Origin of the sequence: Pseudomonas sp. TWP3-1 (assembly GCF_049896625.1) — a bacterium.
Classification (GTDB): Bacteria; Pseudomonadota; Gammaproteobacteria; order Pseudomonadales; family Pseudomonadaceae; genus Aquipseudomonas.
Genome location: NZ_JAFCUQ010000006.1, coordinates 170,318 through 225,257, shown reverse-complemented (window position 1 = coordinate 225,257; position 54,940 = coordinate 170,318). Strand labels below are relative to the sequence as shown.

59 protein-coding genes (2 of these 59 cut by a window edge) are annotated in these 54,940 nt (G+C 56.0%); 38 read left to right on the top strand and 21 right to left on the bottom strand.

What is annotated here, in order from left to right:
• From ACP7BN_RS11305 to ACP7BN_RS11295, 3 genes are all read left to right on the top strand, one after another.
• On the top strand, nt 1–204 hold the 3' end of the coding sequence (locus ACP7BN_RS11305) for a lipoprotein-releasing ABC transporter permease subunit (RefSeq protein WP_426204091.1). Its footprint begins 1,047 nt before the window's first position; only the last 204 of its 1,251 coding nucleotides appear in the window; the start codon falls outside the window, past its left edge; it ends in the stop codon at nt 202–204.
• Nucleotides 197–895 (top strand): lipoprotein-releasing ABC transporter ATP-binding protein LolD, encoded by a 699-nt coding sequence (gene lolD, locus ACP7BN_RS11300; protein ID WP_426204088.1) that lies wholly within the window; start codon nt 197–199, stop codon nt 893–895. The genes ACP7BN_RS11305 and lolD overlap by 8 nt, the downstream gene beginning before the upstream one ends.
• 64 nt (nt 896–959) lie before the next feature.
• Complete coding sequence (locus tag ACP7BN_RS11295; protein ID WP_426204086.1) at nt 960–2,204, top strand: lipoprotein-releasing ABC transporter permease subunit; 1,245 nt, start codon at nt 960–962, stop codon at nt 2,202–2,204.
• 123 nt (nt 2,205–2,327) lie between these two features.
• Here the strand turns inward: ACP7BN_RS11295 and ACP7BN_RS11290 are convergent, their stop codons facing one another.
• Complete coding sequence (locus ACP7BN_RS11290; protein ID WP_426204084.1) at nt 2,328–3,677, bottom strand: heavy metal sensor histidine kinase; 1,350 nt, start codon at nt 3,675–3,677, stop codon at nt 2,328–2,330.
• The gene (locus tag ACP7BN_RS11285) at nt 3,677–4,357 is read right to left on the bottom strand and encodes a heavy metal response regulator transcription factor (RefSeq protein ID WP_426204082.1); all 681 of its coding nucleotides are present in this window, start codon (nt 4,355–4,357) and stop codon (nt 3,677–3,679) included. Before ACP7BN_RS11285 ends, ACP7BN_RS11290 begins: the two co-directional genes overlap by 1 nt.
• A 156-nt stretch (nt 4,358–4,513) precedes the next feature.
• On the opposite strand from ACP7BN_RS11285, the gene ACP7BN_RS11280 reads away from it, so the two are divergent.
• Entirely contained in the window at nt 4,514–5,047 is a 534-nt protein-coding gene (locus ACP7BN_RS11280; protein ID WP_426204080.1) for a cupredoxin domain-containing protein, read from the top strand.
• A 61-nt stretch (nt 5,048–5,108) separates the two neighbouring features.
• On the top strand, nt 5,109–5,939 hold the full coding sequence (gene queF / locus ACP7BN_RS11275; protein WP_426204078.1) for an NADPH-dependent 7-cyano-7-deazaguanine reductase QueF: 831 nt from the start codon (nt 5,109–5,111) through the stop codon (nt 5,937–5,939).
• A gap of 62 nt (nt 5,940–6,001) precedes the next feature.
• Here queF and ACP7BN_RS11270 read toward each other — a convergent pair whose 3' ends face one another.
• Both ACP7BN_RS11270 and ACP7BN_RS11265 read right to left on the bottom strand, forming a co-directional pair.
• Nucleotides 6,002–6,265, bottom strand: coding sequence for a DUF4404 family protein (locus tag ACP7BN_RS11270; protein WP_426204076.1), 264 nt, complete (start codon nt 6,263–6,265; stop codon nt 6,002–6,004).
• Between the two features lie 108 nt (nt 6,266–6,373).
• The gene (locus ACP7BN_RS11265; protein WP_426204074.1) at nt 6,374–6,994 is read right to left on the bottom strand and encodes an HAD family phosphatase; all 621 of its coding nucleotides are present in this window, start codon (nt 6,992–6,994) and stop codon (nt 6,374–6,376) included.
• 246 nt (nt 6,995–7,240) lie between these two features.
• Here ACP7BN_RS11265 and ACP7BN_RS11260 point away from each other — a divergent pair, with 246 nt between their 5' ends.
• The 3 genes from ACP7BN_RS11260 (at nt 7,241) to rssC (ending at nt 9,867) form a co-directional block, all read left to right on the top strand.
• Entirely contained in the window at nt 7,241–7,882 is a 642-nt protein-coding gene (locus ACP7BN_RS11260) for a VacJ family lipoprotein (RefSeq protein ID WP_420650695.1), read from the top strand.
• A gap of 321 nt (nt 7,883–8,203) precedes the next feature.
• Nucleotides 8,204–9,388 (top strand): two-component system response regulator RssB, encoded by a 1,185-nt coding sequence (rssB, locus tag ACP7BN_RS11255; RefSeq protein WP_420650668.1) that lies wholly within the window; start codon nt 8,204–8,206, stop codon nt 9,386–9,388.
• Nucleotides 9,385–9,867, top strand: a complete 483-nt coding sequence (rssC, locus tag ACP7BN_RS11250) for an anti-sigma factor antagonist RssC (protein WP_003226553.1) — start codon at nt 9,385–9,387, stop codon at nt 9,865–9,867. The genes rssB and rssC overlap by 4 nt, the downstream gene beginning before the upstream one ends.
• Before the next feature lie 70 nt (nt 9,868–9,937).
• Here rssC and tal read toward each other — a convergent pair whose 3' ends face one another.
• Complete coding sequence (gene tal / locus ACP7BN_RS11245) at nt 9,938–10,864, bottom strand: transaldolase (RefSeq protein ID WP_420650669.1); 927 nt, start codon at nt 10,862–10,864, stop codon at nt 9,938–9,940.
• 185 nt (nt 10,865–11,049) lie between these two features.
• A complete protein-coding gene (locus tag ACP7BN_RS11240) occupies nt 11,050–12,006 on the bottom strand; it encodes a glycosyl hydrolase family 5 (RefSeq protein WP_426204071.1) in 957 nt (318 codons plus the stop codon).
• A 288-nt stretch (nt 12,007–12,294) separates the two neighbouring features.
• Between ACP7BN_RS11240 and ACP7BN_RS11235 the strand changes: the two genes are divergently transcribed.
• The 8 genes from ACP7BN_RS11235 to ACP7BN_RS11200 are packed head-to-tail and all read left to right on the top strand — an operon-like array spanning nt 12,295 to nt 21,777.
• Nucleotides 12,295–12,735 carry a low molecular weight protein-tyrosine-phosphatase gene (locus ACP7BN_RS11235; protein WP_426204069.1) on the top strand — a complete coding sequence of 147 codons (441 nt, stop codon included), beginning with the start codon at nt 12,295–12,297 and terminating at the stop codon, nt 12,733–12,735.
• 39 nt (nt 12,736–12,774) lie between these two features.
• Nucleotides 12,775–15,003 carry a polysaccharide biosynthesis tyrosine autokinase gene (locus tag ACP7BN_RS11230; RefSeq protein ID WP_426204067.1) on the top strand — a complete coding sequence of 743 codons (2,229 nt, stop codon included), beginning with the start codon at nt 12,775–12,777 and terminating at the stop codon, nt 15,001–15,003.
• 42 nt (nt 15,004–15,045) lie between these two features.
• A complete protein-coding gene (locus ACP7BN_RS11225) occupies nt 15,046–16,128 on the top strand; it encodes a glycosyltransferase (protein ID WP_426204065.1) in 1,083 nt (360 codons plus the stop codon).
• Between the two features lie 14 nt (nt 16,129–16,142).
• On the top strand, nt 16,143–17,255 hold the full coding sequence (locus ACP7BN_RS11220; RefSeq protein ID WP_426204063.1) for a polysaccharide pyruvyl transferase family protein: 1,113 nt from the start codon (nt 16,143–16,145) through the stop codon (nt 17,253–17,255).
• On the top strand, nt 17,252–18,481 hold the full coding sequence (locus ACP7BN_RS11215) for a phosphoribosylaminoimidazole carboxylase (protein WP_426204061.1): 1,230 nt from the start codon (nt 17,252–17,254) through the stop codon (nt 18,479–18,481). Before ACP7BN_RS11220 ends, ACP7BN_RS11215 begins: the two co-directional genes overlap by 4 nt.
• Nucleotides 18,472–19,575 carry a hypothetical protein gene (locus ACP7BN_RS11210; RefSeq protein ID WP_426204059.1) on the top strand — a complete coding sequence of 368 codons (1,104 nt, stop codon included), beginning with the start codon at nt 18,472–18,474 and terminating at the stop codon, nt 19,573–19,575. The genes ACP7BN_RS11215 and ACP7BN_RS11210 overlap by 10 nt, the downstream gene beginning before the upstream one ends.
• Nucleotides 19,576–19,586: 11 nt before the next feature.
• Nucleotides 19,587–20,645, top strand: coding sequence for an acyltransferase family protein (locus tag ACP7BN_RS11205; protein WP_426204057.1), 1,059 nt, complete (start codon nt 19,587–19,589; stop codon nt 20,643–20,645).
• Nucleotides 20,632–21,777, top strand: a complete 1,146-nt coding sequence (locus ACP7BN_RS11200; protein ID WP_426204055.1) for an SGNH/GDSL hydrolase family protein — start codon at nt 20,632–20,634, stop codon at nt 21,775–21,777. Before ACP7BN_RS11205 ends, ACP7BN_RS11200 begins: the two co-directional genes overlap by 14 nt.
• Before the next feature lie 4 nt (nt 21,778–21,781).
• On the opposite strand, the gene ACP7BN_RS11195 is transcribed toward ACP7BN_RS11200, so the two are convergent.
• Nucleotides 21,782–22,192: a mannose-1-phosphate guanylyltransferase gene (locus ACP7BN_RS11195; protein ID WP_426204054.1), complete on the bottom strand. Its 411-nt coding sequence runs from the start codon at nt 22,190–22,192 to the stop codon at nt 21,782–21,784.
• A gap of 36 nt (nt 22,193–22,228) precedes the next feature.
• Nucleotides 22,229–23,062, bottom strand: a complete 834-nt coding sequence (gene galU / locus ACP7BN_RS11190; protein ID WP_426204052.1) for a UTP--glucose-1-phosphate uridylyltransferase GalU — start codon at nt 23,060–23,062, stop codon at nt 22,229–22,231.
• 386 nt (nt 23,063–23,448) lie between these two features.
• On the opposite strand from galU, the gene galE reads away from it, so the two are divergent.
• The 6 genes from galE to ACP7BN_RS11160 all read left to right on the top strand — a co-directional run bounded on the left by galE (nt 23,449) and on the right by ACP7BN_RS11160 (nt 29,669).
• Nucleotides 23,449–24,465, top strand: coding sequence for a UDP-glucose 4-epimerase GalE (gene galE / locus ACP7BN_RS11185; RefSeq protein WP_426204050.1), 1,017 nt, complete (start codon nt 23,449–23,451; stop codon nt 24,463–24,465).
• Nucleotides 24,466–24,714: 249 nt separating this feature from the next.
• Entirely contained in the window at nt 24,715–24,951 is a 237-nt protein-coding gene (locus ACP7BN_RS11180; protein WP_420650682.1) for a hypothetical protein, read from the top strand.
• Between the two features lie 145 nt (nt 24,952–25,096).
• Nucleotides 25,097–26,158 (top strand): polysaccharide biosynthesis/export family protein, encoded by a 1,062-nt coding sequence (locus ACP7BN_RS11175; protein ID WP_426204047.1) that lies wholly within the window; start codon nt 25,097–25,099, stop codon nt 26,156–26,158.
• 9 nt (nt 26,159–26,167) lie between these two features.
• Nucleotides 26,168–26,833 carry a YjbF family lipoprotein gene (locus ACP7BN_RS11170; RefSeq protein WP_426204045.1) on the top strand — a complete coding sequence of 222 codons (666 nt, stop codon included), beginning with the start codon at nt 26,168–26,170 and terminating at the stop codon, nt 26,831–26,833.
• Nucleotides 26,830–27,594, top strand: a complete 765-nt coding sequence (locus tag ACP7BN_RS11165) for a capsule biosynthesis GfcC family protein (protein WP_420650685.1) — start codon at nt 26,830–26,832, stop codon at nt 27,592–27,594. Before ACP7BN_RS11170 ends, ACP7BN_RS11165 begins: the two co-directional genes overlap by 4 nt.
• Nucleotides 27,591–29,669 (top strand): YjbH domain-containing protein, encoded by a 2,079-nt coding sequence (locus ACP7BN_RS11160; RefSeq protein WP_426204043.1) that lies wholly within the window; start codon nt 27,591–27,593, stop codon nt 29,667–29,669. The genes ACP7BN_RS11165 and ACP7BN_RS11160 overlap by 4 nt, the downstream gene beginning before the upstream one ends.
• Nucleotides 29,670–30,198: 529 nt before the next feature.
• On the opposite strand, the gene ACP7BN_RS11155 is transcribed toward ACP7BN_RS11160, so the two are convergent.
• The 3 genes from ACP7BN_RS11155 to ACP7BN_RS11145 form a co-directional block, all read right to left on the bottom strand.
• Complete coding sequence (locus tag ACP7BN_RS11155; RefSeq protein WP_426204041.1) at nt 30,199–31,593, bottom strand: undecaprenyl-phosphate glucose phosphotransferase; 1,395 nt, start codon at nt 31,591–31,593, stop codon at nt 30,199–30,201.
• Nucleotides 31,594–31,972: 379 nt separating this feature from the next.
• Nucleotides 31,973–32,632 (bottom strand): helix-turn-helix domain-containing protein, encoded by a 660-nt coding sequence (locus ACP7BN_RS11150; protein WP_426204039.1) that lies wholly within the window; start codon nt 32,630–32,632, stop codon nt 31,973–31,975.
• A gap of 271 nt (nt 32,633–32,903) precedes the next feature.
• The gene (locus tag ACP7BN_RS11145; protein ID WP_426204036.1) at nt 32,904–33,644 is read right to left on the bottom strand and encodes a winged helix-turn-helix domain-containing protein; all 741 of its coding nucleotides are present in this window, start codon (nt 33,642–33,644) and stop codon (nt 32,904–32,906) included.
• Nucleotides 33,645–34,161: 517 nt separating this feature from the next.
• Here ACP7BN_RS11145 and ACP7BN_RS11140 point away from each other — a divergent pair.
• A complete protein-coding gene (locus ACP7BN_RS11140; RefSeq protein WP_426204034.1) occupies nt 34,162–34,995 on the top strand; it encodes an undecaprenyl-diphosphate phosphatase in 834 nt (277 codons plus the stop codon).
• On the opposite strand, the gene ACP7BN_RS11135 is transcribed toward ACP7BN_RS11140, so the two are convergent.
• Both ACP7BN_RS11135 and dusA read right to left on the bottom strand, forming a co-directional pair.
• Nucleotides 34,996–35,367, bottom strand: coding sequence for a DUF2388 domain-containing protein (locus tag ACP7BN_RS11135; RefSeq protein ID WP_426204032.1), 372 nt, complete (start codon nt 35,365–35,367; stop codon nt 34,996–34,998).
• 85 nt (nt 35,368–35,452) lie between these two features.
• Nucleotides 35,453–36,418 carry a tRNA dihydrouridine(20/20a) synthase DusA gene (dusA, locus tag ACP7BN_RS11130; RefSeq protein ID WP_420650692.1) on the bottom strand — a complete coding sequence of 322 codons (966 nt, stop codon included), beginning with the start codon at nt 36,416–36,418 and terminating at the stop codon, nt 35,453–35,455.
• 157 nt (nt 36,419–36,575) lie between these two features.
• On the opposite strand from dusA, the gene ACP7BN_RS11125 reads away from it, so the two are divergent.
• Nucleotides 36,576–37,706 (top strand): tyrosine-type recombinase/integrase, encoded by a 1,131-nt coding sequence (locus tag ACP7BN_RS11125; RefSeq protein WP_426204030.1) that lies wholly within the window; start codon nt 36,576–36,578, stop codon nt 37,704–37,706.
• A gap of 2,587 nt (nt 37,707–40,293) precedes the next feature.
• Here ACP7BN_RS11125 and ACP7BN_RS11120 read toward each other — a convergent pair.
• The gene (locus tag ACP7BN_RS11120; RefSeq protein ID WP_426204028.1) at nt 40,294–40,764 is read right to left on the bottom strand and encodes a helix-turn-helix domain-containing protein; all 471 of its coding nucleotides are present in this window, start codon (nt 40,762–40,764) and stop codon (nt 40,294–40,296) included.
• A 235-nt stretch (nt 40,765–40,999) separates the two neighbouring features.
• Between ACP7BN_RS11120 and ACP7BN_RS11115 the strand changes: the two genes are divergently transcribed.
• From ACP7BN_RS11115 to ACP7BN_RS11100, 4 genes are all read left to right on the top strand, one after another.
• Nucleotides 41,000–41,380, top strand: a complete 381-nt coding sequence (locus tag ACP7BN_RS11115; protein ID WP_426204026.1) for a hypothetical protein — start codon at nt 41,000–41,002, stop codon at nt 41,378–41,380.
• A 22-nt stretch (nt 41,381–41,402) separates the two neighbouring features.
• Nucleotides 41,403–41,807: a DUF6957 family protein gene (locus ACP7BN_RS11110; protein WP_426204024.1), complete on the top strand. Its 405-nt coding sequence runs from the start codon at nt 41,403–41,405 to the stop codon at nt 41,805–41,807.
• Nucleotides 41,808–41,883: 76 nt separating this feature from the next.
• Complete coding sequence (locus ACP7BN_RS11105) at nt 41,884–42,447, top strand: hypothetical protein (RefSeq protein ID WP_426204022.1); 564 nt, start codon at nt 41,884–41,886, stop codon at nt 42,445–42,447.
• Between the two features lie 168 nt (nt 42,448–42,615).
• Nucleotides 42,616–43,149: an HAD domain-containing protein gene (locus tag ACP7BN_RS11100; protein ID WP_426204020.1), complete on the top strand. Its 534-nt coding sequence runs from the start codon at nt 42,616–42,618 to the stop codon at nt 43,147–43,149.
• Nucleotides 43,150–43,201: 52 nt separating this feature from the next.
• Here ACP7BN_RS11100 and ACP7BN_RS11095 read toward each other — a convergent pair whose 3' ends face one another.
• Nucleotides 43,202–43,501, bottom strand: a complete 300-nt coding sequence (locus ACP7BN_RS11095; RefSeq protein WP_426204018.1) for a hypothetical protein — start codon at nt 43,499–43,501, stop codon at nt 43,202–43,204.
• A gap of 151 nt (nt 43,502–43,652) precedes the next feature.
• Here ACP7BN_RS11095 and ACP7BN_RS11090 point away from each other — a divergent pair, with 151 nt between their 5' ends.
• Complete coding sequence (locus ACP7BN_RS11090) at nt 43,653–43,952, top strand: hypothetical protein (RefSeq protein WP_426204016.1); 300 nt, start codon at nt 43,653–43,655, stop codon at nt 43,950–43,952.
• Nucleotides 43,953–44,040: 88 nt separating this feature from the next.
• Here ACP7BN_RS11090 and ACP7BN_RS11085 read toward each other — a convergent pair whose 3' ends face one another.
• From ACP7BN_RS11085 to arsN2, 5 genes are all read right to left on the bottom strand, one after another.
• Complete coding sequence (locus ACP7BN_RS11085) at nt 44,041–44,340, bottom strand: hypothetical protein (RefSeq protein ID WP_426204014.1); 300 nt, start codon at nt 44,338–44,340, stop codon at nt 44,041–44,043.
• 269 nt (nt 44,341–44,609) lie between these two features.
• Complete coding sequence (locus ACP7BN_RS11080; protein WP_426204156.1) at nt 44,610–45,026, bottom strand: MFS transporter; 417 nt, start codon at nt 45,024–45,026, stop codon at nt 44,610–44,612.
• Nucleotides 45,027–45,111: 85 nt separating this feature from the next.
• Complete coding sequence (locus ACP7BN_RS11075; RefSeq protein WP_426204012.1) at nt 45,112–46,197, bottom strand: flavin-containing monooxygenase; 1,086 nt, start codon at nt 46,195–46,197, stop codon at nt 45,112–45,114.
• Nucleotides 46,198–46,234: 37 nt separating this feature from the next.
• On the bottom strand, nt 46,235–46,582 hold the full coding sequence (locus ACP7BN_RS11070) for an ArsR/SmtB family transcription factor (RefSeq protein WP_426204010.1): 348 nt from the start codon (nt 46,580–46,582) through the stop codon (nt 46,235–46,237).
• Between the two features lie 87 nt (nt 46,583–46,669).
• A complete protein-coding gene (gene arsN2 / locus ACP7BN_RS11065; protein WP_426204008.1) occupies nt 46,670–47,119 on the bottom strand; it encodes an arsenic resistance N-acetyltransferase ArsN2 in 450 nt (149 codons plus the stop codon).
• A 141-nt stretch (nt 47,120–47,260) separates the two neighbouring features.
• On the opposite strand from arsN2, the gene ACP7BN_RS11060 reads away from it, so the two are divergent.
• Genes ACP7BN_RS11060 through ACP7BN_RS11030 form a run of 7 tightly spaced genes read left to right on the top strand, consistent with a single transcriptional unit; the run spans nt 47,261 to nt 52,138 of the window.
• The gene (locus ACP7BN_RS11060) at nt 47,261–47,683 is read left to right on the top strand and encodes an arsenate reductase ArsC (RefSeq protein WP_426204006.1); all 423 of its coding nucleotides are present in this window, start codon (nt 47,261–47,263) and stop codon (nt 47,681–47,683) included.
• On the top strand, nt 47,680–48,036 hold the full coding sequence (locus tag ACP7BN_RS11055; RefSeq protein ID WP_426204004.1) for a metalloregulator ArsR/SmtB family transcription factor: 357 nt from the start codon (nt 47,680–47,682) through the stop codon (nt 48,034–48,036). Before ACP7BN_RS11060 ends, ACP7BN_RS11055 begins: the two co-directional genes overlap by 4 nt.
• 24 nt (nt 48,037–48,060) lie before the next feature.
• Nucleotides 48,061–49,344 (top strand): arsenic transporter, encoded by a 1,284-nt coding sequence (locus ACP7BN_RS11050; RefSeq protein ID WP_426204003.1) that lies wholly within the window; start codon nt 48,061–48,063, stop codon nt 49,342–49,344.
• Between the two features lie 16 nt (nt 49,345–49,360).
• Nucleotides 49,361–49,831 (top strand): arsenate reductase ArsC, encoded by a 471-nt coding sequence (locus ACP7BN_RS11045; protein WP_426204001.1) that lies wholly within the window; start codon nt 49,361–49,363, stop codon nt 49,829–49,831.
• Between the two features lie 47 nt (nt 49,832–49,878).
• Nucleotides 49,879–50,592 (top strand): arsenical resistance protein ArsH, encoded by a 714-nt coding sequence (gene arsH / locus ACP7BN_RS11040; protein ID WP_426203999.1) that lies wholly within the window; start codon nt 49,879–49,881, stop codon nt 50,590–50,592.
• 20 nt (nt 50,593–50,612) lie between these two features.
• Nucleotides 50,613–51,035: an arsenate reductase (glutaredoxin) gene (arsC, locus tag ACP7BN_RS11035; RefSeq protein WP_426203997.1), complete on the top strand. Its 423-nt coding sequence runs from the start codon at nt 50,613–50,615 to the stop codon at nt 51,033–51,035.
• Between the two features lie 29 nt (nt 51,036–51,064).
• Nucleotides 51,065–52,138, top strand: coding sequence for an ArsO family NAD(P)H-dependent flavin-containing monooxygenase (locus ACP7BN_RS11030; protein WP_426203995.1), 1,074 nt, complete (start codon nt 51,065–51,067; stop codon nt 52,136–52,138).
• Nucleotides 52,139–52,163: 25 nt separating this feature from the next.
• Here ACP7BN_RS11030 and ACP7BN_RS11025 read toward each other — a convergent pair whose 3' ends face one another.
• Nucleotides 52,164–52,715, bottom strand: coding sequence for an arsinothricin resistance N-acetyltransferase ArsN1 family B (locus tag ACP7BN_RS11025; protein WP_426203993.1), 552 nt, complete (start codon nt 52,713–52,715; stop codon nt 52,164–52,166).
• A gap of 469 nt (nt 52,716–53,184) precedes the next feature.
• On the opposite strand from ACP7BN_RS11025, the gene ACP7BN_RS11020 reads away from it, so the two are divergent.
• On the top strand, nt 53,185–54,672 hold the full coding sequence (locus tag ACP7BN_RS11020; protein WP_426203991.1) for a SulP family inorganic anion transporter: 1,488 nt from the start codon (nt 53,185–53,187) through the stop codon (nt 54,670–54,672).
• 11 nt (nt 54,673–54,683) lie between these two features.
• On the top strand, nt 54,684–54,940 hold the 5' end (the start) of the coding sequence (locus tag ACP7BN_RS11015) for a universal stress protein (RefSeq protein ID WP_426203989.1). 595 nt of this gene lie beyond the right edge of the window; the window shows 257 of its 852 coding nt (coding positions 1–257); it begins with the start codon at nt 54,684–54,686; its stop codon lies off the right edge, out of view.

Genomic DNA, 54,940 nt, shown 5'->3' with positions numbered 1-54,940 from the left:
GCGATCTCGGCCCTTGAAGGCTTGATCGGCCACAAGTTCCTGAACGCCGACGTGTACTTCATCGATTACCTGCCGTCGCAGGTGCAGAGCCAGGACGTGGTCATGGTCTGCTCCGCCGCGTTGGTCCTGAGTTTCCTCGCCACCCTGTATCCCGCCTGGCGTGCCGCGCGCACCCAGCCGGCGGAGGCGCTACGTTATGAGTGAGTCGGGCATGAGTGAACAAGCAATCTTGAGCTGCCGCAACCTGGGCAAATCCTACGAGGAAGGCCCGGAATCGGTAGAAGTGTTGGCCGGTCTGCAACTGGAGTTGCACCCGGGCGAGCGTGTGGCGATTGTCGGCACCTCGGGTTCGGGCAAAAGTACTTTGCTCAACCTGCTGGGCGGCCTCGACACGCCGACCAAGGGCAGTGTCTGGCTCGACGGTGAAGAACTGTCGGCCCTGAGCGAGAAGAAGCGCGGTCTGCTGCGTAATCGTTCGCTGGGCTTCGTCTACCAGTTCCACCATTTGCTGCCGGAATTCACCGCGCTGGAAAACGTCTGCATGCCGCTGCTGATCGGCAAGACGCCGATCCCGGAAGCGCGTCAGCGCGCCACGGCGTTGCTGGAGCGAGTAGGGCTGGGCCATCGCCTTGAGCACAAACCGTCCGAACTGTCCGGCGGCGAACGCCAGCGTGTGGCGATTGCCCGCGCTCTGGTGAACCAGCCGGGACTGGTGATGCTCGACGAGCCGACCGGCAACCTCGACTCGCACACTGCCCAAGGCATTCAGGACTTGATGCTGGAACTCAGCACCTCGATGCGCACAGCGTTTCTGGTGGTGACTCACGACATGAACCTGGCTCGGCAGATGGATCGCGTCCTGCATCTGCAGGAAGGTCGCTTGACTGCCATCTGACCGGCCGAAACCCGACGTCTGAAAAGACGCCGGGTCTTTTTGTTTTTATACGGTGCCCCAGCGAATGTTCAGACCGTTATCGATCTTTATCGGCGCGCGCTATACCCGCGCCAAGCGCCGCAATCGCTTTGTTTCGTTCATTTCGATGACCTCGATGATCGGCCTCGCCCTCGGCGTGTTGGCGATGATCGTAGTGTTATCGGTGATGAACGGCTTCCAGCGCGAAATGAGCTCGCGGATCCTCGGCATGGTGCCGCATGCGACCATCGTTGGCGTCAAGCCGATCAATGACTGGCAGCCAGTCGCCGCCGCCGCAATGAAAAATCCTGAAGTCACCGCCGCCGTGCCGTTCACCGAAATGGAAGGCATGCTTTCCTATAAGGGTTTGATGCAGCCGATCCAGATCAGCGGCGTCGATCCGGCTCAGGAAGGCAAGGTGTCGATTGTCGCCCAGCACATCGTGCAGGGTCGTCTCGATGCGCTCAAGCCAGGTGAGTTCGGCGTGGTGCTGGGTGAAATTACCGCACGACGCTTTCGTCTGAACGTCGGCGACAAAATCACTCTGATCGTGCCGGAAGTCAGCACTGCACCGGGCGGCATCACTCCGCGCATGCAGCGTTTGAATGTGGTTGGCGTGTTCAAGGTCGGCGCCGAGCTGGACGGCTCCATGGGCCTGATCCATGTGGCCGATGCCGCGACCATGCAGCATTGGGAACCGAATCAGGTGCAGAGCGTGCGCCTGGCGGTGAAAGATCTGTACGCCGCGCCGAAAGTCTCCTCGGACATCGCCGCTGGTTTGGGCGCCGAGTTCAAGGCTGACGACTGGACCCATACTCAGGGCAGTCTGTTCAGCGCGATGAAAATGGAAAAAACCATGATCGGCCTGCTGTTGCTGATGATCGTCGCGGTGGCGGCGTTCAACATCATCGCAACGCTGATCATGGTGGTGAACGACAAGGGCGCGGACATCGCGATCCTGCGCACCATCGGCGCCACGCCACGGCAGATCATGGCGATCTTCATGGTGCAGGGTACGGTGATCGGGATTGTCGGCACGCTGATTGGTGGCGTGCTGGGCGTGATCGCGGCACTGAATGTCAGCGAGCTTGTGGGCTGGGTCGAACGGGTTTCCGGGCAGCACATCTTCAGTTCCGATGTGTATTTCGTCAGCAATCTGCCGTCCGAATTGCAGGGCGGGGACGTGCTGCTGATCTGCTCGGCGGGATTTGTGCTGAGCTTCCTGGCGACGCTGTATCCGGCGTGGCGAGCGGCCAAGATCGAGCCGGCGCATGCTCTGAGATATTCGTAACCTTTGAAATAGCTATCGCGGGCAAGCCCGCTCCCACAGGGTTTTGAGTCGTACACATATATTTGAAACGACTCGAAACCTGTGGGAGCGGGCTTGCCCGCGATAGGGCCGGTACGTCTTGCCTCAATCTCCCTTGGGCAACTCAATCACAAACCGCGTCCAACCCTGCGCCGATTCGCAATGAATCTGCCCGCCATGCGCCCGCACGATCGATTGAGTGATCGCCAGTCCCAACCCCGCATGCTCATGACTCCCTTCCTGCCGCGCCGGATCAGCCCGATAAAAGCGGTCGAACAACTTCGGCAGCCTCTGCGCAGAAATCCCTTCGCCACTGTTCTCGACGATCACCCGCAAAGTCCTCGCCTGTTCGGCAATCTGCAAACGCACTTCACCGTCAGCCGGAGTAAACCGCAATGCGTTATCCAGCAAATTCGATAGCGCCCGGCGCAACATCGAGCGGTCGCCGTCAATGCGCGCGTGGCCCTCACGACTGAGTCTGACCCGCGCGTCCTCCGCCAGCGGCGCAAAAAACTCCAGCAGCGCATCCGCTTCATCCGCCAGTTCCAGCGCTTCACGTTTGGGCATCAACAACCCGTGATCAGCCTTGGCCAGATACAACATGTCGTTGACCAGTTGCGCCATCCATTGCAGTTCTTCGAGGTTGCTGTGCAGCGCCTCGCGGTAGTCCTCGATGGGGCGCTCGCGGGTCAGCGTGACCTGAGTCTGGGTCAGCAGGTTCGACAGGGGAGTGCGCAGCTCATGGGCGATGTCGGCCGAGAACGCCGAGAGCCGCTGAAAGGAATCATCCAGACGTCCGAGCATGGCGTTGAAGCTGTGGGCCAATTCCTCAAGCTCTGGTGGCATCTGCGCTTCCGGCAGTCGGGCATTCAGCGATTGCGCGGAAATCCCACGCGCCACTACGCTCATCTGACGCAACGGGAGTAAGCCGCTGCGCGCCGCCCATGCGCCGAGCACTGCGGTGGCCAGCGCCGACAGGCCGACGGTCAGCCAGATCAGGTGCTGCATGCGTTGCAGGAAGTGTTGGTGATGGGTGATGTCGAGCAGCAAGGTCAGTTGCGGCGAGTCGGTTTTCTGCGGATAGAGCGGGGCGTTCAGCACGCGGTAGTCGGTGCCGTTGTCGCTGATGGTTGCCAGTCCGCTTGTTTGCGGCAGATCCTTGGGAATGTGAATCGAGCTGTCATACCAGCGCTGGCCGTCGCTACCGCTGATGCGCAACGACAGGTCGGCCTGTCGGCTCAGTTCATCCGCCAGGCGCGCTGCACTTTCGCTGGCCTGCACATCCTGCAATGCGCGACGTAGCCCGATCAGCTTGCTGTCGAGCAATTGCTGGTCGAGCTCGACGAAATGCGCCTCGCTGGCCCGGTTGAACAAAATCCCGGCGGCCAGCGACACCACGGCCGTACACGCGGCAAACAACAGTGCCAGCCGCCCGCTCAGCGAGAGGCGGCGCATCACTCGGCACGCTCTTCGAGCACGTAACCCATGCCGCGCACGGTGTGGATCAGTTTGTTCGGGAAGTCGTCGTCGATCTTCAGGCGCAGGCGGCGGATTGCGACTTCGATGACGTTGGTGTCGCTATCGAAATTCATGTCCCACACCTGCGAGGCGATCAGCGATTTAGGCAGCACTTCACCCTGACGGCGCAGGAGCATCTCCAGCAGGGCGAATTCCTTGGCGGTCAGATCGATGCGTCGACCGCTGCGTTCGACGCGGCGGCGGATCAGGTCCAGGCGCAAGTCCGCCAGTTGCAGGCTGGTTTCCTGGGTCGTACTGCTGCCGCGCCGCAACAGGCTGCGCACCCGCGCCAGCAGTTCGGAAAAGGCGAACGGTTTAACCAGATAATCGTCGGCGCCCAGTTCGAGGCCGTGAACCCTGTCCTCCACCGCGTCTTTGGCTGTCAGAAACAGTACCGGTGTGTCGAGACCGGCACTGCGCACCGCTTGCAGGATCTGCCAGCCATCGCGGCCGGGTAACATCACGTCAAGGATCAACAATGCGTATTCACCGCTCAGGGCGCGTTGTTGACCGGTATTGCCATCGGCCACCCATTCGCTGTTGTAGCCGGCCTCGGTCAGGCCCTGACACAGGTACTGCCCGGTTTTCGCTTGGTCTTCGACGATCAGCAGTTTCATGCAATGGCTCGGGTGAAAGGAACAGTGGCTTTTATACCGTTTGCGCCGGCGCTACAGCCCAAGCTGACAAAGTTGTAATCTGCCTGTCAGGTTGATGGCAGCGCACACGGGCTAGAGTTTCCCACAAGCTGATCCTTGATTTGTTGGAGTACGACTATGTTTTTGCGTAACCGTCTGATTGTTGCAACGTGTTTGCTGGCGCTGAGCGCGCCGCTCTGGGCAGCACCGGCGCACACCTACGCGTTCGGGCAACCGGCGCCTGCCGCCAAGACTACTCGCAGCATCGAAGTGGTGATGGGCGACATGAGCTTCGATCCTCAGGTGATTCAGATCAAGGCCGGTGAGACCGTTCGCTTTGTGTTGGTGAACAAGGGACAGCTGCTGCACGAATTCAACCTTGGCGACGCGGCGATGCATGCCAGGCACCAGCAGGAAATGTTGCAGATGCAGCAAAGCGGCATGCTTACGCCTACCAGCATGAAGGAAATGTCCCACGATATGGCCGGTATGGATCACGGCGCGACGGGGCATGCAATGAAGCATGACGACCCGAATAGCGTGCTGGTCGAGCCGGGCAAGACCGCCGAACTGACCTGGACTTTCGGCAAAGCCACGAGCCTGGAGTTTGCCTGCAATATTCCCGGTCATTATCAGGCAGGGATGGTCGGCAAATTGACTGTCAGTCAGTAAGCACTCAAATGGGCGGGCAAAGGCTGATAGAATCCGCTGATTATTCAGTCAGGTTTCCGCCATGCATCCCGCAGCCGAACACTCGCCGCTGGGCAAATCCAGCGAATACATCGCCACGTACACGCCGTCCTTGCTGTTTCCGATCCCGCGCACCGCGAAATGGGCCGAGCTGGGCCTGACCGCCGAAACCCTGCCGTACAAAGGCGTGGATTTCTGGAATTGCTTCGAGCTGTCGTGGCTGCTGCCATCGGGCAAACCGGTGGTGGCGATCGGTGAATTCAGCATTCCGGCGGATTCGCCGAATATCATCGAGTCGAAGTCATTCAAGCTGTATCTGAACTCGCTGAATCAGACGCCGTTCGCTGATGTGGCGAGTCTGGAAGCGACGCTGGTCAAGGACTTGTCCGCCGCTGCCGGCAAGCCGGTGGGCGTACGGGTTCGCAGCCTGAAAGATGTCGAAGCCGAGGGCGTCGTGGCGTTGCCGGGCGTGTGCATCGATGATCTGGACATCAGCGTCAGCAACTATGAGCATCCGCGTCCGGAGCTGCTGCGTTGCGATGATTCGCGGATCGTGGAGGAGAGCGTGCATACGCACTTGCTCAAATCCAACTGCCCGGTCACCAGTCAGCCGGACTGGGGCAGCGTGGTGGTGCAATACCGCGGCGCGGCGCTGGATCACGCCAGCCTTCTGGAATACATCGTCAGTTTCCGCCAGCACTCGGATTTCCATGAGCAGTGCGTGGAGCGGATTTTCCTCGACCTGCAACGCTTGCTGAAACCGGAGAAATTGACCGTGTTTGCGCGCTATGTGCGTCGCGGTGGGCTGGATATCAATCCGTACCGCAGCACTGAAAGCGTGCAGTTGCCGAATCACCGGCTCGTGCGCCAGTAAGCAAATCGCGGACATGAAAAAAGCCCTGCCAGTGATGGCAGGGCTTTTTGTCTGTGTGGGAATCAGATCCCCATGCTGCCCAGCGTATTGATGATGTTGCGCAGCGTGCCGGCAATGGCCGGGTGTTCGACTTCAAAGCGCTCGACGGCGAGGTTTACGCCATCGGCAATACTGGAGTCCTTGGTTTTGGTTTCGAGATCCAGTTCCAGCTCGATCCGCGCCATCAACCTATGCAGATCGTCCCGTTCGGCTTCAGTCAGCGGCGGATTCTGCTCCAGTTGCTCGCGCAGGGTATCGAGCTGTTTCTGCAGTTCTTGAGCGGGCATCGTGTTTTCCTTTTATCGATAGGCACAGGCATAGACCGCAGCCGTGCGCCAAAGGTCTATGGCTCTCCCTAAGACTAATCCACTCGCGGTGAAACTGCATGATCCCGGTCAGGGCTTTTCGCCTTTGAGCCGGCGCAGACTGATGTCCGCCAGACAGGTGTCGAGTTCGCCCAGATGATCGATCACCGAATGTACGCCGAGGTTGAACAGTTGCATGGTCGCTTTGCCGCGCAGTTGTTCACGTTCCTTTTGACCTAATGCCTGCCATTCGCTCGGCGCCAAGCCACACAGCGAACCGCAGGAGGCCAGGCCAATCGTCCACAAACCTGCATTCAGGCCCGATTGCAGCAGGCGTGGCTCGCCGCTGACCAGCACGCAGCCGTCCAGGCGCTCAACGCCCAAAGCCATTAGCGCTTGCCAGCAGGCGTTGGGTGCGGGCCACGGATTGAGTGTTGCCGGATGTTGCGAGGATTTGATCCACTCGGGCAGCGCGGCTGAGAGAGGCTGGGCGAGGGCAGGGGGCAGCTCATCGAGCCAGGCGCAGGGAATTTGCTGACGCTGCAAACTGCGCAGGCTGTCGAGCGCACCCGGGGTCGCATCTGCGTGCTCTGCGGTGGCGCTCGGCTGATGACGAGCGCGCGCACCGAAGTCCACCAGGCAGCCGCTGAGTCCGAACAACACTGCAGTCAGACTTGGCGCAACAACAGGCAATGCTTCGGCGTGTGGCATGGAGACGTCCCTGAAATAACCAGCAGGTTAGGCGACGGCGGTGACAGTTGGATGACAGGCGTATGAATGCAAGCGTAGGAAAACCCTGACAGGGAGCTTCATTCAGGAACTGCCTAAAATCGTGTTTCCGTCTTATACTAGCGGCCTTACCGCCGTGGCCCCGGGGCCAGCGCCAGTACAAATCCAAGGAGTTTTTCTATGCGCTTGAGCAACCCTCTCGCTCAGCTATGTATATATGCCGGCGTGATGCTGGTTCCGTTCGCCGCTCAGGCCGCCACGGAAGAAGACCCTTGGGAAAGCGTTAACCGTCCGATCTTCCAGTTCAACGACTTCGTTGACACCTATGCGCTGAAGCCTCTGGCGCAGGGATACGAATTTGTAACGCCGCAATTCGTCGAAGACGGCATCCACAACATGTTCCGCAACGTCGGTGACGTCACCAACCTGGCGAACAACATCCTGCAGGCCAAGCCTGCGGCTGCCGGTACCGATACTGCACGTCTGATCTTCAATACCACCTTCGGGCTGCTCGGTTTCTTCGATGTCGGCACCAAGATGGGCTTGCAGCGCAGCGACGAAGATTTCGGTCAGACCCTCGGTTACTGGGGCGTCGGCAGTGGCCCGTACGTGATGCTGCCATTGATGGGCCCAAGCACTCTGCGTGACGCGCCATCGAAGTACGTCGATGGCTACACCGGCCCGTATCGCTACATCCACGACGTGCCAGTGCGCAACTCGATCTTCGGCCTGAACATCGTCGACACCCGCGCCAGCCTGCTCTCGAGCGAGAAGCTGATCAGCGGCGACAAGTACACGTTCATTCGTAATGCTTACCTGCAGAACCGCGAATTCAAGGTCAAGGATGGTCAGGTCGAAGACGATTTCTGATCTCGACCGACTTATAAAGAAGGCGACCGCAAGGTCGCCTTTTTTTGTCCGGTCGACCTTTCATCGGGTTACCTGCAAAGCCATTCTTATAACTCCCGGTGCTTTGACAAACAAAGTCGTCAGGCGACCATCGGCGCATGCTTGAAACGCTCGAAGGATGGGAGTACCGTCTGCGCCTTAGAAGGGCACCTCTGGTGCAACCGCGTACCGGGCCAGTGCTCGAAAGCGGTGCAGCAGGGAGGCTAGAAAGCGAATCCAGTAGTCTGCGCCGGGCCTTGCCCCGCCTGCTACGCCAACCTAATTCTGGCGCCGTTTGCCCACATGCCAAAAACCAGTGCCACGCTGCTGATAATCGATGATGACGAGGTAGTGCGCGCGAGTCTCGCGGCCTATTTGGAAGACAGTGGTTTCAGCGTCCTGCAGGCCAGCAACGGCCAGCAAGGTCTTCAGGTATTCGAGCAAGACACGCCCGACTTGGTCATCTGCGATCTGCGCATGCCGCAGATGGGCGGTCTCGAGCTTATTCGTCAGGTCACCGAGCGCTCACCACAGACGCCAGTGATCGTGGTCTCGGGTGCCGGCGTGATGAACGACGCGGTCGAGGCCCTGCGCCTCGGCGCGGCGGATTACCTGATCAAGCCTCTCGAAGATCTGGCTGTGCTCGAGCACTCTGTGCGCCGGGCTCTGGATCGTGCGCGCCTGCTGCTGGAAAACCAGCGCTACCGCGAGAAGCTGGAAAAGGCCAACCGCGAGCTTGAAGCCAGCCTTAATCTGCTCCAGGAAGACCAGAACGCCGGTCGCCAGGTGCAGATGAACATGCTGCCGGAAAGTCCGTGGAGCATCGACGAGTTCAAGTTCGCGCATCAGATCATTCCGTCGCTGTATCTGTCGGGTGATTTTGTCGACTATTTCCGCGTCGACGAGCGTCGGGTGGCGTTTTACCTGGCGGATGTCTCCGGCCATGGCGCCTCTTCGGCATTCGTCACGGTGCTGCTGAAGTTCATGACCACGCGCTTGCTGTTCGAGTCCAAGCGCAGCGGCACCTTGCCGGAATTCAAGCCTTCGGAAGTGCTCGGTCATATCAACCGGGGCCTGATCAGTTGTAAGCTGGGCAAACACGTCACAATGGTCGGTGGAGTCATCGACGAGGAGACCGGTTTGTTGACCTATAGCATTGGTGGCCATCTGCCTTTGCCTGTGTTGTACACGCCTGACAGTGTTCGCTACCTCGAAGGGCGCGGTTTGCCGGTGGGGCTTTTCAATGAAGCCACCTACGAAGACCACGTGCTCGAGCTGCCACCGACGTTCAGCCTGACGCTGATGTCGGATGGCATTCTGGATCTTTTGCCAGAGCCCACACTCAAAGAGAAAGAAGCCGCTTTACCGCAAAGGGTGAAGTTGGCGGGCGGCAGCCTGGATGGTCTGCGGCAGGTTTTTGGATTGGCCACGCTAGGGGAGATGCCGGATGATATCGCCCTGTTGGTGTTGAGCAGGAATCTTCAATGAGTACCGGTAGAATCCAGTTCGCCGAGCAGGACGGCACCTTCGTCCTGAAGTTCGTCGGTGAAGTTCGCCTGACCCTGTGTTCGGCGTTGGATGCGACTATTGAGAAAATCTTCACCGCGCTGAATTTCAACGCGATCGTGATCGATTTGACCGAAACCCGCAGCATCGACAGCACGACCCTTGGCCTGCTGGCAAAATTGTCGATCCTGTCGCGGCAGAAGGTCGGATTGCTGCCGACCGTGGTCACCACCCACGAAGACATCACCCGTCTGCTGCAATCGATGGGTTTCGAGCAGGTGTTCAACATCGTCAATCATCCCGTGCCATGCCCGGAATGCCTGGATGACCTGCCGGATCAGGATCAGTCGGAAGAAGTGGTGCGGATCAAGGTGCTCGAAGCGCACAAGATTCTCATGGGCCTTAACGATTCCAATCGTGAAGCGTTCCATGATCTGGTGAACGCCCTCGAAAGGCACTGACCAAAGCCGCAAGGCACAAAAAAGGGCGAACCTGTGAGGGTTCGCCCTTTTTGCGTTTCAGCGATTCAGATCACAGCTTGGCTTGCAGCAACGCCTCGAGTTTTTCCTGATCGCGAGCGAACTGACGTATGCCCTCGGCGAGTTTCTCGGTGGCCATCGCGTCTTCGTTGGACAACCAGCGGAACTGCGCCTCGTTGAGGCTCAGACGCGCTTCACCGGCGTGACCCGGTGCCAGTTTGCGCTCCAGCTTGCCAGTGTCGGCAGCCAGTTTATCGATCAGATCCGGGCTGATGGTCAGGCGATCGCAGCCGGCCAGTTGCTCGATCTGATTGAGGTTACGGAAGCTCGCACCCATCACCACGGTTTTGTAGTCATTGGCCTTGTAGTAGTTGTAGATGCGCGTGACCGACTGCACGCCTGGATCATCGGCGCCGGTGTAGTCGTTGCCGTTGGCTTTCTTGTACCAGTCGTAGATGCGGCCCACGAACGGCGAAATCAGGAACACACCCGCGTCGGCACAGGCAGCGGCCTGAGCGAAGGAGAACAGCAGGGTCAGGTTGGTCTGGATGCCTTCCTTCTCCAGCTCTTCGGCGGCGCGGATGCCTTCCCAGCTCGAGGCGATCTTGATCAGCACGCGGTCGCGGCCAATGCCAGCCTTGTCGTACAGCTCGATCAGACGGTGCGCACGCTTGAGCACCGCGTCTTTATCGAACGACAGGCGCGCATCCACTTCAGTGGAGATGCGGCCCGGAATCACTTTGAGAATTTCCTGACCGACCGCGACGCCAAAGCGGTCGCTGGCCAGGCCAACGTCGCCCTTGCAGTCCGCGACGCAAGCGTTCAGCAGCTCGGCGTAGGCCGGAATGGCCGCAGCTTTGAGCAGCAGGGAAGGGTTGGTAGTTGCGTCGACCGGTTTGACTCGGGCGATCGCTTCGAAGTCGCCGGTGTCGGCAACCACGGTGGTGAATTGTTTGAGTTGTTCCAGCTTGGAAGTCATGAGCGTGCTCTATCCTATGGGTCTGGTGACATTACCCGAGCGCTGACGGCCACTCAAGGGCATGTACGTGGATCGGTCGCCCCGGTGGCAACAACCTGAAGACGGCTGTTTGAAAGGCGGGCGCGGTATCGCTAGATACGATGCCAAATCAGACTACAGGTTCAAAGCATCTGACCGTTAACCGGCTAAGGGTTGAGTTGCGACCTCACCGCCATTTTTGCCGGTTTCGACTGGCCGTCGGAGGTCAACAGGCCGAAGTTCTTCTCGCGATCGTTATCGCCGGTCGCAGTGTTCTTCCATTCGTAGATCGAGGTCAGCGGAATCCCGAGTTTTTTTACATCGGTGATGAAGGTCCTGATTTTACTGGCCTGCCCGGCAGTCCCGCCGTTCGAGGCGAGTGCCGACACGCCCCATTCGCTGATGACCCCCGGCAGATGGAAGTTCTGCTGAATGAACGCCTGTGCGCTGCTGATCTGCGCGCCCGACATGCCATACGGGTGATAGGAAATCGCGCTGAGGCACTTGGGGTACTCGCGGACGATTCGGCTGAGTGCCACGGTGGACGCCGAGCCTGCGGTCGGCGCCCGGGCGAAACCGAAGCCCACCAGCGGCGTTGCTTGCGGTTGCGCCTGCAACGACTTGCACACCGCGCTCATGAACGGCACGAACGTCGTATCGAAATTACCGGTCGGCCAGTACTTTCCCAGATCCGGCTCGTTCCATATTTCGATCGCCACCAACTGGGTGCGGTAAGCCTGTTCCAGCTCCATCACCGACTTGGCGAAGTGTGCACCGGCTGTCGCCAGTTCACCGTTGTTCCCCGTCGGGAGCGCCTTGGTCGAGCGCACCGTCAGCAATACTGGCAGCCCGGCGGCTTTGGCCGTGGCGAAGGCGTCGCTGACCTGTTTCTGATAAGCCGCCCCGCCCAGACTGTTGGTCCACACGCCAAAACGTACGAAACCCAAGCCTTCCGCTTTGATGTGCTCGGCATCCGCCGGGGAGAAGCTCTGGATCTTGACCTGAATGCCGATGGTCTTGTCGTCGGGCAGTGTCGGGAACAGATCTGCAGCCAGCACCTGTCCACTTGCACCCGACATCAACAGCGCCACGACGCCGAGCTGTTTGCACTGTGCGATTTTCATGTCGCTCCCCGCTGAGAATGATACAGATCAAAAGTTCGCCACTTTCCCGGACTTGGATAGTAACGAGAGCGGGAAGTGCACGAATGTTATTTTTTGTCAGAAAACACTCGTGCGAAAATCACAGTTATTTTTAGTCCGTTAATTCCGGTTGGGTGACTTTTAGAGGCGTGGTACTTAATACACTGGCAATAACAAGGCGAATCTATTTCCGAATGCAGGAAGTTGTCGTGGGTTAATTCAAGTCCACGCGACATGTTGGCCGATTGACATCATACGGGAAAGTAAACCTTGTTCAAAAAGATCCTTGTCGTCTGCGTGGGCAATATTTGCCGAAGTCCGACAGCAGAGTTGTTGCTGCGTAACGCGCTGGCCACTTCGACCATCAGCGTGGCCTCCGCGGGCCTTGCCGCACGGGCCGGCGAATCGATGGAGGCCACGGCGCGGCAGGTGCTGGAAGAACGCGGGTGTAGTGCCGAAGGGTTTATCGCGCGGCAACTTACCCCGGACATCGTCAATGAATCAGACCTGATTCTGGTCATGGAAAAACAGCATGTAAACCAAGTACTGAAGATTGCCGCTCACGCCAGGGGCAAAGTCTTTCTTCTCGGCAAGTGGCAGAGCGAGCGAGAAATTCAGGATCCGTATCGTCAAGGCAACGCGGCTTTTATTCATGCCCACGCATTGATTGAAGATGCTGTTGGCGCATGGGCGCAGCGCCTCGGGCACTGATCAATATTCTTCAGAACAGTCAATGGTAAGAACAGACTTATGCAGTTACCGTCAGTAGTCGCCACCCGCGACAGCGAACCAGACAATATCGATCTAATGGGCATCTTTGGCAGCCTGATCGATCAGAAATGGCTGATCGCCGCGTGCACCGGTGCATTCATGATGACCGGTGTGGCCTATGCGGTGTTGTCGACGCCGGTGTATCTGGCGAACGCGCTGGTGCAGGTCGAGCCGAAAAAGAACGACATGCTCGGTTTCTCCGACCTCAACAGCATGCTCGGCGGCCAATCGCCGTCGGTGACCGAGATCGGCATCATCAAGTCCCGCGCCGTGATCGGTAAAACTGTCGACGATCTGCGCCTGGATATCGACGTCACACCGAATACTTTCCCGGTCGTCGGCGGGTTTCTCGCGCGGCGCTATCGCGGCACTGGCGAGAACAGCGTGGCACCGCCGCGTTTTGGCATGAACAGCTACGCCTGGGGCGGCGAGCGCCTGGACATCGCGCGGCTGAATCTGCCGAAAGAACTGTTGGGCAAGAAGCTCACGCTGGTCGCTGGCGAGCAAAATCACTTTCAGCTGTTTGATGACAACGACAATCTGCTGGCCGAGGGCGCTGCCGGAACTGCTTTTGCGCAGGACGGCGTAGAAGGCTTGATCGCCAATCTACAAGCGAATCCCGGCACGCGTTTCGAAGTGGTGCGCAACCCGCGCATCGTTACCGTGCAGGCCTATCAGGACGCGCTGGATATTTCCGAGCAAGGCAAAGAGTCGGGGATCATTCGTCTCGCGCTGGCCAGCAGCGACGCCGCCGAAGCCGTGAAGATCCTCAACAAGATCGCCTCGTTGTACGTGCAGCAAAACGTGCAACGCACATCCGCTGAAGCAGCGCAAAGTTTGGCCTTTCTGCAAAGCCAATTACCGCAGGTCAAACGCGATCTGGCCAAAGCCAGTGATGCGCTCAACGCGTATCAGACTCGTGGCAAAACGGTGAATATTTCCCTCGAAACCCAGTCGGTGCTGGGCCAGGCAGTCAGTCTGGATACACGCATTTCCGAACTGAAAATGCAGCAGGCCGAACTTGATCGCAAGTTCACCAAACAGCATCCCGCCTATCGCGCGTTGCTGACGCAGATCGGTGAATTGACCCAGCAGCAGAAGTCGCTGGAAAGCAAAGTCGGCGACCTGCCGGCCACCCAGCAGGAACTGCTCAACCTGACCCGCGACGTCGAAGTGGCGTCGCAGATTTACACGCAACTGCTGAACAAATCCCAGGAACTGGACATCGTCCGCGCCGGTGCGGTGGGCAACGTGCGGCTGATTGATACCGCGGATGTCGACCTGACCAGCCCGGTCAAACCGCGCAAACCGCTGATCGTACTGATCGCCACCTTCCTCGGCGGTTTCGTCGGCGTGGCCGTGGTGCTGGTGCGCAAATCCCTGAGTCGCGGACTGGAGGGGCCGGAAGCCATCGAGAAACTCGGGCTGCCGGTGTACGCCTCGATTCCCTACAGCGCGCTGCAGCAGGAACAGGACGTGAAAAAGGTCCGTGGCAAAGACGCTACGCAGGCGCCGGCGTATCTGCTGGCCGAGCGTAATCCGACCGATCTGTCGATCGAGTCGATCCGCAGTCTGCGCACCTGTCTGCATTTCGCCGGGCTGGATTCGACCAACAACCGCATCATGATTTCCGGCCCAAGTCCCCAGGTTGGCAAAACCTTCGTGTCTTCGAACCTGGCAGCGGTGATGGCGCAAAGCGGTCAGCGCGTGGTGCTGATCGATGCCGACATGCGCAAAGGTCATCTGCATAAAACCCTCAATACGCCGATCACCAACGGATTGTCCGATTTGCTGGTCAAGCGCTGCACCATCGAGCAGGCGCTGAACCAGGTCGAAGTCGAAAACCTGCACTTCATCAGCCGAGGGCAAGTGCCGCCGAATCCTTCCGAGTTGTTGATGCACGCCAACTTCCGCGACCTGCTGGCGCAACTCAGCGAGATGTATGACGTGGTGATCATCGATACGCCACCGCTGCTCGCAGTCACCGACGCGGCCATTGTCGGCCGTGAAGCGGGGATCAGCCTGATTGTCACGCGCTTCGGCGTGAACCCGGCCAAAGAGATCGAGTTGACCATTCGCCGCTTTGCGCAGAACGGCATCGAGTTGAAAGGCGCGGTGTTCAACGGCGTCGAGAAGCGCGCCGCCAGTTACTACGGCAACGGCGGCTACGGCTATTACAACTACGAATACGCGTCCGACAAATCCTGAGTTTCAGCGATTGTCCTTACTAGGCATGGAAGTGGGTGGACTGTGAAAAAAATACTGCACGTGGCTGAAACGATAAAAGGTGGCGTCGCCACCGTTATCCGCACGATTTCAACTTCGCCCGAAGACCAGGATGCGAACTATCAACTGGTGTATCTGGTGCCACTCGATCAGAAGAAAGAACTGCACGGCATCGATGCCAGACAGATCCGCACGTTCGAAAGAAGCGGGCGCAATGTGCGCTCGCTGCTGGGCTTTGCCTGGCAACTGGCCCGAGTGGTTCTCAAGGAAAAACCCGATGTCGTGCATTTGCACAGCACCTTTTCCGGAGTCATCGGCCGTTGCGTCTGCGTACTCTTGAAGCCTTGGCGTTCGCCGAAAATCATCTATTGCCCACATGCCTTTTCGTTCCTGATGGAAAGCTCGCCGACCAAGCAAAAGATCTACTCGCTGATCGAGCGCGTTTTGCAGAAAGTCACCGACACGATCATTTGCGTCAGCCAGTACGAGTTGGACAAAGCCGCTGCGTTTGGCATCGAGCGCAAGCGCATGAAGCTGATCTACAACGGCATCCATCACAAGGATGAAGCACGCAAAACCGAAGGGGCGGAGCCAATTCATCTGCTGTATGTCGGCCGCTTCGACTATCAAAAGGGTTTCGACGTATTGCTCAAGGCTTACGCCAAGGTTCAGCGCAGCGACCTGAAACTGACGGTGGTGGGCAGTGCGGTCAACGAGGATTCTGTCGAATGCCCGCCGATGGAAGGGGTTGAATATTTGTCCTGGGTGACGCCCGCCGAAGTTCAAGCGCTGTATCAGAAAGCCGACGCGTTGATCGTCCCGAGTCGCTGGGAAGGCTTTGCCATGGTGCCGCTGGAAGGCATGGCCCTGGGCTTGCCGGTGATCGCCAGTGACTGCACTTCGTTGCCGGAACTGGTCAGCCACGGTGTGTCCGGCTACGTATTCCCGGCCGGCGACCATCAGGCATTGGCAGAACGTTTGATGAAAATCCAGAAGCCTGCGTTGAACGCCCTGGGCATCGAAGGTCGGCGGATCGTGCGCGAGCGTTTCAGCGCCGCGTTGATGATTCGCCAGACCTACGACGTGTATTCCGCTCCATCTTATTAAGTAGAAATCAGCTTATGAACGTAACGATCTTGCATGGCTACAGTGCGTCCAATTCCGGTGACGGTCTACTCGTCGATCTGGCCATTGCGCTGGTGCAGCGCAACTTTGGTGACGACACGTCGATCAGCGTGGTGGCGTCCGATCCCGAGTCTTTCAATTACTTGCCGTACAAGCGCTTTGACGCGCCGGTGATGGCGGCCAAGGGGCTGGGCCGGGTCAAGCAAGCGGTGTTCCTCAATCAGTCTTACGCCGGTCTGGCGGATCTGTTGAAGAAGACTGATTTGATCGTCGGCGTCGGTGGCGGCTACATGCGCTCCAAGAGCGCCTTCGAACACATCAAGTTGAAACTCGGCCACGCCAAGCAACTGGAAACCGCGATTCTCAGCAAAGTGCCGTCGGTGTACTTGCCGCAGAGCATCGGCCCGTTCCACGGTGAGAGCAGCAAGATTGTCGAGCATTACGCGAGTGCCGATGCGGTGTTTGTGCGGGATAACCATTCCTCGGCGATTTTCGATGCTTACGAGAATGTCTACCGCGCGCCGGATCTGGCCGTGCAGTCGCTGGCCAGCAAGATTCTCTCGCAGCCCAAGTTCACCCGCTGCGCATCTTCGCCCGCCACGGTTTGCGTAGTCCTGCGCAAACCACCTGCGTGGAGCAAGGAGAAGAAAGTTGCCTACGTGGCCAATCTGAAGTTGCTGCTGCAGCGTTTGAAGAACAAAAGCAAAGTGGTGTGCGCGGTGCAAAGTGCAGTGCGCGGCAACGATGACGGCGCGTTCTATCGCGAACTGGGGATTACCGAAGACTTGCTGCCGTTGAAGGCGACGCTGGCCAAGTATCAGCCGGATCTGGTGATTTCCGTGCGCCTGCACGGTGCTATCGAATCGTTGTTGTCCGGGGTTCCGGCGTTCCACATCAGCTATGAGCGCAAAGGCTTTGGCGCCTATCAGGACATGGGCGTCGAGGACTGGGTGATCAACGGCGGCGACATCGATGTCGACACCATCATCAACACGGTTTACGCGCCCAATGCCTTGTCGAGTTTCGGCAAACGCCTGACCGACACCTGCCGCGAGATCGAGGCAAAAACAGTGATCATGGACGACATCATCAAAGGCGTCGTTCGATGATATTTCGGCTATTGCTTCGCGGCGGAGCATTAGGCGCGAAGTTTTTGCTGGTGCTCGCCATCACCCATTACCTGGGTTACGAAGCACTGGGGTTCTATGGCGTGGTGGTGGCGGCGTCGTTGATTGCATCGAAGTTTTACAGCGTCGGCTTCAGCTCCGAGATCAATCGGTTGATCAGCGTCGGTGGCAGTTCGCGGCGCGTGGTCGACAAGGTTTTGCTGCTGTATCTGGCGGTCGGGCTGGCGTTGTCGATCGTGACGGTGCTGATTTATTCACTGTTCCAGGAGGTGCAGGCGACCACGGCGCTGATCGCCTGCGTGACGCTGGTGCTGCTCACCGAACACCTGTCGTTTGAAATCAATTCCTTCGTGTTTTCCGCGCAGAAAGCCACGGCCGGTGCGCTGCTGTTTTTCATCAAGACCGGTCTGTGGGCGCTGCTGGCGGTGGGCGGGATGATGCTCGGCTGGGTCTCGGGAATCGCCAGTGTGTTGTGGCTGTGGGTGATCGCCAACGTTCTGGTGATCGTTGCCGGTTACTGGATTGTGGTGAACGTCCATCACGGGCGGACACAGGGCTCGCTCAACACCGCGACCGTGTGGAAAGCCGGGTTGCCGTTTTATCTGGGCACCGGTTTGATCGCGTTGAGCCAATACGCCGAGCGTTTTCTGATTATCGACATCGAACCCTACGCCAGCCTGGGTAAATACGTTTACGCATGGTCGGCGGCCAACACCTTGCAGGCGCTGTCCTACGCGGTGGTGGCGGTGGTGGCGATTCCGGTCCTCGCCAAGCGCCATCAAGCCGAGCAGCAGCCGTTCACGGTCAGGGAATTGTTCGTCAACAAGTGGGTAATGCGCTCGTTGCTGGTGTCGGCGGCAGTGTCGGTGGCGATTTATCTGTTCTTCAACATCGTGCTCGATTACGTCGCCACGAGCGTGCCGCGTCCGGACAATGCGATCCTCGGCGTGCTGATCTTTTCCTTCGCCTTGCGCGCGATTGGCGACATCGTCTGGGGCGGGCTGATTGCCTCGCGCAACAGCCGTGTGTCACTGGCCAGCGCAGCGATTTGCTTGCTGGTGTCGCTGCCAGTCAGTTACGTGCTGATCAAGCACTATTCGATTTATGGCGCGGCGTGGGGCAACGTGTTCGCGATCATCGTGCAGCTCGGCGTGATTGCCGTGTTGACTCGCGTCACCCGCGCCAAGCAGGTGCCGGCATGGGGTTGAAGCTGCCGTGCATCGAGTTTCGCGGTAGAAAATTCGACTCCTCGATTTCGTTCCTGATCCTGTTCACCGGGTTGTTTCTGTCAGTTGCGATGCCGCTGCTGGTTCCGCGCGCTCCTGGCCCGGATGCCATGACGTTGTGGTCGTCTTACGCGCGGGCTGACAACTGCAATTTCTGGAACCCGTTCTCGCCGGATCGCTCGTCCTACGAGTGTTCGGCGTTCCTGCTGCGGCCCACCGGGATCAACCTGACCAATGCCTGGGCCTACGGGATGTTCTGCAATTTTTTCCTCACGGCGATTCCGGTGGTGGTGTTTCGGCGTATGCCGCTGACGATTTTCGGCACGCTGTGTCTGTGGGGCATCGTGCGCTCGTTTTTCCTGGAAAACCTGACCAAGGAAATCATCGTCTCGGTGGCGATTTTGAGCATTCTGCTCAGCTCGCTGACGCGCAAGTATCGCGTTGGATTTTTCCTCTCGGCAGTGATCTACGGCGTACTGATCCGGCCGTACTGGATTCTGTTTTCGTTGTCGTGGGTCGGCGTGTGCGTGATGAAGAAGTACGTCTCGCGCGTGACCTTTTTCCTGATGTTGTTCCTGTTCTATCTGGCGGTCGCCACGGCGATTCAGTTGGCGCTGGGGTTCCCGGTGTCGTCGATTCGCGCCAGTAACAATGAACTGCGTACAGCGGGCGAGGAGGGGTCGAAGTCGTTGATTGTCTCGTGGTTGAGCGGCAGCGATTTCGTCTCGCAAGCGCTGGACTCGATGATCATTTTCTTCCGGCTGTCGTTCCCGGTGGAGCTGATCATGTTGTCCGGGCCGGGTCAGGCGATCTTCGTCGCGTTGATGATCATGACCGCGCTGTTGCTGTTCAAAGTCATCACTTCGACCGACTACAAAGGCGCACCGATCCAGACCAAACCCAAGGAACTGATCGCGATTCCACTGGCGTTTTTGCTGGTTCAGGGCTTGTTCGAGCCGGACTTCGGCTCTTTCGCCCGACACTTCTCGATGGTGGTCCCGGTGTTGTTCGTGGGATTGGGATTGATGCTGCGGGCGCACAAACCGGCGCAGGTTGAATCAAGAGTTCTGAATTGAGGCAGGTCATTATGTCGAGCAAGAAAAAGTCGCTGGAGATCGAAACCCTGCGCGGCCTGGCGTGTTTGCTGCTGGTGCTGTATCACGTCATCGGTCCGCTGGGCGGCGGCTTGAAAATCGACATCGGCTCGCCGTTCCGGGTGCTCGCCGATTCCATGGTGTACGTGAGGATGCCGCTGTTCACCTTTATTTCGGGCTACATCTATTCGATCTACAAAATCCGTGGCAATGACTTTTCCGCGTTCTTCAGCGGCAAGGTGCGGCGGTTGATCGTGCCGCTGTTTTGCGTGGGCGTACCGTTTTCGGTATTGCAGGCGGTAGGGCCGGGCGTGAACAAGGACGTCGGCGTGATCGACGCGCTGTTGTCGTTCTATGTGCCGATCAACCACTTCTGGTTCTTGCAGGCGGTGTTCATCATTTTCATGTTCGTCGGGCTGCTGGAATGGCGTGGTTTACTGCGCACGCCGACGCGTCTGTTTTTGCTGTTTGCGTTTGCGGCGGCGGTGTTTCTGCTGCCAGCGTTTCCGGTGGATGCGTTCGGTATCAACGGCGCGATTTACCTGCTGCCATTTTTTGTAGCGGGGATGATCGGCCAGGAAAACGTCGATGCTTTGAAGCAACGCTTCAAGCTGATCGGGCCAGTGGTGTTCGTAATGATTTCGCTGACGCTGCTGTACGTGGCAGCGCTGGATCGCGAATTGATTGTCGATCGTCGTAGCCTGATCGGTTTGACCGTGGGTTGCGTGTCCTGCATCGCGCTTTTGTCGAGTGATATGCGATCCAGGGCGCTGACCTGGCTTGGCGGCTATTCCTATGCGATCTTCCTGTTTCATGTGCTGTTCGCTGCCACTTCGCGCTTCATCCTTGGACGCCTCGGTGTGAAGGATGAAAGCCTGTTGGTATTCGGCGGCGTAGCCTGTGGCTTGCTTGGGCCGGTAGTGTTGTCGATGATTTTCAGTCGCTTCAACTTCACCTCTGTGCTGTTTCTCGGTGAGCGTGCGGCGGCGAAAAAACCAGTTAAAGACTCACGGATTGTTCCGGTTAAGGATGTGCCTCATGTACGCGGTTGATGATGCGAGCCCCACCGCTGCTGTGGTCGAAGTCGGCGATGCGCGCGAGCGTTTTGCTCAGTGGCGTGAAGGCAAGGCGGGCAAGGTTCTGGCGATCTCGGTGATTGGCGATAGCTACAGCGCCGGGCAGGATTTTTATCTGAATAAATTCGTTCAGCGGTTGGTCAAGGAGACCGGTTTTGCCGGTCCCGGCTATGTCGGTTTCAACCACGGCGCGGCGCTTGGCGGGACGCATTTCAAGTACACGCGTACCAGTGAAAAGTACTTTAGCGGAGACTGGAAAGTATCCGCGCTTGGCCAGGCCAGTCCCGACAGCCGTACCGTGACGGGGCGGCCGGGTGCATGGCTGGAAGTTGATGCCAAGCCGACAGCGACGATCAACACCGCCGTCACTCAAGCTAAATTGCTCTATCTCGGCAACGGCGAATCGAGTGAGCTGCGCTATCGGTGGACGCCTTCGGATAACTGGCAACCATTGCAACTCGCAGGGGAGAGTGTTCAGGAGGTGCCGTTGCCTGGTACTTCGTCAGCGGCAGATTGGCGGTTGCGCCTGGAAGTGGTGCATGGCGCACCAACGCTCTTCGGCTTGTGGATGAGTAACGAGGAGGGCGGCGTGCGCGTGTCGAAACTCGCGGCGTCGGGTGCGGCGTCCAAGGATTTCTATCACGACGATGGTCGTTGGCAGGCGCAGTGGAAAGCCGTGGTATCGAAGATCCCGGCGGACATCTATCTGATCATGCTCGGTGGCAACGATCAGGGTTTTGGCGTGAAGCCTGAGGCCTATCTGAAGAACGTTCAGGGGCTGGTGCGGATGATCCGCGAGATTCAACCGGCAGCGAGCATCAACCTGATCATGCGTCAGGACACCACGCGCTCGAGTGCTTATCCGATGTCGGCTTACGCGCAGGTTCTGCAGCCGTGGGCGCATGCCGAGCACCTCGGGTTCGCCAATCTGCAATGCGCGTTTGGTGCCGACTTCAAGCGTTACGCCGGCGCGATGATCGGGCCGGACAAGATTCATCCGGTGCCGGAAACCGGTGGCAAGGTGATTGCCGATTACTTCTACCGAATGATCTCGGGTGGCAGCGAGGCGGTGTCGCCGCAGGATACCTGCGGCGCCGCCGTGCGATAGGCTCTCAGGCCTTTTCGAACGTGTCCAGATGACTCAACAGCTCCGCTGTTTTACGTGGCATCAGCTGCAGATCACAGCGGGTTTCCACGTTGATGATGATCGCCGGATCGTTGCAGCAGATGCGTACGCGGAAGCGCCAGTCGCTGAAAATCATCTTCAGGCCGTCGCGATCGTCGACTTCCAGCGCCTGCTCGCCATAAAGCTTTTTTAGGTGAGCGAGCAGGGGATAGGGATCGAGCAGCGGATGGCGAATATCCCCGGACGAGGGGAACATGCCGATGCGTTCCACCATCAGCGACGCACCCAGCCACGGCTGGTTGGCGCTGGGCATCGACCGATGCCGTGACAACCAACTCATCATCCCGAGGTTGCCCACTTCCAGTCCGCTGTCTGCTGCGTGTTGTGCAATGTTCATGGTTGTCTGCCTGAATGAGGAGTGGGTGCAGGGCGCTTAGCGGGTCTTGAGATACACGTTTTCGTAACAGAAATTGCTCGCCTGCAAATAACCCTCAGCGTCGCCGCAATCGAAGCGCAGACCCTTGAACTTGTAGGCCAGCACGCGACCTTCCCGAGCCTGTTTCATCAGCGCGTCGGTGATCTGGATCTCGCCACCCTTGCCCGGTTGGGTATCGGCGATCAGGTCGAAGATATCCGGGGTCAGGATGTAGCGGCCGATGATCGCCAGGTTCGACGGCGCGTCTTCAGGGCTGGGTTTTTCCACCATGTGGCTGACCCGGTACAAGCCTTCGCCGATCTGCTCGCCGGCGATCACGCCGTACTTGTGAGTCTGGTCGCGCGGGACTTCCTGAATCGCCACGATCGAGCAGCGATGCTCTTTGTACAGCTCGATCATTTGCGCGAGTACGCCGTCGCCTTCGAGGTTCAGGCACAGGTCATCGGCCAGCACCACGGCGAACGGTTCGTCACCGATCAGCGGGCGGCCGCTGAGAATTGCGTGACCGAGGCCTTTCATTTCCACCTGACGGGTGTAGGAGAAGGTGCAGGTGTCGATCAGCTCGCGAGTACCGGCGAGGAATTTTTCCTTCTCGGTACCACGGATCTGATGCTCGAGTTCGTAGCTGATATCGAAATGGTCTTCCAGCGCACGCTTGCCGCGCCCGGTCACCAGCGCCATGTGTTGCAGACCGGCGTCGCGTGCTTCTTCAACGGCGTACTCGATCAACGGCTTGTTGACGATAGGCAGCATTTCCTTGGGCATGGCTTTGGTCGCCGGCAAGAAACGCGTGCCATAGCCGGCAGCGGGGAACAGACATTTACGAATCATAAAAGCATCCTGGACATTCATGGCGCACAGTTGACGTGCGTGCAATAACGAATGATTGCAAGTTTCAATGATTATTGAAGGTGTACTTTAATACCCGAGTCGGGTAGTTGTTGGCAATTGGCAGTTAGTGTGGAGGGCACTAATGTTATTAGATGTCGATTTGAGCGCTGTTAGTTATTTTTAGTCGGTATCGGTTGATAGTGATGAGTGCGGTGGAGTGCTAATAAGTACCAGGCAATACAGTTTGGCCTGAAAAAATATTTATGGCCAGTGATTGAACTGTTTTTGTTTTCGGTTGTTGTCGCCTTGTTGTGTGAAGTACGACACACATTACATGGATGAGGCTTGACACGCTACTTGGCAGTTTCTCCTCTATGGACCGCGCTATGAAGATTCTGGTAACCGGTGGCGCCGGCTATATCGGCTCGCACACCACACTCGCGCTACTTGAAGCGGGCTACGAAGTTGTTGTTCTGGATAATCTTTGCAACAGCAGCGATGCGGCCCTGCACGCGGTCGAAGCGATTTGCGGCAAAAGTGCGCTGATGATTCGCGGCGATGTCTGCGATCGGGCCATGCTCGACCGGATCTTCCACGAGCATGCGATCGACGCTGTGTTGCATTTCGCCGGGCTCAAGGCCGTAGGCGAGAGCGTGCGCAAGCCGCTTGAGTATTACGAAACCAACGTCAGCGGCAGCATCACCCTGTGTCAGGCGATGGCGGCGGCCGGCGTGTATCGGCTGGTGTTCAGCTCGTCGGCCACGGTCTACGGCGCGCCGGAGCAGATGCCGATTCGCGAGGATTTCCCGACCGGCAATCCGACCAATCCCTACGGCCAATCCAAGCTGATCGTCGAGAACGTGCTGCGCGACCTGAGCCTCGCCGAGCCGCGCTGGAGCATCGCTTTGCTGCGCTACTTCAACCCGATCGGCGCGCATGACAGCGGGCAGATGGGTGAAGACCCGAATGGCATCCCGAACAATCTGGTGCCATATATCAGCCAGGTCGCGGTCGGCAGCCTGCAAGAGCTGTCGATCTTCGGCGACGATTACCCGACGCTCGACGGCACCGGCATTCGTGATTACATCCACGTCGTTGATCTGGCGGACGGGCATTTGAAGGCGTTGCAGTCGATCTCTGCGCGCAGCGGCGTGCACACCTGGAATCTCGGGACTGGCGACGGCTACAGCGTGCTGCAAGTGCTGCGCGCGTTTGAGGAAGCCTGCGGGCAGCCAGTGCCGTTTCGCGTGATGCCGCGCCGTTCCGGTGACGTTGCTGAAAGTTATGCGGACCCGTCGAAAGCTGCGCAAGAGCTAGGCTGGAAAGCCACGCGCAGCTTGCAGCAAATGATGACCGACACTTGGCGCTGGCAGTCGAATCATCCGAAGGGTTATCTCGGATGATGTCGTTTTGCTGCTGTGTAACATCATTTTGACTCAATGTTAGTTTCAGTCAGGTTGTTAGATATCGTCGGGAAAATACACTGGCAATGCGTTTTGCAAGTCCGTAGATATAACCTGCCGTTCGACATTTAGCTGTCAGGTAAAACTGTGAATGAACAACGGATCTTGTGCGCATTTTTAGCGCGCTTGAACTCTACGATCTCTAACGGAATGCCCGATGTTCAGGCTGGATGTTAGAAAGGAGTTGATATGAAGAAGGTAATGGCAGTCGCCCTGTTGTCGATGTTGAGCAACTGGGCAGCCGCCGCTGAAGCGCCGCTTACAGCAGTGACCAATGTTGCAGGTAATGTAGCGGCTTCCCAAGCCCCTGCAGCCAGTACTGCAATGGTTGCCAGTGCAGTAGCGGCGTCCAACAGCGGTGGCAGTGCCAACGGCGGTACCACCGGTACGACGGGTACCACCGGTACAACCGGCACGCACAACTAACAGAAACACGCTGTAGATGCAGTACAAGGTCGCCCGGCGCAAGTCGGGTGACTTTGTTTTTGGATTCGCCCTTGAATAGCGTAGTGCCATTATGACTCGTAGTTTTTATCTTTTGATGTTGGCAAGTATCGCTTTACAAGGTTGCATGTTTTCCCCCGGCCAATACCTGAGCACCCGCGACATCACGCGCCAGGGCGCCAGTGAAAGCAGTCGGGTCGAGCTGATTCCGATCACGCCCAAGTTGATCTCGATGAACCGCGCCACGCAGAAGCGTGAGTCGGTGCCGCAGGAGTTGCTGGCCACGCCGGCCGAGTACCGCATCGGCAACAACGACGTGTTGTACATCACGGTCTGGGATCACCCCGAGCTGACCGCACCGTCCGGCGCGCAGCAGCAGATCGATGCCAACGGCCGTCTGGTGCGTTCCGATGGCACGCTGTATTACCCGTTTATCAAAGAAGTGCAGGCCGCTGGCAAAACCATCCAGCAACTGCGCTCGGACATCGAACAACGACTGTCGGCGTTCATCGCCGAGCCGCAAGTGGATGTCGCCGTGTTGCGCTTCGCCAGTCAGAAAATCGTCGTCTCCGGCGCGGTCACCAAGGCCGGCCCGCAAGCGATTTCGACCAACCCGCTGAGTGTGGTTGAAGCCCTCGGTTCGGCCGGTATCGATACCAACAATGCTGACTTGTCCGGGCTGCTGCTGACGCGCAACGGGCGCACGTTTGCGCTGAATCTGGATACCCTCAATCAGCAGGATTCCGAGCTGCAAAACGTCTTCCTCAAGGGCGGCGATCAGCTGTATCTGCCGTACAACGACAACAAACGCATTTATGTGATGGGCGAGGTCAATCAGCCGCGCGCATTGAGCTTCAAGACTGCCACGATGAACCTCTCGGATGTGCTTGGTTCGGTCGGCGGCTTGAGCCAGACCAGCTCCAACGGTAACGCCGTGTACGTGATTCGCGGTGTGGAAAACCTCGACGTGGAACCGGCGAAAATCTACCACCTGGAGGCTGAATCGCCGGCCGCCATGGTGCTCGCCACGCACTTCGAAGTACGCCCGCAGGACGTGGTCTACGTCGGGCCGGCCAACGTCACGCGCTGGAACCGCTTCATCAGCCAATTGGTGCCGTCGGCGTCGATTGTCGGCACCGGGGCTTCCGCTGCGAAGAACTGGAGCGAATTCACCAACAACAGCAAATAAGGCCCGACTGTGAAGACGTTAAAAGTTGGCGCCTGCCTGATCGCGGCTCTGCTGTTGTGTGGCTGCAATCCACTGATGAGCGCGTCGCTGAACAACCTTAAATCGGCAGTGATCGGCCCGGACGATCTGGACGTGTCGGCGGCCGAAGTGGCCAAGGTTGAATTCGCGCAAATCAAACTGACCACGCCGTCCGGCTCCGGGGTGTTGGCTTTGGTGCGCGAGCGCGACGACCTGCAATTCTGGGTCGCCTCCGGCAAGCAGGTGTTGCTGATGCGCGACGGCCTCGCGGTGCGCAGCATCGGTCTGGGGCTTGAGGGCGATCTGGACGGCACGCGCCTGTCGGCAGATTCGCCGTTCAAAACCGGCCTGCAACACGTCACTGATGGCTACACCAGCCAGCGCTGGATCGATCTCTACCAGGGCCAGCAAGTCGGCGTGCAGCTCAACAGCCGCTTCTCGCGCCAATCCCTGGAAACCCTGGAAATCCTCAACAAGGAATACCGCGTGCTACGTGTCGATGAGCAGATTGACGCCCCGGCCATCGGCTTGAGTGCGACCAATCGTTATTGGGTCGATCCGGTGGACGGATTCATTTTGCAAAGCGAGCAGCAACTGACCGCGCAACTGCGCGTCAGGATTGTGCAATTGACGCCTGATCGCAGGCCTGCTCGGTGAAGCGCCTCAGGGTTCTGTCGGCATGCCTGCTATTGATCACTGGTGTGAGTCAGGCGGCGGTAATCGTCAGCGGCGATGTCGCCAATCCCGGGCCAGTTGAACTGCCGGCGGGCGGGCGTTTGACCGATGTAATCAGCGTGGCCGTGCCGAATGCCGAAGCGTATTGGTTGGCGGGCGTGTTGCTGCGCCAGTCGTTGCTTGAGCAGCAGACCAGGCTCAAGGTCGGCGTGCTGTTCGATCTTGAGGTGTTGGCGCGCATGTCCGCGTTGTTCGACCGGCCGAGCCGGGTAGCGCTGGCTGAGCGCGTGGCGCAGGAGGTCAGGCAGATGCCGGTTACCGGGCGTCAGGTGGCTGATCTGGATCCGGTCGCAATCGAAGTCGGCTTCGCGCGCAACATTCGCCTCGACGATGGCGATCGCCTGATCTACCCGAAACGAGTCGATGAAGTTGAAGTATTCGGCGCGGTCGCCGAGCCGTGCCACTTGCCGTATCAGCCGACGCAAGAAGCCCGTGAATACCTGCAAGGCTGCACCACGCTGACCGAAGACGCAGATGCCGACTATCTCTGGCTGATCCAGCCCAACGGCGTCGTGCGACGGGTCGGCATCGCGCACTGGAATCGCGAGAGCGGGCAGATTCCGGTGGCCGGCAGCAAGATTCTGGTGCCGCTGAAAAATGATGATCTTGATCCGCCTCTCCCTGAATTGAATCAGCAGTTGGCCGAATTTATTGCCACGCAGCTGGCCGAGGTGGTTCGTTGAAGTTACGTTTTGCAGCTGTGTTGTTATTGCCGTGTGGTCTGGCGCATGCCGAGCCGCGAATTACTCAGAATGACTTCGGCGGCGCTGGCCTGTTGCAGACGCCGACGGCGCGCATGGCACCCGCCGGCGAGTTGAGCGTGAACGCCAACCGCACCGATCCCTACAGCCGCTACAGCGTTTCATTGCAGCCGCTGGACTGGCTCGAAGGCTCGTTTCGCTACACCGCGATCACCAACCGGCCTTACGGCCCGGAGTCGCTGAGCGGCAGCCAAAGCTATAAGGATAAGGCGGTCGATGCCAAGGTCCGGCTGTGGCAGGAAAGCCATTGGCTGCCCGACGTGGCACTGGGTTTCCGAGATATCGGCGGTACGGGTTTGTTCTCCAGTGAATATTTCGTCGCCAATAAACGCTACGACAACTTCGATTTCAGCGCCGGCATTGCCTGGGGTTACCTGGGCAATCGCGGCGACATGGACAACCCGTTGGGCTATGTCAGTGATCGCTTCGATACCCGACCCGCCCTCGAAGGCACCGGTGACGTCAACTCCGGCTCGTACTTTCGCGGCAAGCCTTCTTTCTTTGGCGGTGTGAGCTATCAGACGCCCTGGGATCGCCTCAGCCTCAAGCTTGAGTTCGAAGGCAACGATTACAAGCACGAACCCAAGGACAATGTGATCGAGCAGGACTCGCCGATCAACTTTGGTGCGATGTTCAAAGTCAGCGATTCGATCGACGTCAGCGCGGCGTGGGAGCGCGGCAACACGGCGATGTTCGGCGTGACGTTCCACACCAATTTCGCCACCCGTAAAGCGCCGGCCAAGACCTTCGATCCACCGGCCGAACCGCTGCCGGCGAAGGCGCCAACCACGCCGATGGATCAGGTGAATTGGGCCGAGGTGTCGCAGCGTCTGCAGCAAAATGCCGGTTACAAGGTCGAGCGCATCAGCCAGCGCGGCTCGGAGTTGTTCGTGTATGGCGAGCAGCAGCGCTACTTCCATTCGGCGAAAGCAGTGGGCCGCGCGAGCCGGATTCTCGATAACAGCGTCAACGACGATATCGACTGGTTCACCTTGGTCAACAAGCGCTACGACCTGCCTCTGGAAGAAACCAGTGTGCCGCGCCAGACCTTTCGCGAGGTGATCAACAACGAGGAACCGCTGCAGTCGCTGCACCGCACCACCGAGGTCAACCCGGCGATGCCGCACAACGAGAAAACCCTCTACACCCAGACCGCGCAGCCATTCAGCTACGGCGTCGGGTTGGGCTTCAAGCAAAACGTCGGCGGACCGGATGGCTTGCTCTATCAATTCAGTGCCGACGCGGATGCCGAGTACCGCTTCAACCGCAACACCTGGTGGAGCGGTCTGCTCAGTGCCAACATCATCAATAACTTCGACAAGTTCGTGTACGACGCGCCGAGCGGCCTGCCGCGTGTGCGCACCGACGTGCGCAAATACTTGACCACCTCCGAAGTGACCATGCCGCTGTTTCAGGTCAGTCACGCCGAGCAGTTGGATAAGGACTTGTACGGGATGGTGTACGGCGGTTATCTGGAATCGATGTTCGCCGGCGTCGGGGGCGAGGTGTTGTTCCGTCCGACCGGGGCGCGTTGGTCGGTGGGGGCGGATCTGAACTACGTGCGTCAGCGTGAATTCGATCAGGGTTTTGGTCTGCGGGATTACTCGGTGGTGACCGGGCACATTACTGGCTACACCGACTTGCCGTACGACACGCTCGCGGCTGTGAGCGTCGGGCGTTATCTGGCGGGTGACTGGGGTGGCACGCTGGATATCTCGCGCGAGTTTTCCAACGGTGTGCGCTTTGGTGCCTGGGCGACCATAACTTCAGCGAGCAGTGCGGAATATGGTGAAGGTAGCTTCGATAAAGGTATTTATCTGTCGATTCCGTTCGACGAATTGATGAGCATGTCGACTATGCGCCGGGCCAACCTGGTTTGGGCGCCTTTGACTCGTGACGGTGGTGCGCGGCTTAACCGCGGCTATCAGTTGCATGCGATGACTGATAGTCGTGAGGACGATATGTTTTATCGCAACTTTGGCAAGATTACTGAGTGATTGGCTTGGGCGGGGTTTTTTGATTGAGTACATATCCGTTGCTGCGGTGATGACTGCTTTTGGTTCCGCCCTGACGGCGGGTCACTTTTGCAAACGCCCAAAAGTAACCAAAACGCTGTATCCCTGACGTTCGGCCCTCGCTGGGGCTCGGGTTCCTTCGCTCCGGGATCGATACGGGGGCATCGCCTCCGGTTTGCTGCGCTGCACCTCCTCTCGATGTGTTTGGCTGCGCCAAACGGTCGCTACGCTCCCACCCCCGGATCAATCCCTCCACTCAGCCTGCCGACGGGCGCTCGAGATCAAGAGCGGTACTCGAGCTAACGCTCATTGTGTTGAGTGGTGAGAAGCGAAGTGCGGTTTTCGGGTGGATATCAAAACTGTGGGAGCTGGCTTGCCAGCGATGGCGTCGGATCAGCCGACATCAATCTTGGCCTGACACTCTGTCCACAAGCCACCCTCAACCAAATCCCACCCACAAAAAAGGGGACTTTCGTCCCCTTGCGCTGTTGCCTTGTGCTTGGTCAAACCATCAATAGATGTCCTTCGACAGCAGGGTGAACGGTGTCTTCACCAGGATTTTCAGGTCCAGCCACAGCGACCAGTTATTGATGTACTTCAGATCGATTTCAACACGCTTTTGCATCTTGTCGATGGTGTCGGTCTCGCCTCGGCAACCGTTGACCTGTGCCAGACCTGTGATGCCCGGTTTGATTCGGTGGCGGGCCATGTAGGCGAGGATTTTCCCCGAGTAGTAGTTGTTGTGCGCCACGGCATGTGGACGCGGGCCGACCAGTGCCATGTGCCCTTGCAGCACGTTGAACAGTTGCGGGAGTTCGTCCAGCGATGTGCGGCGTATGAAGCGACCTACCGCGGTGATGCGCGAGTCGTTGCGGCTGGCCTGTTTGACCTCAAGGTCATCGTGCATGCGCATCGAGCGGAATTTCCAGACCTTGATCACCTTGCCGTTCCAGCCATGGCGATCCTGCTTGAAGAACACCGGGCCTGGCGAGTTGAGTTTGACGGCCAGAGCAATTGCCAGCAGCACCGGGCTCAACATGATCACCGCCAGCAGGGCGACGCTTTTCTCAACCAGACTTTTGCTCAATGCTGCGGTCGGGCGACTGGTCAGCGGGCTTTCGTTCAAGTAAATCGCCGGCAGACCGTCCACGACTTTCACCGAGTGGTTAAGCAGCGTCAGGCTGTTCAAGTCTGGCACCCAGACCACGTCCACGTTGGCCCCGAGCAGATCGACGTACATGGCTTCGATGTTGGCGGCTTCAGACAGGGCGAGGGTGATGTACAAACGACGGATGTCGTGGGTTTTGATCAGCTCGAGCAAGTCTTCCTGAGCGCCGACAACGCGTGGAGCATCGGAATCCAGAACCGGCAGGGCGCCGTTGCTGACCAGACCGACCAGAGGCAGGTCTTCGATCAGGCTCAACTTTTTCGCGAGCCCCAGTGCCAGTTCGCCGGTACCGACGATCAGGGTTTTCTGGGCACTTGTGCGAGAGCGCTGGTAGAACTTCGAAAAGGCATGCAGCGGTGCGTACAGCAGCGCCTGGCCGAGGAAGCCGTAAACCGCCCAGCTCAGGATCACCTGCCGCGAAAACAGCTCATCGGCCTTGCACACGAACGCGATGAAGGCCAATGCGGCCATGGTCATCGACCAGCCCATGAGCAGACGCCCCAGCCCCGTCAGGTAGTTGTCGCGTTTGCGGTATACGCCGGTGAAGGTGTACGCCGGAACCGAAGCCAATACCGCCAGCGTTGCGCACATTCGGTAATAGAACGCGACGGTTCCAGTGTGCTGCTCAGCCAAGATGAACAGGAGTGCAACAATAAAGGTCTGTGCCAGCGCCCATTGCCCCCAAAAGGTAAGTCCCTTGAGGTCAGTGTTTCGATTGATACGTAATGTGAGATCCATGCGATATCCCCAAAAGACTTCCATTCAGGTTTCGACAGTTGAAGTCTGAGTTGTTAATTAGGCTTATTGTTTTTGTTTGCGCTTGAGTAACAACGTCGATATGCCGAACTGTCGTCAGTCAATAGACTAAGTTATTGCCGGGGATGCTGTCTGACGAGTTCTAACAGGTGGCAAAGTGCAACTATCGAATTTTGTCTGATAATCGAGCGTTAGAAAACGTCGAGCAACAGAGGGTGTATTTAATAGTTTATTTGCTACTGTAGGAGGGGCGGGGATAGCGAGGTGTAATCAAGGAGGAGGATGAAACCAGACAGAGTGCTTTTTTATTTTTGTAGTTGCACTGTATGTCTGTTTGTTTTGCAGATGGAGCCAGGGCTTATTACGCTACTACTTCCTGGATCAGGCAATAGCCGCGGTTTCTCACGGCACGAAACAATCGTTCACCGTTGCTGGCGCCTTTGAACTTGTCTTGTAGGCGACTCAGGCACATCTCCAGTCCGCGATATTGCTCAGGCTCTCGGCCAATGCTGAGGATCAGTTCGTCGCGACTGACAACACGCTCTTCATGGTGAAGCATCTTCTTGACCAGCGCGGCTTCCAATCCAGTCAGGCTGATCTCGATATCTTCTTTGACCAGTACGCCTTGATCGTTATCGAGATGCCAGGCTTCAGTGCAGGAGTTGTCGCACTGATCAGTTTGAGTGGCGCCGCCGGCTTCTGCTGTTGTTGCGCGAACGCTCTGGAATGGATTTGCAGTTTGTGCGGCCAACCATTCTGCCTCGAGGGTTGCCAATATTCGCTGGGTATCGTGTTCAATACTGCGTGCGACATTTTTCCTTGTGCCGCTTGGGTAAGTGAACTCCATCAGCATGGGAGCGGAAGAGGGCGAAGTAGCACCTTCAATAAACATTTGTGCCTGAGAGGTGCCAAACGAATTGAAGCGTTCGCTGGACAGGATGCTCTCAAGTTCGCGTTGCGACGTTGTGCTATTGGTCACAACGACAAAATATTTTCTTGGGAGGGTTGTACTAGTTTCCATGTCTCTCTCCTAAAGTACGCACCAAAATTGGCGAAAAAGATAAATCGGCAGGCGAGCAATGACTTCCTTGGAAGTAATCCACAGGCAGGGTCTGGGCCGAAAAATGGCCCTCGATAAATTCCACTCGTTCTGCTGCTATGTTGTTAAGTTTATTGTTATGTTGTTGCGCTCATTCAATTGCTGAGAAATCAACGGATGTGAAGTACTACGAGAGCTATATGGTTGCATCAGACGATCCTTCGTACGTATGCAAAAGGGTGGCTGCCCTTGATCAGGCAGTCGATATCAGGCCCCGCAGCAGGCGATAGCCATGGCCGCGGATGCTCTGAATCGCGTTTGTACCATACATGTCCTTGATTTTTCCACGCAAGCGACTGATGGATTTCTCCAGTGCCCTCGGGTCGTAGAAATTGGTATTGAGCCCCATGATACTGGCGATTTCATCATGGCTGAGAATGTGGTTACTGGTGTGCGCAAACGCTTCGAGGATCTTCATTTCGGCAAACGAGATATCGAGTTTCTGGTTGGCGTTAAGCAGGCATATGCGCGTGGGGTCGAGCGTCAGGCTGATGTCGCGTTGCCATTCTTCACTGCTGAAGAACTCTCCAAGCAACTCAGTGTCATCGTCGGACAAGGTATTGAGCTTGATACAAAAGTCCGCACCAGCCAGGTAGTACCTGATCTTGTTAAACGCGCCGCGACCAGTGATGACCGCGCAAATGATGGATTTCAAGTTGTCACTACGCAGGCTTTCCACCAGCGCGAGATTGTCTTCGAGTGCTTGAGAGCTGTCGATGACAATAAAGATCGCCCGATAAGAGGTGGAGTATTCATTCTGCTGATATGAACTAGTGTACGAACTGACCTCAAGCGCCAAATCGGTCTGCACGTGCTTTGCCAGTAGCGCTCTAAAATGCTCAGCCACAACGAGGGTACGGCCCAGAGTGAGTACACCGGGTTCGTTATTTGTCGGGCGCGGACTTCTAGTCGCCAAGTTCCCTGAGAGCATCATGCATTGACTCGAATTAAGTGCTGACATCGGGATGTTAAAGCACCGGTTCTCATCTGTGACTGACAATTGGTAACATTTGGACGGATTTTAGACGTAGCCCGCGAGTTTTCTAACAATAATTAAGCTTTTCAAGCTTTTAGTTGCTTTTCTCGAGACTGTGAACTAGCTGGAGTAGAGGGCTTAGATGGTGGCAATGTGAAATTGTGCCACTATTTTGAATCGATGGCGACCGCTTTATTCATGTCCTTTTGCCACTGTCTGGCCATCTCTAAGTAATGTGAGATGCATCACACTTTATTGGTTCGACGGATTTTTATCTACTAACTGCTTAAATTTTTCCTGATTAGTTCGTAGGCGGACGTTTATTAACATGGCTTGAGTGTGCGTTTTGATAAGACATACTCTGCGTCGCCTGTGCAGGCAATGGATCTCGATATCCGATTGTTTTACTTCAGATACTCAATTCCTGAGTGCGGTTAAACGAGGCGCTCGCCAAGAGCACTCTGACGGAGGATTAATGGATTTCTGGACCTTTTTCCAGGTGTTGATTTTAGGTGCGGTGGAAGGTCTGACCGAATTCTTGCCAATCTCAAGTACCGGCCACCAGATCATTGTCGCTGATCTGCTGGAGTTCGGCGGCGAGCGCGCCATGGCGTTCAATATCATTATTCAATTGGGCGCCATTCTTGCTGTTGTCTGGGAGTTTCGGCCGAAGATCTTCGAAATCGTCAAAGGCCTGCCTACCGAGCGTAATGCTCAACGCTTCACCCTCAACTTGCTCATAGCCTTTATGCCAGCCGTGGTCTTGGGCGTGCTGTTCGCTGACACCATCCATCACTACCTGTTTAACCCGATTACCGTTGCCGTGGCATTGGTGATCGGCGGCATCGTGATGCTGTGGGCGGAACAGCGCAGGCATGTGGTGAGCGTCGAGCATGTCGATGACATGCGCTGGTCAGATGCGCTGAAGATCGGCCTCGTGCAGTGCCTGGCGATGATCCCCGGCACTTCGCGCTCCGGCTCGACCATCATCGGCGGTTTACTGTTTGGCCTGTCGCGCAAGGCTGCTACCGAATTCTCGTTCTTTCTGGCAATGCCGACCATGGTCGGTGCGGCGGTTTACTCTGGTTATAAGTACCGTGACCTGTTCCAGCAAAGCGATCTGCCGGTGTTTGCGCTGGGATTTGTCACCGCGTTCGTTTTCGCGATGATTGCCGTGCGTGGCTTGCTCAAGTTTATTGCTAACCACAGTTACGCCGCGTTCGCCTGGTACCGGATCGGGTTTGGCTTGCTGATTCTGGCGACGTGGGGGTTTGGCTGGGTGAACTGGACGGCGGCAGCGGCGGGGTGATCACTGACTGCTGATCAGTGCGGCGATGGCCAGATCACTCAGCTGTGCTTCTGGCGACTCCTGACGAAAACGCTGCAGGGCTGACGTGAAATACGCCGCTTGCAGCATGCCGTCACTTGCCAGATAAAGCCGCGCGTCTTCGAGCTCCTCGGCGGAGTAAACACGTTTAAAGTTTTCGGTGGTGTTATTGGTAGCCGAGAAGGGCGTGAGCAGCAGCACGGCAATGGAAAGCCCGGAGAACTGCGTGACTTCCCAGGGTGTTTCGGTTTGCCCCATGCAGAAACCGTCGCAGTGCGCATAAGTGTTGGAGGTGACGCTGAACAAAACGAGGAAAGTGAAGCGCTTGAAACCAGTGAAATTGAACGCGGGCATACTCGAACGACATCCTGTCAGTAGATCAAAAAAATTTTCAGCCGCAGGCAACGTTCATTCGTTGCCCACAAGCTCAAGGGATCAATCAGCGGCCTTCCAATAACTCGGCAGCCTGATCCAGCAACGCCAGCGGATCCTTGGCCTTGTGAATATCCACCGACAACAACTGGCGAAACTTGCGCGCCCCCGGAAAACCGGTGCCCAAGCCAAGTACGTGGCGCGTGATGTGATGCATCGAACCACCGGCAGCAATGTGCGCCGCGATATAAGGCCGTAACTGCGCCAGCGCCTCGGCCCGAGTAATCACCGGCGCCGTACTGCCAAACAACTGCTGATCCACTTCGGCCATCACATAAGGATTGTGATACGCCTCACGGCCCAGCATTACCCCGTCGAAAGTCTGTAAATGCTCGTGGCAAGCTTCCATCGTCTTGATTCCGCCGTTGAGGATGATCTCAAGTTCCGGAAAATCTGCCTTCAACCGCGCCGCCACGTCGTAACGCAGAGGTGGAATGTCGCGGTTCTCCTTCGGCGACAACCCCTCGAGAATCGCAATCCGCGCATGCACGGTAAAACTCGTGCACCCGGCGTCGCGCACCGTACCGACGAAATCACACAGTTCTTCGTAACTGTCGCGCCCATTAATACCGATCCGATGCTTCACCGTCACCGGAATCGACACCGCATCACGCATCGCCTTGACGCAATCAGCCACTAATTGCGGATGAGCCATCAGGCAGGCGCCAATCATGTTGTTCTGCACCCGGTCACTGGGGCAGCCGACATTGAGATTGACCTCGTCGTAGCCATGCTCCTGGGCCATGCGTGCGCACGCGGCCAAGTCCAGCGGAACACTGCCGCCCAACTGCAACGCCAATGGATGCTCGGCATCGCTATGACGCAGGAAGCGTTCGTGATCGCCATTAAGCAGCGCGCCAGTGGTGACCATCTCGGTGTAGAGCAGGGCATTTTTCGACAGGATGCGCAGGAAAAACCGGCAATGGCGGTCAGTCCAATCCATCATGGGTGCTACAGAAAATTTACGATTCATAAAACCTTGATTTTAAAGGCCTGCAGCGTAATTTCATGCTATTGTTCGTGTACATTTCAGGGGTCGAAATGACGGTTTCGGTACACCTGGGGTACACGCCGTGCGCATAAAAGGTATGCCTCGGGTACTAGTAAATGAACAGTGAGTGAACACGAGCATGGCTTCTTTGCAACAGCTCCCCAGCGGCAACTGGCGTGTCTTGATCCGAGTCAAAGGCCACAAAACGATCAGCTCTACGTTTTCATCCGAGAAGCTGGCAAAGGCTTTCGCGAAAGAAAAGGGGCGTCAGCTTGAAGAAATCAAAGCCACTGGCAGGACGGCAGCTCCTAAAGGCTCGACTGTTGGTCATTATATAGACGACTACCTGGATTACATACAGCCCGGACGAACGCTTCAGCGGAGCGCTCTCTTCATCTACAGTGCCCTGAAGGATCGATTCGGGAATATTGGGATCGAGCGTCTATCCAAAAGCCACCTAGATGCTTTCATCGAGGCCAGGAAGAAAGAAGGCGTACAGGGCCAGACCATTGCAGGCGATCTCTCTTTCCTGTCGACGGTTCTGCGTTACTGCTACGACGTAAAGCACTTGGATGTTGATCGGGATATGGCAGACAAGGCTCGCAAAAGTTTGAAGACTAGCCACAAGTTGAGGATCAAAAGCCGAGAGGTTGAATGTGTTCCAACGCAATCGGAGATTGACGCAATCATTGGCGTGTTCGCGACGAAGAAGCGCCAGAAAATTGATATGCCGAAGGTGATCAGGTTCGGGTTGTATACTTCAATGCGACAATCAGAGATATGCAACATCCGGATTGAAGATTTGAGCCATGAAAACAAGGCTGTAATTATTCGTGATAGAAAGCACCCGAACGAAAAAATTGGTAACGACGAAACTGTGCCCTTGCTGCCATCAGCCTGGGAGATTGTTGAAAATTTCATCGGGAGTCGTACATCGGGGCCAATATTCCCGTACAACCCCAAGTCTGTGTCAACCGCTTTCTCGCGTGCACGGGCGGAAGCAGGAGTGGCCCGCCCAGTGAGATTTCATGACTTGCGACACAAGGCAATCACGGACTTCTTTGGAATTGGATTGAGCGTCCCCCAGGTAGCTTTGATGAGCGGACATCGGGACTGGCAAACACTGAAGCGATACACTCACATCAAGGCCTCTGATGTTCATGCTGCTTATAACTCCTTGAATATTAAGCAGCAGGATGCCAAGAATCTTAATGAGCAAATGGCTTGGCTTGTAGAGCAGGTTGGAGAGCTGAGAGCGGCTCAGGCTTAAAAGAGAGAAAGGGGCCAGCGGCCCCTTTCTCTCCTATATGCACTTCCTAGTGAATTCGTCTTGCCCAGTGTTCGTTAATCCGTTAACAAATTCTATTAGTGATGCCTTGGGATAAAGGTAGGCGTCTCCAAAGCGAATGGGCTTGGGCCCCTTTCCATGCTTTCTCCAGTACGCCAAGGTTTCTAGCTTCACCTTTGCTAATTCACTGATATCTTCTGCGGTAAAGCAGTTGACCTCGTCAGCCATTTTACTTCTCAAATTGCTCAGGCCGCGTTCATTACGGCAATGGGGAGGCATAGCTGGGGTGGGTGCGACGTTGTCTGCTGAAGACATTAGAAAGCTCGTAATCCGTGAGCGCGCGTACCCTCCTGGTCGTAGCGCCGAATGCTTGAATTTGCCTGTTCCGTGAGTACTAGGGCCTTGAGAGTGCAGGTTGCAGGTTGATCAGGAAATGGCAGTCATGCTCGAATCTGAAAGCTCAAAACACTACCACTTCTAAAAACTCGCCCGCTGATGTGTAGGTATTGAGTAAAAGTCTCGCACTGCTATCGGCATACCGCCAAAAAATCGAAGGGGCTCGACCTAGGCGCTCGGATCGCAGTGATCTCTTCAACAAAAATGAAGACGCAAGTCGCAAGCTGGAGGCATGTTCATCCAAATATCCTCTTCAATTCAGTAGCTTGCGTCAAAGCGCCTTCCGGCTTGCTGTCAATTCATGGTGAATGTTTAGGAGTTTGCTGTCAACGGGAAAATCCAATTATCTTGTTGACATGCTGTCAATTATCAGGGTTAAAGGGTATAGAGACGGTATACTGTAAGCACGAAGAGGGCATCGTGATAGGTCGGCGACGACGAGTGTTTGCAAGAAATTGCGACATAGTAGTGCGAGCTGCATGCCTGAGACCCGGTACCACACCCATCCGGCCGGGTGGAGTGCATCAATGGAGGATCGCATCGTTAGCTTGGAGTACCTGTCGTGGTCAGTTTCGTCGACAGCCTACCCTATTGATTCACCCTTTGGGTTCATGCGACAAGCCTGTGTACCAGCTGATCTAGGTTCATCGCCGATCAGCAAATGTCATCCGCCCATGGTCGTCTGGCCACCAGGTTCGAGCGTTGACCGCTGTGGTCGTCCAGACCGCGATAATTGGGATAAATATGGCATCGCAGTTGTGCGCTTTGGTGATACCGCTGTGCAGATGCCTGGCACCAAATCTGCGATGCTCCTCCGAGAAAAGCGAAGCAACATATGTGTAAGGCAAGCTAGTCGGTAGGCGCTGCCATGTACTGGCCTTATCGAAGATAAAACTGCTGGCATCCAAAATGGCGACAAAGATCTGGCGTCTGCAGATTTCGCCGGTGTGCCGATAGCTGACACGGTATTGCCGGGATAGTCGACTAACAGGTTTTCGCGGGCGAACTGCTTCTGGTGCATGAAAACCTCGACCTTCAGTCCATAGGTGGCATTGCTCGTACTATCAGCTGTATCAATTCCCAAAGTCTAGACGTAACTATCCCAAAAAATTACCGCTTTGCTTTGGGGTCAAAAGACAAGCTAGCCGTCCTGCGGCCGGATAAACGACTAATACAAGCTGATCGGCCTCCTAACGCTCTCGTTACAATTGATTGGGTTACCTCTTCAGATTATCAATTGGCCAGTTAGTCAGTTGAATGTCTGAAGCGCTAGGCAAAGGTCAGTTGGGCGTTGCTTGAAGGTGTGAGTATTGATTGAGGGCTTTGGAGAAAGCTGTTTTTGAATTCAATATCTATACACTCCGTTTTAAAAAAACGAATTCAAGGGCAAGCCAAAGAAATATATTTGTTGACTTTTTAAAGTTACCGTAAAATCAGGCGTTTTCGTCGCTTGTGGCTAAATAGTGGCTGCTGCGAAACGGGATAGTCGCCCGGCCCTTGTATCATTTTGACTCCATCACTTGAGGGGAAGGCTGACCAATACGATCCTGATTCCCGGTCATCCACTCCTGAGTTGCTTGCGCAATGTATAGCACGCTGGATCGATTGTTCTGCCGTCCTCGAGGTTGTCTGTTTACCTAAACCCATATCTGATCTGGGCCGCCTAGGGCTCACGCTGGAGCGTCCAAGTGCCGACCGCCGGATCAGATCGCCGGGTAGCCATACGCGGTTACATGCCTCCGAGTTCCTAAGAACCGCGCATGCGAGTTTCCCAGTAGCTCGACGCATTAGCGCCATCTGTGGCGTCTGTGCCGCAAGGGGGGATATACGCATCGACCAGCAAGCGTCCCCCGATCATGGTTGTGAAGGTCTAGGAGCTGTCTGGCCAAGCTGATACGGCTCACATTGCAAATGTGGTCTAGGTACTAAAGCTTCATTTGCTATCGCCTATCGCCGTTCGGTCAGATTATTCAAGGCCTTGCGAACTTCCTGAGGTTGGCTTATGGCGAGGGGGAGAAGGGTTTAAAGTCAGATACTCTAAGCATTTTTGGTCGTACGATCCCTTTCTAGCTCAGGCTACTGCCCGCTTAAAATCGAAAGGGAGAATTGGTTTGGATAATTTTCAAGTATTGTTCAGCGAGCCGAAGCTTGTAGTTGGCCATTTCCAGGTTCATCATTCCTTTGTCCAGTACCGATGAACAGTAGTAGGAGGCAGGCCAAGTTCGCGGGCAGTTTCCTTCTGTGTCTTACCTAGTTCCTTGAGCTTCAGCACAGCCTGAACGTTTTCTACGTTAGCTTTCGTGCCTCGGGCGCGTTTCTTCAACTCACCATCCTGCTTCTGATGCTCCATCGTATGGAGTCCGCCATCATCCCGAAAACGCCGTACATCCTCCAGGGCTTTCTGTAGTTCATGTTCTGGTGTGTCATGAGTACGCTGTGCGAGTGCAAGAGCGAGCAGTGACAGAATATGCATGTCTAAGCATTCAGCTACTTTGATCAACGTCGACAGGGTCGCTAAGGTCTTTCCTTGCTCAATCATACTGAGATTATTCTGGCTGATAGTTCCAGCGAGCGCGTCAGGGCGCACGCCTTTCAACTCTCGGACGGCTCGCAGGGTGATGGCGATCTCTTCCTTCACGATCATGACTCTCAAAAGGCAGGATAAAGCCATAGCCAGTCGATTCCACCAAACCATGCTTGTTGTTAATGCTGGAATTTAGGGATATGATGGGTGAGTCGTGAGGTGAGCCGGCACACTAATAAGTAATGCGATTTCGGCGTGCCAATTGAGCGAGTTGTAGGAGAAAAGGTCGGTTGTCGTATTGCCCGCTGCGTGGGCTGATCTCCGATGCTGTCACGTATGGATCGAGGAATTTGTCGTGTTTGTGACGTACAGCAGCAATCTTCAGGGCCGCTTCAGCGGATTCGATAGCACGCGATTGCTTTGGAGTTCGATAGAGCTCAATCCAGCCGAATACTATTTTCTAGTTGAGGGGTGTGGTTTGGTCGATGGTTGTTTCGGCCCATGGGTACGGCTGTTGTCGACTGTGAAAGAACTGGATTCTTTATGTAACGGTGAGAGTGTTGAAGCACACAGCATCACTCAAGTTCAGTTGCTCGCACCTGGTGTTATGACGAATCGTTCCGGACTATCGGTGGAGCTACTTTCGGAGATTCGAGTTCAGCCTGGGACGGAGGAAAACCCGATCTACGAGTTCATAACCGGCACGGGCCATATCTACACCAGTGCACGCAAATGATGGTTCCAACACCGGAGACGCCATGTCAGTAACCCTGGATGAGATTGCTCAGTTTTTTTATGGAAGTGGGGAGGTCGTTGTTGGTTGGCATGGCGCGCAAGAAGAATTAATAGGGCTTGCCGAACACACTTTTCCGGGGAAGCCTTTCTGCCTAGTAAAGCAATGGATCATCGCTGATCTCCAGCTCACACAGGCGGAGCAAGATCGTCTCGCGTCAATGGGGCTGCTACCAAAAGCTGTCTATTCCCATGAGGTCGTCCAGGACAGCCGCCGACGTTTTTCTCCCGGCCACTGGGTTCGCACCAATTTCGGAATTTCGCATGACCACCCCTGCATGTTTGAAACCAAAAGCACCGTCTACCTATTGCTTGGTGATGGTGTGAGAAAGCCAGCAGCACTGAGTACCGTCTTCTCGTTTCGCGCGTAACCGGCTCAACACTTCACACACGCTGCCATTCAGGCAGTGCGATTTGCTACGCCTTTAAAAATTGCAGGAGCACGTTTTGATTCGATTTGATTGCCGGCAGGTCACTGGAGTGATCGAAAAGCCACGAGTGATTGCTACCCAGCAGGGAACTGTGACTGCGCGCATCGTTATGGATGGGCAGGTGTTGCCGAATGTATTGCTGCCAGGAAAGATTTTTGAAGAGATTGAGGCGGGGGAGCGAGTGACCCTCTACGGCATCTTCACGAAGAAAAAAGACAAGACTGAAAACAAAGCCACCATCTACGCCATGAAGGGCGCTAACGGCAAGCTGGTAGCAGCTAGGCAGTACCAGATCAAGGTGCCGGTGATGTTGATGGTCTACGCAGTACCCTTGATGATCTTGGCGTTCATCGCAGGGTGCTTCCTTTCTCCCTATCCGATTCATCTAGTTTCTGGAAGCGTTGACCCTGATTACCTAGTTCGGACTACCTTCGTTTGGGCCTTCTGGGAAGGGATCTTGGCTGGGTTAGTCATGGTAGGAATCGCGATCAATTGGGTCATGAAGAGCAATGATCCGGAAAGTTGGGCAGTGATCGATGCTGTGACACTTTCTCAGCGCTTCAGTAAGGCGTTTAAGTAAATACTTCATAGCCAAGCTTCCCCTTCGGTTGAGGCTTCGGCGAAGCGAAGGGGAGATGATCTGGTCAGCCTTATGGAACTCCGGACGGAGTTGACTGAGTGCATATGGCAGTGCTCTCCAGGGTAAGCAGATAACTCCCAGGAGGGCCGGCTTTGAGAGTTCTTTTCCATGCTTGATTCGAACTGCCCGACAATCAGCCGGCTGACGCCGAATGATCGAGTTCTATTTCTCGATTTTGATGGGGTGCTGCACCCAGACGACGTTTACCGTACCCGGAGTGGTTTGGTGTTGCGTGCACCCGGGCAACTCATGATGCATGCTGGAATCCTTGTCGAGATACTGAAGGAGTTTCCTCAAGTCAAAATCAGCTTATCGACAAGCTGGGTGCGCATCCTCGGTTACCGTCGTGCACGCGCTGCCTTACCGCCAGAGCTGCAAGCTCTTACGGTGGGCAGTACCTGGCATTCAAGGATGCCCAAGGCGCCTCTTGAGGGCTATGACATGTACAGTCGCTATCACCAGATCCGTTCTGCAGTAACCAGGGCAGGCCTGACGAACTGGGTCGCTCTGGATGATGATCCTTTCGAAAGCTGGCCGGATCACGATCGACGACTGATCCGCTCTGATCCTGACCTCGGCCTTGGCTCAGTGCCGACCCAGAAGGAGTTACGGGTCAAGCTGAAAGCGTTGATGGAGGCGTAAAAACATTCCCCGAAACGCTTTGGCATTGCTGGTAAGGCATGAGGTAACTGCTTCAGTAACCGTATTCGTTCAGCAATTTGCGAAGGAATTCACGCCGCCTTTGAGCGATGCACAGAATTAGGTAATCACGCTCGTAGTCCTTGGTCGAGAGGTGCCCGGCATCTACAAGACCATGGATATAGCCTTCCGCTTTGCCTCTGGCTTCGAGCAGTGTCTCTATTGTAGTGCTTTGGTAAATGTCTTCAGCCAGCAGTCGCCACCGTTTCTTTTGGTGCTGCCCGACTGGATCGTCCGAAAATTTTGGTGCGTTGATCAGGGTGTTGAAATCGGCACGTGCGTCGGGTGCGTTCAAAGCGGACTCTCAGTAGTGATAGCTGAGCGGAGGTTATCATGCGCACACTTAATGGCCTGCTGTTGGCTGGCTTACGTAGGCGCTGTCGCGAAGGAACGATTTTAATGATGGCGCAGGCTTTCGATGGCGGCTGTGAAACCTGGAGTTCGATATGGGGCACCTTAGCCTTGAGGACGTCTACCCCGACGACGTAAAAAAATACGGCCATCTGCGAGTGGGATTGGCCGACCTCTACGTAAAAGAAAATCACGCCACTTATGGTGTGGTTACGCGTGGCCAATACCGCGAACTGACCAGTAGGTTACTGCGTGACGAATCGGTGCAAATGATCATCAGCGCTAAGCTCGCCGCATTGCCAGAGGACTACGATCCATGGATTTGGCGGATCGAACGCAATCGCGCCCTACGCGCTAGGTATGGGGACAAATTCGATCCTTGGGGAGATGACTGAAGTCCCCGCGTCCATTCACAAATGCAGCGGCTACCCCAATCTTGTGATGGACATTTTCGCCGTCGGACGGTTCACAGCTCGCCTTGGCTCAGTAACCGTAGTCGCTCAGCAGTTTCTTCAGGAAATCGCGCCGCCGTTGAACGATGCTCAAAATGAAATAGTCGCGGTCAGTGTCTCTCGCGGACAAATGCCCGGCGTCCACAAGACCGTGGATGTAGCCTTCGGCTCTGCCTCTTGCTTCAAGCAATGTATCGACGGACGTGCTTTTGTAGATGTCTTCAGCAATAAGCTCCCACCGCTTCATTTGGCGCCGTCCAATAGCGTCGTCTGTAAACTTTGGTGCGTTGATCAGTGTGTTGAAATCCTTGGGTGCGGTGGTTGTGTTCAAGGTGTGTTCTCAGGCCAGTGATGCCTGTACTGAGGTTACCATGCGCGCAATTAATCGCCTGTTGCTGGTGGGTTTGCCGCTACCCATATTCCAATCGAACGTATTGCGCAGTCCAAGCTATGCGCTTACGCGAAGAGATGATTGCCTTGATCTTACCAAATCCGCAGATAAATCCGCATATTTTGAGTCTGTATCGGGCTGAAACCTTTGCACAGCAGGGGCTCCATGGTTCTGGAAAATCCGCGATCCAATGCCGGCTTTTCCTTCCGTCATCGAAGACCAGCCAGGATTCGGCCCTCATGAGGAACATTCGAGGCACGTGCATGGTCGCCAAGTAGTCGTCCGAGTGTCGAAAACGCTGCGTCATAAAGACCAGCAGCCATGCCCGCGCCGATCAGCGTCCATGCTAGGTAATAAACGGCTAAGTTACTGGCTAAGCCCATCAACAGCATACCCATCGCCAAAAATAACGAGCTAGCTGCCAACACGGGGCGTCCCCCACTTCGGTCGATCCATCGTCCCGCCATGGGCGAGCAAGCTCCTGCGACCAGCAGTCCCCAAGACAATCCAATTACTATACTCGTAACTGACCATCCTGTTTCTTTGGTGATTGGTGTCGCAAGAACTGCTGGCAGGTAATAGGTCGAACTCCAAGCGAGGATTTGTGCGATGCCTAATGCCCACACAAGCCTGAGTCGGTTGATAGGTTGCTGGCTGCTTTCTAGGTTTTTCACTAGCTACGGGCTCTTGTGTTTTTCAGACGTAAGCTGCTCAGCCTTGCGTTAAGACCGTGGGGACGGCTTCTAAATTACGAACTCGCTGCAGCAGATATGGAAGTATGTGTCCGGCATCAGGCCCCACGCCTCGTAGGGTTGCAGAGGCGAAGTTGCGTTGTTTGGGCAAGCCTACAAAGTACAAGCCTGGGACATGAATGGCTCGCCCGTCGCGCTGCGCCACTCGTCCCTGCTCATCAATTACTGGAAGGCCTTGGAGAAATGGCAGGTTCGGACGAAAGCCAGTGGCAAAAACGAGGCTATCAACGGTTTCATGCTGACCTTCGGCCCAAATCACGCCTGTTGAAGTGACCTCGGAGAACATTGCTGCTTGATTGAAGTATCCGGATCTCAGAGCCTTTCTGTACGTGCCGTCGTCCAGTACAGGCGTGCTTTGATCGTTTAGCCACTTAGTTTTCTCTAGGCCTGTCCATTTCAACCAAGTATGAAAATCTGCTCCTAATATCCGTTGTGGCGCGAATCGAATCGCCTCTCGCGTGGCCAGAGTCACTGTTGCAACGAGGGATAAGTCGTAAGCGATTTGTACAGCGGAGTTAGCAGCGCCAACTACGACGATACGTTGCCCACTAAATGCTTCTGCATTCCGATAATGAGCACTGTGAAGCTGAGTGCCGCTGAAGTTTTTGAGCCCAGGGATATCGGGTACGTAGGGACGACTGAAGGCTCCTGAAGCCACGACAACTGCTCTCGCCAAAAAGTATTGTCCGTTCGTGGCAGTGATCCGAAATCCTTCGCCTTCCTGACATACGTTTGCGACCCTAATCCCTTGGAGAATAGGTAGCCGGAAGAAGTCGGCATACCGTTCCAGGTAACGCACGACTTCATCTCTAGTAGGGTAGTGGCCTGCTGCTCCAGGGAAAGGGAGCCCCGGAAGAGAGGAATATGCTGCTGGTGAGAACAATTCAAGGCTGTCGTAGTAATTACGCCAGTTCCCCCCAGGCTGCGGTTGCTCATCAAAAATAAGGAAATTGAGGCCTTGCTGCTTCAGGTGCCAACCGCTAGCCAACCCTGCTTGGCCAGCACCAATGACAACAGCATCAAACATCTGATTTTTTGCGTTCATATATGCGCACTCATGCACGTATTTATGCAGAAGAGGATCAGTCCTTTTTGCCTGGACAGCACAGCGGGGCGATGCTTTTGGTGTGGAGGAGGATGGTCTCTAGACGCTTGATAATGGCCGGGCCGTCAATTTCATAGAACATCTGGCGCCCTACCTTAGCGGCTCGAACAATCCCCGCTTTCAGTAGCACCTGAAGATGGCGAGATACAACCGAACGTTCCTGAGGCAACTCAGCCGCAATTTCAGTTACATCAGCGCGACCTAGTAGCATGACTCGCTTCAGCACGGCGATTCGCGGTGGCTCACACAGGGCCTTGAAGAATGCGCCGTCCAACGATTCGATGGCTGCCTCAATGGCTTGGGTTCGGGTTAGTGATGTAGTCATAAAGGAACTATATGTGCATGTATGTGCACATGTAAAGGATCGGTCGAAACTGGGCACTACCTCCCAGGCTATCGGATGGGCAGACTATCAGCCATTGTCGAATGGTAACGCCTTGCACATGTAGCAAGCCGAGCCAGGGCAAAGTCCCCTAAACTGCTCCGTCTGAGAAATCATAGGTGGCGCTGAGCCTCGTTGATTTACTGTATAGCCCTGCTGATCGAAAAAGCCTGACGCAGTTGTTGTCAGCAAATGAAGTCGAGCGATTCCCTGCTCGGCGGCTTTCGCTTCAATGACCCGAAGCACCGCGACACCGACCCCTTTCGATCTGTATGCCGGCTCTACGACCATGGAGCGCAGCAATCCATCTGCTCCATACGTTTCAAACCCACCCCATCCGACACTCTTACCGTCCATGGTGAACTCAAAAAAGATTCGGCCTGGGAGGTCAATATCGCCTGCGGGAAGATCGGCGGTTTTCAATGCTGCGCGAAAACGCTGCCATTGCTCTCCTGCAATTTTCGTTGCTTGGATCATCATCTTCCTCTCCATCCTTTTATCTCCTTTGTGCCGCTTTGCATGGACTGTTACGACTCAAGCCGAAGCAGCAGTCATTATATTTGCTTTACCGAATATTCGCCAAAGCGTATATTCGATTTTCCATATGTATCGAGTTCAACCATGAGCCCTACTATCAAAGTGCTTTTCGTGTGCACTGCCAACTCAGCCCGCTCCCTGCTTGCAGAAGCTTTGCTGCGGCACACCGACCCGCGCTTCGAGGCCTTCAGCGCAGGATCTGAACCGGCTGTTGTTGATCCGCGCACGATTCAGGCATTGGAGGCAGTTGGAGTCGATGCAACGGGCCTGCGCAGCAAGTCCATCAGCGAGTTTCAAGCTGATCGATTCGATTACGCGATCACTCTTTGTGATAAATCCGCAAGCGAGTGCCTAACAATGCCCAGTGCAGGTGAAGTCATTGCCTGGGATTTTGCTGACCCAGTAACTAGCGATGATCCTGGCGCATTTCGCCATACACTCCACGACATCCACGAGCGCATCAAGCTCTTCGTTTTGGTCAAGACCAAACATCTGGAGGATCTATGACAGAACCCATGAACCCCACCACCTTATTCAAGTGCCTTGCGGATGACACGCGAGCAAAAATTTCGCTGCTTGTCGTGAGTGAAGGTGAGCTGTGTGTATGCGAGCTGACGGCAGCACTCGACCTTAATCAGCCGAAGATTTCTCGTCATTTGGCGCTGCTGCGCTCTGCTGGTTTGTTGATGGATCGTCGCCAGGGCCAATGGGTGTACTACCGACTGAATCCCGATTTGCCTGCGTGGGTAACTGCGGTTTTGAAAGAAGTCGTAGACGCGAATCAGCAATGGCTGGAAACCGAGGCTAAGCGCCTCTGCGGCATGAACGACCGTCCGATCAACCAAGCCGTGTGTAGCTGATTCACGCCCAACCGGATTAACGAAATGCTGATTGCCGTATTGATATTTATCGCCACCATCGTGCTCGTCATCTGGCAGCCCAAGGGGCTCGGAGTTGGTTGGAGTGCCGCGTTGGGTGCCATCGTGGCGTTGCTGGCAGGTGTCGTTACTCTTGCAGACATACCCGAGGTCTGGCGCATCGTCTGGAACGCTACCGGGACTTTCATTGCGGTCATCATCATCAGTTTGCTGCTTGATGAAGCAGGGTTTTTCAAGTGGGCTGCATTGCACGTGGCTCGGTGGGGAGGCGGAAGCACCCGCAAGCTGTTCGCATTTATCGTCCTGCTGGGCGCAGCGGTTTCGGCCCTGTTCGCCAATGACGGAGCAGCATTGATCCTCACACCCATTGTGATCGCGATGTTGCTGGCGTTGCGTTTTTCTCCTGCTGCTACTTTGGCATTCGTCATGGCAGCCGGTTTTATCGCCGATACGGCGAGCTTACCGCTGGTGGTTTCCAACCTGGTCAACATCGTTTCTGCCGACTACTTCGATATCGGCTTCAACGAATATGCTTCGATCATGGTGCCGGTAAACATCGTCAGCGTGGCGGCGACATTAGCTATGCTGCTGTGGTTTTTCCGCAAAGATTTACCAAAAACCTATGACCTCAACCAACTGGATAATCCGGACGAGGCAATCCACGACCGTGCCACTTTTGTTGCCGGCTGGTGGGTGCTGGCACTACTCCTGATCGGCTTCTTTGTCATTGAGCCATTGGGGGTGCCAATCAGCGCCATTGCAGCTGTCTGTGCATTCATTCTCTATGTCATCGCGGCTCGTGGTCACGCCATCAACACAAGCAAGGTGCTCAAAGAGGCGCCATGGCAGGTGGTGATTTTTTCTTTGGGTATGTACCTGGTTGTTTATGGCCTGAAGAATGCCGGCCTGACCGACCATATCGCGCAGATCCTGAACGTGTTCGCCGGTTATGGGGTTTGGGGCGCGTCCCTAGGTACAGGGCTACTAACAGCGTTGCTGTCTTCGATCATGAACAACATGCCCACCGTTCTGGTCGGCGCCTTATCCATTCATGCCGCCGAAGTCGATGGTGTTGTCCAGCAAGCGATGGTTTACGCCAACATCATCGGCTGCGACCTGGGCCCGAAGATCACCCCAATTGGGAGCTTGGCAACTCTATTGTGGCTGCACGTGCTCGCCCGGAAAAACATAACGATCAGCTGGGGTTACTACTTCAAGACCGGGATCGTGCTGACCGTGCCCATCCTCGTCGCCACATTGTCCGCCCTGGCAGTGCGCCTCAGTTTCTGAATCAAGGAATCTTCTAATGAAAGTCTTGTTCATGTGCACCCACAACAGCTGCCGCAGCATTCTTTCTGAGGCGCTTTTCAACCACTTGGCTCCAGCAGGCGTAGAAGCGGTCAGCTCGGGAAGCTTTCCCAGTGGTCGAGTGAATCAGCGGGCATTGCAAACCCTGGAGGCGGCGGGTATCTCCACTGCGGGCTTGAGCAGCAAGGCTTCGGATGCTTTTGAAGGCTCGCCTCCAGACATCGTGATCACTGTCTGTGACCGGGCAGCGGGTGAGGCATGCCCAATCTTCTTTGGGCCAGCTTTGAAGGCGCATTGGGGTCTGGCCGACCCGTCTGACGCTAGCGGGTCGGAAGCCGAGATCACCGCAGCGTTCGAAACCACACTCGCCAAAATTCACGAGCGCGTGAGCGCATTTCTTGCGCTGCCACTGAAGACCATCAGCACTGACCAGTTGAAAGCTGAACTGAATCGCATCGGTTCGCTTTAAAGATTAACCGAGGCGGCACCCAACCAGGCGCCGCCGTAGGAGTTTGTATGCAAGACACATTGCCGAACGTAGACGCCGACCTAATCGACATTCCTTCGCTGGAGCAACTGTCTCCTCGTACGCCTTCGCTCCATAAACCTCGCATTCTTCTGCTGTATGGATCAACGCGAGAGCGCTCATTCAGCAGGTTAGTCACGCAAGAGGCGGCACGCCTACTGAATGAGTTTGGCGCCGAAACCAAGATCTTTGACCCTTCGGGTCTGCCGCTGCCGGATGACGCTCCCGATACACATCCAAAGGTCGCGGAGCTACGCGAGCTGATGCAATGGTCTGAGGGGCAGGTGTGGTGTTCCCCTGAGCGTCACGGCTCCATGAGTGCAGTATTCAAAGCCCAAATTGACTGGGTTCCGCTGGCGATTGGCGCTGTAAGACCTACGCAAGGCAAAACCCTTGCTGTGATGCAGGTCTGCGGCGGCTCGCAATCTTTCAACGTGGTCAATCAGCTGCGCGTACTGGGGCGATGGATGCGGATGTTCACCATCCCAAACCAATCTTCGGTGGCAAAGGCGTTCACCGAGTTCGACGAGGCAGGTCGTATGAAACCCTCCTCGTATTACGACCGACTGGTGGACGTGATGGAGGAGTTGATGAAGTTCACGCTGCTGTTGCGGGATCGCCAGGATTATTTAGTTGATCGGTACTCCGAGCGTAAAGAGTCCGCCGAAGAGCTGTCCAAACGCGTCAACCAGCGCTCCATCTAACGTCAGCACGAGGAAGCGATATGAGCCAGATCACGATCTACCACAACCCCGAATGCGGCACCTCTCGCAACACCTTGGAGTTGATCCGTAACAGCGGGGAAGAACCGACGGTTATCGAGTACCTGAAGACCCCGCCTGATCGCACCACACTTGTCAGATTGATCAAGGATATGGGTATCGAGGTGCGGGCTCTTTTACGTATCAAAGGCACTCCGTATGAGGAGCTGGGACTCGGCGATACGTCACTTACTGATGATCAGCTCATCGATGCCATGATGGCTCATTCCATCCTGATCAATCGCCCCATCGTCGTGACGCCCTTGGGTACACGCTTGTGTCGTCCGTCAGAGGCAGTCCTCGACCTGCTGCCGCAAGAGCAGCGCGGCAGCTTCGTCAAAGAAGACGGACAAGTCGTCACTGATGAGAATGGCCGCAGGGTTTAAACCGATGTAAAGCAGTTGGGCTTGGAGGGATGCTGGTGAATCAAAACTCGAAATTTGATGTAGTGGTCATTGGCGGTGGCCAATCCGCGCTCACCGTAGCCTATTTTTTGAGGCGTACAGGCCTTTCCTACGTATTACTCGATGCCGAGTCAGCACCGGGAGGGGCCTGGCGGCATGGGTGGGATTCTCTGAGACTATTCTCGCCGTCTGCTTGGAGCTCAATCGCCGGCTGGCCCATGCCAGCAGTATCCGAGGGGACTCCTGGGCGGGACGATGTGGTCGACTATCTGACTCAATACGAGCGCAGATATGATTTTCCCATTGTCCGCTCCACGCGGGTGACCCGTGTCGAGAAAACCGAAGACGGATTACGGGTTATCTCCGGGGATAGAAGCTGGGATGCCAAAGCGGTTATCAGTGCAACAGGCACCTGGAGCCGCCCATTTACCCCGAGCTCTCCCGGACAGGAGTTATTTGTAGGGCAGCAGCTTCATTCCGCTCATTACGTTGGGCCGAACGAGTTTGAGGGGAAAATCGTCCTTGTCGTGGGTGGTGGAAACTCGGGAGCCCAGATTTACGCCGAGGTTTCCAAAGTGGCTCAGGCAACCTGGGTAACTCAAGAGGCCCCAAAGTTTTTACCTGATGAAGTTGATGGGCGCGTCCTGTTCGAACGAGCCACTGCTAGATTGAAGGCGCAACAAGATGGGATGGAGCCTCAACAGCCCGTTGGAGGGCTGGGAGACATTGTGATGGTGCCATCGGTAAAGGAAGCTCGCGAACGCGGCGTGCTTAACACGGTGCGGCCATTTACGCATTTCACCTCAACGGGTGTTGTGTGGCCATCGGGGGCCGAGACGAAGATCGATGCCGTCATCTGGTGTACTGGATTTTCTCCAGCGCTCGACCACCTGAGCAACCTGGGTATCGTTGGCAAGGACGGCAAGGTAGCCGTAAACGAAAATCGAAGTGTTGATTCATCCAGTCTGTGGCTGGTGGGTTACGGCGATTGGACAGGGCTCGCCTCAGCTACATTGATTGGAGTGACCCGCACAGCTCGAGATGTAGTCAACCAAGTCCAAAGCTATCTCACAAGCGAAGCCTGATCGCTCGCGACGCAATCGCGTGCGCCTACTGTGATGCAACTTCAAGCTCGGGAAAGAGAATAGGCTCCAGTGGAGGAGTTACTTGGCACAGCCCGAGCCGCCAGTAGCCGACGTCGTGCCATTTTCCAAGCTTGAAGCCAACCTCCGGATATGTGCCGATGTGCACGAATCCCAGCGACTCATGCAGGCCTACACTGCCTTCATTGGGCTGCGCAATTCCGGCGTACGCTGCGCGAAATTTCTGCTTTTCAAGAATCGGAAGTAACGTCTCATAGAGTTGACGGCCAACGCCTTGACGGTGAGCCGACTCGGCTATGTACACCGTTACGTCAACGGCCCATCGGTAGGCTGGACGTGCACGGTGCTGGCTGGCATAGGCGTAGCCCTTGATCTCCCCACCTTCTTCGGCCACAAGGTAGGGATATGTCTGAAGTGTCGTCGCTATTCGCTGAGCGATTTCCTCAGCGCTTGGCGGAATCTCTTCGAACGAGATCGCCGTTGTTGAAACGATGGGGGCGTAAATGCGCTGGATGGCTTCAGCATCTGCTACCGCCGCCGTACGAATCTTCGAGACCATTGAAGTCGCCTTCATTCAAAACTTAGACACTAGCCTTTTCGATCACCTATTGAATATGGCGATCTGGCGGTGCTACCGAAAGCATGTTCAGCACCACGGAGGTTGATCAAGAGTGGGCATACTGCCCGCAGTAAGCCGTCAGCATCCTGTACGCCATGAAATCCACTTAGAGCTTGACATCCGGTCGCAACTGAAAAGGGATTTGAGGTATAGTGCCAGCTCTGCATACCTTTGAGCTACAGGAACATCAGCATGACTGTACTCCAAACGATCTACTGGCAGCCTACGCCGCCTTAGCGCTACGCCCCCTCGCAACACACTGCTTCCGCTAGCCTCGCTCGCGGGTGCTCACTGCTGCACGCCTGGTTTTACACCTTAAGCACACAGCAAAAAATCCTCAAAATTTGAATTTGTATCGATTCGCTCGCCTTTCCCTTGGCGTGCGCGATGCTTTGCCTTGGATATTTCTATGCTGCAAAAACTTAGACAAACGTGGTTTTCCAACGTCCGTGGAGATGTGCTCGCGGGTATCGTAGTTGCACTTGCGCTGATCCCGGAGGCCATCGCCTTTTCCATCATCGCCGGCGTCGACCCCAAGGTCGGTCTCTACGCCTCCTTCTGTATCTGCGCCGTCATCGCCTTCGTCGGTGGTCGCCCTGGCATGATCTCGGCGGCTACCGGTGCGATGGCACTGTTGATGGTCACCCTGGTAAAAGATCACGGGCTTCAGTATCTGCTGGCAGCCACCTTGCTCTGTGGGGTATTCCAAATCCTCGCGGGTTACCTGAAGCTCGGTTCACTGATGCGCTTCGTCTCTCGCTCAGTGGTCACGGGTTTTGTTAACGCCTTGGCGATTCTGATTTTCATGGCGCAGTTGCCTGAATTGACCAACGTCACCTGGCACGTCTACGCCATGACCGCAGCAGGTCTCGGAATCATCTACCTGTTTCCATATCTACCGAAGATCGGCAAGCTGATTCCTTCGCCGCTGGTGTGCATTCTGACCCTGACTGCTATCGCGATTTACCTGGGGCTGGATATCCGTACCGTAGGTGACATGGGCCAACTGCCGGACACGCTTCCAATTTTCCTGTGGCCCGAAGTGCCGTTGAACCTCGAAACCCTGCGCATTATCTTTCCGTACTCCGCAGCGCTGGCAGTTGTAGGCCTGCTAGAGTCTATGATGACCGCGACCATCGTCGACGACCTGACCGATACCACCAGCAACAAAAATCGCGAGTGCAAAGGTCAGGGTGTGGCCAACATCGCTGCCGGCATGCTCGGCGGAATGGCGGGTTGCGCGATGATCGGTCAGTCGATCATTAACGTGAAATCCGGTGGCCGTACCCGTCTCTCGACGTTGTGCGCGGGGATCTTCCTGCTGCTGATGGTGGTGTTCCTTGGCGAATGGCTCTCCAAGATCCCGATGGCAGCACTCGTCGCAGTGATGATCATGGTCTCCATCGGCACATTCAGCTGGGATTCGCTGCGAAACCTGAAAAAGCATCCGCTGTCGACCAACCTCGTCATGGTTGCAACGGTTGTGGTGGTCGTGGCAACGCATAACCTGGCTTACGGCGTATTGGTTGGCGTACTGCTGGCTTCGCTTTTCTTTGCGAACAAGGTCGGACACTACCTCGAAATCAAGAGCACTCTTGAAGAGGCGGAGTCGCATCGGACTTATCGCGTCGTGGGTCAGGTTTTCTTTAGCTCTGCAGACAAATTCACAGACGTATTCGACTTCAAGGAAGCGCTCAATAAAGTCACCATTGATCTGACACAGGCGCACTTTTGGGATATCACCGCCGTCGCAGCGCTGGATAAAGTGGTGATCAAGTTCCGTCGTGAAGGTGCCGAGGTCGAAGTGCTGGGTCTCAATGAAGCTAGCTCGACAATCGTTGACCGCTTCGGTGTGCATGACAAACCCGGTGCCATCGACAAGCTCATGAGCCACTAAGGAGAACGACAATGACCCACGTAATGGCATGCATTGATAACTCACAATCCTCATTGGCGGTCTGCGACTACGCAGCATGGGCATCACAGCGACTAAGTGCCCCAGTGACCTTGCTCCATGTGCTGGATAAAGACAAATCCCCGGCATCCGCCGATCTCAGCGGCAATATCGGTCTGGGCAGCAGAGAGCATCTATTGGAAGAATTGGCCATGCTAGATGCGCAGCGTGCCAAGCTCGCCTTGGAGCAAGGGCAACACATGCTGGAAAA

What these genes read in the sequence shown, in the direction of transcription:
- ACP7BN_RS11050 (WP_426204003.1), top strand. Translation starts at nt 48,061, where the DNA reads ATGCTGATTGCCGTATTGATATTTATCGCCACCATCGTGCTCGTCATC.
- ACP7BN_RS11120 (WP_426204028.1), bottom strand. Translation starts at nt 40,764, where the DNA reads ATGATCGTGAAGGAAGAGATCGCCATCACCCTGCGAGCCGTCCGAGAG.
- ACP7BN_RS11285 (WP_426204082.1), bottom strand. Translation starts at nt 4,357, where the DNA reads ATGAAACTGCTGATCGTCGAAGACCAAGCGAAAACCGGGCAGTACCTG.
- ACP7BN_RS11070 (WP_426204010.1), bottom strand. Translation starts at nt 46,582, where the DNA reads ATGACTACATCACTAACCCGAACCCAAGCCATTGAGGCAGCCATCGAA.
- galE (WP_426204050.1), top strand. Translation starts at nt 23,449, where the DNA reads ATGAAGATTCTGGTAACCGGTGGCGCCGGCTATATCGGCTCGCACACC.
- arsH (WP_426203999.1), top strand. Translation starts at nt 49,879, where the DNA reads ATGCAAGACACATTGCCGAACGTAGACGCCGACCTAATCGACATTCCT.
- ACP7BN_RS11260 (WP_420650695.1), top strand. Translation starts at nt 7,241, where the DNA reads ATGCTGGTTCCGTTCGCCGCTCAGGCCGCCACGGAAGAAGACCCTTGG.
- arsC (WP_426203997.1), top strand. Translation starts at nt 50,613, where the DNA reads ATGAGCCAGATCACGATCTACCACAACCCCGAATGCGGCACCTCTCGC.
- ACP7BN_RS11020 (WP_426203991.1), top strand. Translation starts at nt 53,185, where the DNA reads ATGCTGCAAAAACTTAGACAAACGTGGTTTTCCAACGTCCGTGGAGAT.
- ACP7BN_RS11240 (WP_426204071.1), bottom strand. Translation starts at nt 12,006, where the DNA reads ATGAAAATCGCACAGTGCAAACAGCTCGGCGTCGTGGCGCTGTTGATG.
- tal (WP_420650669.1), bottom strand. Translation starts at nt 10,864, where the DNA reads ATGACTTCCAAGCTGGAACAACTCAAACAATTCACCACCGTGGTTGCC.
- ACP7BN_RS11110 (WP_426204024.1), top strand. Translation starts at nt 41,403, where the DNA reads ATGTCAGTAACCCTGGATGAGATTGCTCAGTTTTTTTATGGAAGTGGG.
- ACP7BN_RS11215 (WP_426204061.1), top strand. Translation starts at nt 17,252, where the DNA reads ATGATATTTCGGCTATTGCTTCGCGGCGGAGCATTAGGCGCGAAGTTT.
- ACP7BN_RS11025 (WP_426203993.1), bottom strand. Translation starts at nt 52,715, where the DNA reads ATGGTCTCGAAGATTCGTACGGCGGCGGTAGCAGATGCTGAAGCCATC.
- ACP7BN_RS11060 (WP_426204006.1), top strand. Translation starts at nt 47,261, where the DNA reads ATGAGCCCTACTATCAAAGTGCTTTTCGTGTGCACTGCCAACTCAGCC.
- ACP7BN_RS11265 (WP_426204074.1), bottom strand. Translation starts at nt 6,994, where the DNA reads ATGCCACACGCCGAAGCATTGCCTGTTGTTGCGCCAAGTCTGACTGCA.
- rssB (WP_420650668.1), top strand. Translation starts at nt 8,204, where the DNA reads ATGCCAAAAACCAGTGCCACGCTGCTGATAATCGATGATGACGAGGTA.
- ACP7BN_RS11150 (WP_426204039.1), bottom strand. Translation starts at nt 32,632, where the DNA reads ATGGAAACTAGTACAACCCTCCCAAGAAAATATTTTGTCGTTGTGACC.
- ACP7BN_RS11230 (WP_426204067.1), top strand. Translation starts at nt 12,775, where the DNA reads ATGCAGTTACCGTCAGTAGTCGCCACCCGCGACAGCGAACCAGACAAT.
- ACP7BN_RS11100 (WP_426204020.1), top strand. Translation starts at nt 42,616, where the DNA reads ATGCTTGATTCGAACTGCCCGACAATCAGCCGGCTGACGCCGAATGAT.
- ACP7BN_RS11280 (WP_426204080.1), top strand. Translation starts at nt 4,514, where the DNA reads ATGTTTTTGCGTAACCGTCTGATTGTTGCAACGTGTTTGCTGGCGCTG.
- ACP7BN_RS11090 (WP_426204016.1), top strand. Translation starts at nt 43,653, where the DNA reads ATGGGGCACCTTAGCCTTGAGGACGTCTACCCCGACGACGTAAAAAAA.
- ACP7BN_RS11135 (WP_426204032.1), bottom strand. Translation starts at nt 35,367, where the DNA reads ATGCCCGCGTTCAATTTCACTGGTTTCAAGCGCTTCACTTTCCTCGTT.
- ACP7BN_RS11200 (WP_426204055.1), top strand. Translation starts at nt 20,632, where the DNA reads ATGTACGCGGTTGATGATGCGAGCCCCACCGCTGCTGTGGTCGAAGTC.
- ACP7BN_RS11290 (WP_426204084.1), bottom strand. Translation starts at nt 3,677, where the DNA reads ATGCGCCGCCTCTCGCTGAGCGGGCGGCTGGCACTGTTGTTTGCCGCG.
- ACP7BN_RS11075 (WP_426204012.1), bottom strand. Translation starts at nt 46,197, where the DNA reads ATGAACGCAAAAAATCAGATGTTTGATGCTGTTGTCATTGGTGCTGGC.
- arsN2 (WP_426204008.1), bottom strand. Translation starts at nt 47,119, where the DNA reads ATGATGATCCAAGCAACGAAAATTGCAGGAGAGCAATGGCAGCGTTTT.
- ACP7BN_RS11045 (WP_426204001.1), top strand. Translation starts at nt 49,361, where the DNA reads ATGAAAGTCTTGTTCATGTGCACCCACAACAGCTGCCGCAGCATTCTT.
- ACP7BN_RS11295 (WP_426204086.1), top strand. Translation starts at nt 960, where the DNA reads ATGTTCAGACCGTTATCGATCTTTATCGGCGCGCGCTATACCCGCGCC.
- dusA (WP_420650692.1), bottom strand. Translation starts at nt 36,418, where the DNA reads ATGAATCGTAAATTTTCTGTAGCACCCATGATGGATTGGACTGACCGC.
- ACP7BN_RS11180 (WP_420650682.1), top strand. Translation starts at nt 24,715, where the DNA reads ATGAAGAAGGTAATGGCAGTCGCCCTGTTGTCGATGTTGAGCAACTGG.
- ACP7BN_RS11140 (WP_426204034.1), top strand. Translation starts at nt 34,162, where the DNA reads ATGGATTTCTGGACCTTTTTCCAGGTGTTGATTTTAGGTGCGGTGGAA.
- ACP7BN_RS11055 (WP_426204004.1), top strand. Translation starts at nt 47,680, where the DNA reads ATGACAGAACCCATGAACCCCACCACCTTATTCAAGTGCCTTGCGGAT.
- galU (WP_426204052.1), bottom strand. Translation starts at nt 23,062, where the DNA reads ATGATTCGTAAATGTCTGTTCCCCGCTGCCGGCTATGGCACGCGTTTC.
- ACP7BN_RS11145 (WP_426204036.1), bottom strand. Translation starts at nt 33,644, where the DNA reads ATGATGCTCTCAGGGAACTTGGCGACTAGAAGTCCGCGCCCGACAAAT.
- ACP7BN_RS11210 (WP_426204059.1), top strand. Translation starts at nt 18,472, where the DNA reads ATGGGGTTGAAGCTGCCGTGCATCGAGTTTCGCGGTAGAAAATTCGAC.
- ACP7BN_RS11030 (WP_426203995.1), top strand. Translation starts at nt 51,065, where the DNA reads ATGCTGGTGAATCAAAACTCGAAATTTGATGTAGTGGTCATTGGCGGT.
- ACP7BN_RS11220 (WP_426204063.1), top strand. Translation starts at nt 16,143, where the DNA reads ATGAACGTAACGATCTTGCATGGCTACAGTGCGTCCAATTCCGGTGAC.
- ACP7BN_RS11125 (WP_426204030.1), top strand. Translation starts at nt 36,576, where the DNA reads ATGGCTTCTTTGCAACAGCTCCCCAGCGGCAACTGGCGTGTCTTGATC.
- ACP7BN_RS11205 (WP_426204057.1), top strand. Translation starts at nt 19,587, where the DNA reads ATGTCGAGCAAGAAAAAGTCGCTGGAGATCGAAACCCTGCGCGGCCTG.
- queF (WP_426204078.1), top strand. Translation starts at nt 5,109, where the DNA reads ATGCATCCCGCAGCCGAACACTCGCCGCTGGGCAAATCCAGCGAATAC.
- ACP7BN_RS11175 (WP_426204047.1), top strand. Translation starts at nt 25,097, where the DNA reads ATGTTTTCCCCCGGCCAATACCTGAGCACCCGCGACATCACGCGCCAG.
- ACP7BN_RS11195 (WP_426204054.1), bottom strand. Translation starts at nt 22,192, where the DNA reads ATGAACATTGCACAACACGCAGCAGACAGCGGACTGGAAGTGGGCAAC.
- lolD (WP_426204088.1), top strand. Translation starts at nt 197, where the DNA reads ATGAGTGAGTCGGGCATGAGTGAACAAGCAATCTTGAGCTGCCGCAAC.
- ACP7BN_RS11270 (WP_426204076.1), bottom strand. Translation starts at nt 6,265, where the DNA reads ATGCCCGCTCAAGAACTGCAGAAACAGCTCGATACCCTGCGCGAGCAA.
- ACP7BN_RS11155 (WP_426204041.1), bottom strand. Translation starts at nt 31,593, where the DNA reads ATGGATCTCACATTACGTATCAATCGAAACACTGACCTCAAGGGACTT.
- rssC (WP_003226553.1), top strand. Translation starts at nt 9,385, where the DNA reads ATGAGTACCGGTAGAATCCAGTTCGCCGAGCAGGACGGCACCTTCGTC.